Consider the following 53,769-nt stretch of genomic DNA (forward strand, 5'->3'; position numbering starts at 1 on the left):
GACCTCCTGATCCACGGCGCCACCAACAAGGACATCGCCGCCGCCCTGTTCCTCTCCTCACGCACCGTCGAACACCACGTCGCCGCCGTCCTGCGCAAACTCGACACCACCCGCGACCACCTCACCCGGCCGCAGGTCCCGCCGGAGCCGTAGCGGTCCCTGACAATGCCTTCACTGCGGCCACAGACGCAGGAGCCAGTGCTCGGCCCGGTGCGGAATGGGTTCGCCGGTGGGTTGGGGGTCGGTTCGGTGGGCGTCCAGGGTGTAGCGGCCGGGCGGGATGCGCAGGGCTCGGCCGGTGGGGAGGTTGGAGACACCGGAGGTGAGGGTGAGGTGGCCGTCTTCGAACTCGACGGTGAGCCGGGTGTGGTGCGGCCACGGTGCGGTTGGGGGTGCGGGTGGCGTGTCCCAGTACTCGAGGGTGACGTGGGGGTAGTGGTCGGACAGCGCGCTGTTGAGGGTGACCGCGCCGGCCCCGGTGGTGGCGAGCTGGCCCGGACGGGGGGTGGGTGGCCGGTCGTCGGGATCGCCGCTGGACAGGGCGGCGGTGTCGACGAGGTGGAAGAGGTGATGCTCGGCGCGGACCTCGGCCTGGAGTTCGGCGAGCGGCACCGGTGCGGGGGCCGGCTGATCCGTCATCGGGCCACTCGGGCGGCGGTCAGGGGTCGATCCGGACGTGGAAGGGGTCGTTGGTGAAGTCGCTGCCGAGGATGCGCCGGTTCTGGTAGAAGGCGCTGAGCTTGCCTCCGCCGCCGCGGTTGTCCCAGTCGTGGATGGGTTCGACGCTGTAGTTCTTCAGGTTGTCGTCGGCGCCCTCGAGGGTGGAGGCGAAGGGGTACTCGTCGCAGTCCAGGCCCTCGTGGGCGTAGTTGGGGAAGTACTTGAGGCAGGCGGCGACCGAGACCTTGCGGTGCGCGTCGATCGCGTCTTCGTCGGCGACGCGGTGCAGCGGCGCGGCACCCGGGGCTCCAGGGATCTTCTTGTTCGGGGCCTCGGGGACGGTCTGCTCCGGGTGGTACTGGGCGGTGAGGATGTGGTCGGCGGACTCGGGGTAGTCGGCGCGGTTGATGACCAGGGACTCGGTGACCCAGGGGAAGATGCAGCCCTCGCCGGCCGCGGTGCTGACGAGGTAGGGGGCGGAGTCGCAGCGGATGCCGCTGTTGGGCCCGGTGTAGGGGTTGGCCGCGCCCTCGCCGATGACGGAGACGTGTGCGGCGAGGTCGGCGTAGCTGATGAGGGCGGTACCGAGGCCGCCGGCGGCGTCCTGCCGGAAGGAGTAGTAGCGGCTGGTGAGCCCCTCGGCGGCCCACTGGCCGATCGGCTGGACGTAGGGGCCGCCGAAGCCGCTGTCGACCTTGCAGGGGCCGAAGCCCGGCCGGGCGGTGCAGGTGACGTTGACGCTCAGCGGCACCGCGGCGATGTCCCCTTCGAGGCGCCAGTTCCCGAAGACCTGGACGACGTCGACTTCGCGGCGCGCGTTGTGGCCGTACTGGACGTCCGTCATCTCCGCGTCCGCGCTGCCGGTGACGGAGCAGAAGATCCACCAGCAGGTGACGTGGGTAGGGTGGAGGTGGAAGGCCTGGCAGGTGACGAAGCGGGACTTGCCGTATCCCTGGTCGTGGAAGGCGGCGTCCTGTTCGCGGCACTCGTAGGCGGGCAGCTCGTCCTGGCCCGAGCGCCTGGTGGCACGCGGCGCGTGGTTCTCGTTCGGCCCGGGTTCCATGCTGCGGATGTCACGCAGGAGCTGGTCGAGAGGCTGCTCGTGGCCGGGTTCGGTCAGCGGGACGTGGGCGGGGGCCAGCAGGACATAGTCCCGCCGCCCCGAGGTGTCGTCAGGTTCTGCCGCCCGGGCGGGGACGGCGGCGGTGGCCATCGCGAGCAGGGCCGTGAGTACGACGGTCACGACGCTGCGGGGTCGGGGGCCGTGGCCCGGGGTGTGGCGGCCTGCGCGCATCATTGCCTCATTCCTGCGATCGGGACGCTCGGGCTCAGGAGCGGGGGTCGATACGCCAGCCGTGGGCGTCGCCGATCACGCTGGTCGAGGTGTCGGTGATGACCTGGCGGGTGTAGTCGTCACGGAACAGCCGGAACGTGACGTCGAACGCGGCCAGGTCGTTCGCGCACTTGTTGTTGGGGTAGCAGTGGTCGACGCGGATCTTGAGGACGACGGTGCGGTAGTCGGGGGTCTGGTCCTGGTTCTGGAACCAGGCGCGGACCTTCCAGCCGGCCAGCCCGTAGCCGCGGTTGGGTGCGGCCTGGGCGACTTCGAACGTCCACTCGTTGGCGGGCGTGAAGGCGCACGCGTTGATGGAGGTATCGACTTCGGCGGCCCGCTCCCAGTCGCCGTAGACGGTCTGCGTCTGCAGGCGGTAGGTGGGGGACGGCGCGCAGGCGGCCGCGCCCGCCGTGCCCTGAGTGGCCTTCGCGGCTGCGCCGGGCACGGCGGTGGCCAGGGCCGCGGTCGTCAGGGCGGCTACGGCCATTCGGCGCCCTGCGTGGCGCGTGATGTTGTTCATGTGGTTCCCTCTTCGCCAGGGTGGTTCGTATCCAACCCACCTAGAATGACGCACAGTCATTCTTCGCGCACTCAGAGTGCTGCAATGGTGGTGGCTAACACGCTGACCGTTTTTCGGGACAGGACGGCCGAGGCGACGTTCAGCGGGCTTGAACCCCGACGAGAACCTCACCGGCCGCAGTGCGGTCGTACAGCACGGACCGTGCGGCCCGCCTTCTGCGGATCAGCCGGGCGTCGAGCAGGACCTTGAGGTGGCGGCCCACCGAACCCAGTCCCTGGCCGGTCAGGGCGACCAACTGGGTGGTGCTCTTGGGGGTGTCCAGAAGGACGAGGACGCGCGCCCGCGCGGGTCCCAGCAGCGTGCCGAGAGCATCGGGCACAGGGACCGGGTCCTGCTCGGCCAGCACGCCTGAACACGGGTAGATCACGGCGTACCGGTCGGCCGTCCAGCAGACCCAGCCGATGTCCGGGGTGACGGGGACGAACAGCAGCCGTTTCCCCGAGATGTCCCGCGGCGGGTAGTCGTGCGGGTTGACCTGCAGCCGGCCTTCGCCCAGCCAGCGCATCCCCGGCCGCATGGCATCCAGCGTTGTGGCCCATCCGTCCCGTCCGAGTTGGCCGGTCCGTGCGACGACGTCGGCCTCGATGATCCGCCGGCGACGGTCCCAGTCCGGCCGGACCGCCGTCGTCCAGATCCACTCCATCAGATCGGCGAGGCGCTCGGCCATGCCCGGCCGCCGCAGTCGTTGTGGAACCGGGCCACCGAGCGCTGCCTCCAGGTCGGCCTGCACCCGGTCGTCCGGCCACGCCCGGATCCGCGCCAGTTCCTCGTGGAAGCCAGGATTCGTCTCGCCGGTGGGGGTCGGTGTGACGAAATCGGCGAGATAACGGGGGCGCAGCGCCGACCGTACGAGCAGCGCGGTGATCGGATCATCTGACAGCCGTGCCCGGTAGGCAGGCAGGTGGGCGCTGAGCCATGGGCGCTCGCCGGGGTGGGTGGCTGTCCCTTTCGCCAGGGAGATGAGGCATGCGGTGGTCTCGGCCAGTGCCGAGACCACGAACCGGCTCTCCGCCAGGGTGTCCGTGCTGATCCGCCACCAGCCCACGTTTCGCCTCCCCACGAAACATTAACGGGTCCGCCGAACCTGCCTTGAGGCTTCGGTCATGCCCACCACCTACCGACGGCTGTTTCGCACGCCCGAATTCACGCCTCTGTTCATGGCCGCGTCCACGCAGGTGGCCGCATCGACGGTCAGCGGCCTGGCCCTGAGCACACTCGTCTACGCGGCCACCGGCTCGCCCTTGTTGTCCGCGCTCAGTATGTTCGGCCCGTCCCTGGCCCAGGTGATCGGGGCGGCGGCGCTCCTGTCGGCGGCCGACAGGCTGCCACCGCGTGCGGCGATGATCAACCTGGCGGTGGCCTTCGGGTTGGGCACCACCGTACTCGCCGTCCCCGGTCTGCCCCTGTGGGCCGTGTTCACGACGATCATGCTGCTGGGGCTGGTCGGTTCAATAGGCGGCGGCGTCCTGTACGGGCTGCTCAGCGAGATCCTTCCGGCAGAGGACTATCTGCTCGGGCGGTCGGTGCTGAACATGTCCGTCGGTGCGATGCAGATCTGCGGATTCGCCGTCGGCGGCGCCCTGGTGGCTGCCCTTTCCCCACGCGGGACGCTGCTGACCGGCGCCGCCCTCCACCTCATGACGGCCGTTGTCACCCGGTTCGGGCTGAGCCGCCGCCCGGCGCGTGCCGCGGGGCGGCCGTCCGTCGCCGCGACCTGGCACACCAACGCACGGCTCTGGTCGTCACGGCCCCGACGGTACGTCTACCTCGCCCTGTGGGTCCCCAACGGCCTGATCGTGGGCTGCGAGTCACTGTTCGTTCCGTACGCGCCAGGACACGCGGGTGTGCTGTTCGCGTTCGCCGCCGGGGGAATGCTCATCGGGGACACGGTGACCGGCCGGTTCGTCCCACCTGCCTGGAGACGGCGGCTGGACGCCCCGCTGCGACTGCTGCTCGCCGCGCCGTACCTGCTCTTCGCGCTGCACCCCGCATTCGCGGTGGCCGTGGCCCTCGTCACCTTTGCCTCGATCGGCTACTCCGCCACGCTGCTCCTGCAGGACCACCTCATGGCTCTCACGCCCAAAGACATCCACGGCCAGGCACTGGGCCTGCATTCCTCCGGCATGACGGCCATGCAAGGCGTCGGCGCCGCCCTCGCCGGGGCGTTCGCCCAATACGTCTCGCCCGCCACCGCGATGGCCGTCATGGCCGCGGGGTCGGTGACGGTCACCCTGCTGCTGGCCCCAGGATTGCGCGGTCAGCCCCGACCGCCCCGCAACAGCCATCCCGGACAACAGCCATCCCGGACCGGCCGGAAAGAAAGCCGCGCCCCCGGCGGACCTTGTCGAGATCCGGCCCAACGTTTGACAGACGGTTGCCCGTGAAACCTCCGACCGTCCAGTCATCCACCAGCGAAGTCATTCGTGGTCTCCGGCGTCTCTCTGCGGCCGGCTTCTGGGTACCGTCGTGCGCAGCCTCAGTCAGCCTCATAGCGGGCAAGGCACCGACGGAGGTCCAGGTTCTCTCCTTACGCGACTTCCAGGACCTTGGCCCTCGCCATCTCCTCACGGTGGGCCTCCTGCTGCCGCGGGTGGCCCCACGGAGGTGTTCGGGCATCGGCGTCATGGGTCGGCTCCTGCTGTGGGGTGGTGGACGGCGGTTCGGGGCGGTCCGCTGGCTCCGCGGACCGCCCGGAACGATGCCTTCCAGGGTGCGGGCGGCCCATCGTGCGGTCCACTCGTCGGGCGAGGAGAGCCTCGCCAGGAGGGGGCCGACGGCCCGGGCGTCGTCGAGCAGGGCCGGCGTCTCGTGCGCAGCCACCCGCAGCCCCGCGTCGTCGAACAGGGCCACCACGGCATCGGTGTGGTCGCCGCAGCCCAGGCGGGCGAGGGCGTGCAGCGCCTCCCGGCGGACGACGGACCGCGGGCTGTGCAGGCCCCGCTCGGCGACGGCCACGCCGCGCGGGTCGGCGATGTTCTGCAGCAACCACAGAACGGCCGTCTCCAGCCGCCGGTCACGGGCGATCTCCTCGAACAGGGTGTCCGGGAAGGCGGCGGCGAGCCGGCCCCTGAGATCGGACAGCCGCTCGGCCGACTCCCTGGTCGGGGGGACGCCGGCCCAGGCCTCGATCGACTCCCCCCGCCCAGGAGGACGGCGAGCAACCGGCGCAGGCTCTGCGGCCCCGAGGCAGCCAGCGGTTCGTATGCCGTGTCGTCACCGCACGTCCAGCGTGCGGCCAGGGCATCGATCTCGGCGTCGGTCGGTTCCACGGGACACCACCGGATCGGGAGCGGGGGTCATGGCCCGGAGGAGCATACCCGCGTGGGCGCGGCCCTCGGGGTCCGAGGGCTCACTGCCGCCGCTCCAGCAGGCCGAGTTCGAGCGCCTTGACCACCGCGTGGGTGCGGTCGCCGACGTCCAGTTTGGCGAAGACCCGGAGCAGGTGCGTCTTCACGGTGGCCTCCGTGATGACCAGTCGGCGGCCGATCTCGACGTTGGACAGTCCGTCGGCGACCGCGCCGAGCACCTCCACCTCGCGTGCCGTGAGGGTCACCGGGGTCGGCCGTCGCATCCGGGCGACCAGCCGCTCGGCGACCCGCGGGGCGAGCACCGTCTCGCCCCGGGAGGCCGCGTGGACGGCGTCGACGAGTTGCTCGCGCGTGGTGTCCTTGAGCAGGTAGCCGACGGCCCCGGCCTCGACCGCGCGCTCGATCTCCTCGTCGGTGTCGTACGTGGTCAGGATCAGCACCTTGGTCCCCGACCGGGCGGCGACGATCTCGGCGGTGGCGCTCGCACCGTCGAGTACGGGCATCCGCAGGTCGATCAGCGCCACGTCGGGCCGCAGCCGGCGGACGAGTTCGACGGCGGCCCGGCCGTCCCCGGCCTCGCCGACGATGTGGATGTCCGGTTCGGGGGCCAGCAGGGCGACCACGCCGGCGCGCATGACCGTGTGGTCGTCGACCACGATGATGCGCAGCGCGCCGTCCCCCGTCGTCCGTGCCGTCATGTCGTCACACCTGTCCGCTGGTAGGAATCATGGCGAGTATGCGGGTGCCGTCGCCGACCGAGCTGGTGACGGTGAGCCTGCCGCCGAGGTCGGCGAGACGCCGGCGCATCCCGTTCAGCCCGAAGCCGGGAGCGGCCTCGACCACGAAGCCCTGTCCGTCGTCGGTGATCTCCAGCTCGATGCCGTGCGGCTGCTCGGCGAGCACGACCTCGACCGTGGTGGCGGCGGCGTGCTTGCGGACGTTGGCCAGTGACTCCTGCGTGCACCGCAGGAGGGCGATGCGGGTCGGCCGGTCGCAGCCGATGTCCGGCAGCTCGGCGTGGACGGCGAGCCCGGTGTCCTCGGCGAACCGGTCGAGGACGCGGCGCAGGGTCGTGGCGACCGAGCCGGGGGTGAGGCCGCTCTGCGGGGCGGAGCCGACCAGCACCCGGGCCTCGGCGAAGTTCTCGCGGGCGGTGTTCTCGATCGAGAGCAACTGCTGGGCGGTTCGGCCGGGATCATCGGTGAGTCCCGAACGGGCCGCCTCCGCCAGCACGATGATGGAGGCGAAGCCCTGGGCGAGGGTGTCGTGGATCTCCCGGGCGAGCCGTTCGCGTTCCTCGGTCGCCCCCTGCAGCCGATGTGCCTCGGCCAGGCGTCGCTGGGCGTCGTCCAGTTCGGCGGTCAGCCGGCGGGCGCGTTCCTCGCTCTGCTCGACCAGCCGGTGCACGCCCAGGCCGATCAGCGCGCCCGCCGTCCAGCCGATCAGGGTGAAGACGACGTTCCCCCCGAGGAACGCCTCGGTGCCCCACCCGTCGTGGTGGGCGATGCCGGCCACGATGCCCGTGGCGGCGACGGCGCTGAGGGCGATCGCGTGGCCCGCGCTCCTGGCGAGGAGCCAGAAGTGCGGGAGCGAGACGATGAACAGTGCCGCACCGTCGCCGCGTACCAGGGCCATCGCGCCGAGCACGAGGACCAGCACGGCCAGGTGGCCGTGGCGGCGGACGGCACTGCCGGGAAGCGCCGTCGCGAGCGCGTAGCTGGCGGCGAGTACGGCCATCAGCCCGATCGACCAGTACTTCGCCGTCCCCGCGTCCGTCACCACGGAGGCGATCGGCGGGCACACCCCCAGCACGGCCCAGGCGAGCGAGTACCAGCCGCGGAGCGTCCACCACTTCAACCGGTCGTCCCGTCGGAGCCGTTGGGTCATGATCGTCAGCCTACGTCCTGCAGCCACGCGGCAGTGACGGCTTCCGTACCCGCCGTCCTTGCCCGGCCGGCCGGTCGCCCCGGCCACCAGGCTCGGTCGCCGAGCAGCAGCAGGACCGCCGGCAGCACCATGAGCCGGATCACGACCGCGTCCAGCAGGACGGCCACCGCGAGGCAGAACCCCATCTGTTTCATCTCGGTCAGGTGCAGGGCGACGAACGCTCCGAACACCGTGACCATGACGATCGCCGCGCTGGTCACCACCCTCGCCGAGCGGCCGATCCCCTCCAGGACCGCCGCGCGGGCCGGCGTTCCGGCGCGCAGCTCCTCCTGGATCCGGCTGACCACGAAGACCTGGTAGTCCATCGACAGGCCGAACAGGATCACGAAGAGGAACAGCGGCACCCGCGAGGCGATCGCGCCGAGCGAGTCGAAGACGAGCAGGCCCTCCGCCCAGCTGCCCTGGAAGAACAGCACCAGCAGGCCGAGGGAGGCAGCGGCGGACAGCACGTTGAGCACGACGCCGATCGCGCCGATCACCACCGAGCGGAACGCCCACACCGTCATCAGGAAGGTCGCCAGCAGCAGGAACCCGATGACCAGCGGCAGCTTCTCCTGCTCGTGCGCCACGTAGTCGCGGCCGCGGGCCACGTCACCGCTCACCGCGCTCTCCGCCCCGGTCAGCGCGCCGACGGTCGCCGGCAGGTGGTCCCGGCGGAGGTGCCCGAGCGACCTGATCGCCTCGGCGGACGGTGCGGGGTACGGCACGGACAGCTCCAGCACGCTGGTCCGTCCGTCGGCCGAGGTGCGGAGCACCGGTGCGGCGTCCCGCGAGAACAGCGGGTCGGTCTGGGTGCGTCGGCCGAGTTCGGCCAGCGCCCGGCGCACCTGCTCGGACCGCTCGGGCGCGGAGCGGACGACGACCTCGTGCTTCACCAGGAGTTCGGGGAAGGCGGCGTTGAGCCGGTCGTAGACCTGCATCGCCGGGATGGCGCGGGAGAAGGTGTCCTTGCCCGGGTCGACGAGCCTGATCCCGAGTGCGGGGGCCGCGAGCCCGAGCATGACCAGCACCGACAGGCACAGGGTGAGGACGGGCCGCTTGCGGGCGGGCGCGAGCAGGGCACCCGACAGCCTGCCGCTCCCGCTCCCCGTACGCCTCGTCCGGGCCGTGATGCCGCGCCTCGCCCGGTGGGCCGGCCTGCGTGCCGCGCGGCGCTCGGTGCGGTTGCCGATCGTCACCAGCAGGGCGGGCAGGACGGTCAGCGAACTGGCCACGGCGACCGCGACGACCAGGATGGTGCCCGTCGCGAGGGAGGAGAAGATGACGTCGGTGGCCAGGTACAGGGTGGCGGTCGAGACGATGACGGCGAGCCCGGACACCACGATGGCGCGGCCCGCGGTTGCCGCGGCGAGGTCCACCAGGGCCTCGGATCCGAGGCGGCCCCCGGCACGGGCGCGTTCCTCGCGTTCCCGTTCGAGGTAGAAGAGCGTGTAGTCGACGCCCACGGCGAGGCCGATCAGCAGGATCATGTTGGTCCCGACGCCGGGGTCGGGAAGGACGTGGGACGCCACCATGGACAGGCCCAGGGCGGCGGCGATCGACGAGAGCGCCAGCAGGAGCGGAACCCCGGCCATGACCACCGAGCCGAAGACGAGCAGCAGGGTGACGAGCGTGACCGGCAGGGTGATCCGCTCGGAGAGCGCGAGGTCCTTGCCCCGCTGGTCGTTGACGCCCTTGCTGATGGAGGGCGATCCGGTCTCCTCGACGATCAGGCCCGGGTGGGCGGCCTGGGCGTTCGCCGTCTGTTCGAGCAGCGGGAGGACGTGCTTGCGGCCCTCCAGTTCGGCGCCCTTCAGCACGACGGCGACCCGCACGGCCGTACCGTCCTTCGACCGGACCGGGTCCGCCACGGAGGCCACCTCGGGCAGTCGGCGCATCCGTTCGGTGACGTCCCGGGCCGCTGCGTCGGCGGCGGCCGGGTCCAGTGCGCCGGACCTGGCGCGGATGAGGACCTGCTCGATGGGGGTCCGCTGGAGGCCCGCCTCGGCCGCGATCGTCTCGGCGCGTCCGGCCTCGCCGACCCGGAAGTCCTCGCCGGCGGCCTGGTTGGTGCCCATCGCGGCACCGACGGCGAGGCACAGGACGACGAAGGCGAACCAGCCGGCGATCGCGCTCCGGGTGTGCCGGGCGCTCCAGCGGGCTACGGCCACAGGGAGTTGACTCATGGCCACGATCCTGCTCGGCGGGGGGTGGCGCGCGGGACGACCACCGGACTGAACCCGCCGTCCACCGGTCGGTGGACACCGGGCGGGCAGCGGCTAAACGGGTGGCGGCGGGCGGCCGTCCCTGCGTAGCTTCGGGCGGGCCGCCTCGGGAGGGAATCGGGTCGTGAAACGCACGCGCAGTCGGGCCGCCGGGCCGGGACGGGTTCTGGTGGTCGGGGACGTCCACGGTGAGTTCGAGCTGCTCGCCGAACGGGTGGCGGCCATCCGTCGGGGACGCGGACCGGTGGATGCGGTCCTCGCGGTCGGCGACGTCGAGGCCAATCGCGACGAGGCCGATGCGGCCGGGGTGCACGGCCCCGCCAAGTACCGCAAGGTCGGCGACTTCCCGCTGGTCCACGAAGGGCTGCTCGATCTGGGGGCTCCGCTGTACTTCATCGGCGGCAATCACGAGCCCTGGCCGGCGCTGGACGATGCGGGTCCGGGCCGGTGGAGCGACGGTGTGCACTTCCTCGGCCGTGCGGGGATCGCCGAGGTGGCGGGCCTGCGCGTGGCGTTCCTGTCCGGCATCCACTCGCCCCGCATCACGGGCGTTCCCGCGGCGCGCCGCGAAACGGTCCGGGAGCGCACCTACTACACCGGGGAGGAGGTCGCACAGGTGGCCCGGGCCGCGCGCCGGGCGGGCCGGGTCGACGTCCTCCTGACGCACGACTGGCCCGCCGGGGTGTCCGGCCCGCACCGGGAGTCCCCGGTCGGTCGTCCCGAACTGCGGGCACTGGCCGAGCGGATCCGGCCGCGGTGGCACTTCTGCGGCCACATGCACCACCGACACCGCGCGGCCATCGGACCGACCGAGGTGGTCTGCCTGGACCACATCCGCTCCGGCGCACCCGCCTTCGCCGCCGTCGAGCGGGATCCCGACGGACGGCTGGTACTGGTCGAGGACATCGCCTACGAGGAGGGGGCCACACCGGTCCGGCGCTCGACGTGACGTTCCCGTCCGGTGGCGGGACGGGCGCGGACGGGACGGGCGGGCCTGTCCGCGCCCGCCGGGTCGGTGCTTCCCTGTGACGATGCCGCCGATGGCGTCCGGGGACCTGCCCCTCCGGTAGTCCGAGTGCCCGGTGCCGGCGTCCGTGGGCACGTGCTGGCCTCCGAAGCGGTCGTTGACCAGGCGATGACGAATGAGGCAAGTACGGGCCTGACCCTGGTCGTCATCAACTCCGTGCACGGCCTCTCGGCCGACACGTCCCGCCCTGCAGTTCGCCTCGCCCTGAACAACGGCTCCAAGCGCCCCGACCACCTGCTCACCGTCTTCTACGACCACGACGTCGAGGCCACCGGACGGATGCACGCCTACTTCCAAAGACAGAACATCCAGCCCTCCGAGCCCCCCACCATCGGACTCCTCAAGGACGGCGAACCGGTGTACTGCATTCCCCGCCACCGCTTCGAAGGCCGCGGCGCCCAAGCGGTGGCCGACGAGCTGAGCGCCGCCTTCGACGAGAACGGCCAGTAGCCCCACCCGGTCAAGGAACCGTCACCGGGCCCCGGGCCGGAAGGCGGCATCGCGTACCGCCCAGACCACACCCGACGACCCGTCGGCAAAACGTGCTCTCGGCGATCCCACCTCCCCGAGGCGCCACGGGTCACGCCTGGCGGTCCTTCGCCGGGTAGAGCCTCGCGTGGAACACCCGCGCCTCCCACCACAGACCGACCGGAGCTGGCAGCAACCTCCCGCCGCCAGCAGCTCAACCGATGCGCAGGTAGCCCCGCCCCCGAGATAGTGGTTACCTGTTGCTGATCGACTATTACTCAGAGGAGCTGGAATGTCGCAGGCGCAGGATGCCGCAGTGGCCGGGCCGGACCCGGACCTGAGCCTCGCCGAGATCTGGGCACCGATCTCGGGGAACAAGAACAGGCTCGTCCAGGAGGACTGCGGTCTCGACCCCAAGGCGGTCATCGCGCTGGACGAGGAGCAGGAGGTCGGCGACAGGGTCGGCCTGTACTGGGGCGAGGGCACCACCGTTCCCGAGGTCGAGTACGAGCTGACCGTAAGCGACCTCTACCGGAAAGAGGCCGGGTTCGAGGTGCCGTGGCCCTCCATCAAGGCCACCGGCAAGGGCGACATCCCGGTCTGGTACACGATCACCCCCGACGGCGCGGACACCCCCGTACGGAAGTCCACCAGGACCCTCGTCACCGTCGAGACCGTCACCGCGGCCGTCGAAACCGACTGACCGCCCCGCCCGACCCGGCGAAACCCCCGGCCCGGCCATCAAGGGATCCGGCGTCGGCATCAAGGTGTCCGCGCCGGGCATCGCCGGTCGCGGCGCGGTCGGCGGGTAGCGGTTCACCGGCAGGCCGGACGAGTGGCACCAGGCCGACCGCTGCGCTTGGATCGGGAGCGGTCGGCCTGTCGTTCGTGTGGTCCTGTGTCGGAGCCCGGCTACTCGCCGACGGGCGCCAGGGTGCCGGGCAGGGAGTGCTGAAGGCCGGCGGGGCGCTGGCGGCGGATCAGGGCCAGGCGGCCGTCGTAGAGGAGGACCGCGCACACCCGCTCCCGCACCGGCCCCGTGCTCGTCGCCGCGGCGTTGGCGGTCACCGCCGGGTCCAGGCCGAGCAGGCGGGCTCGTGCCAGCCCGTCCGGACGACCACCCCGCCCGGAGTGAGGTGCTCGCTCAACCAGGTCCTGCAGCACCCACCACCGGAGCGGACGGGGCCGGCGGCCGGGCGGCGCGGACCGGATCAGCGGGTGCGGGGACGGCGGGCGCGACCGGACGGCAGCGCCGGCGGGGACGCCTGGTGGAGGATGTCGTCATGCCCGAGGCTCTGCCCGCCCCACCGCCCCGCCGCCCCACCGCCCCACCGAACCTGACCGCCACCTGGACCGACCGGGAGGCGGCACGCTCACCAGGCCCGGATGCGGCCGTCGTAGGGCCGGGGCGCAGGATCCGGTCGCGGGGCCGGGTACTGCGGCGGAGTGCCGGGCAGTGGGAGGTGGGCGTGGACGGTCTTGCCGCTGCCGGGGTCGAGGGTCACGTACACGGTGTCGCACAGTGCTGTGACCAGGTGCAGGCCGCGGCCTTCGGTGGAGGTGTGCGGCTGTGCCAGGCGGGGCTGGGGCACCACTCGGCTGGTGTCGCTGACGGTGATATCGATGCCGGCCGAGTCGTTGGTGAGGTGGACGGTGCCAGGGCCGCGGGTGTGGCGGACGCTGTTGGTGACCAGTTCGCTGATGACGAGGAGGGCGTCCTCGTACAGGGTCCTCGGCAGGCGGGTCCGTTCGAGGAAGGCCCGGGCGTGGGCGCGCACGGATGCGACGCAGTCGGGCCGGTCGGTGAAGGCCTCGTCCCAGGATTCGCCGGTGGCGGCTGCCGGGGACGGGCGGACGCAGGGGAGTTCGAGGGTGCTCATGGCATGCCGGGCTTTCGGGGGCCGGTCGCGCCTGCGGGGGCTCGGCCGGAGCGGCGGGGGACGGCGGAGCGGGCGACGCGATCGCCGCCCGCCCTGCGGGGTTCCCGGCCGCCGAGGGGCGGCCGGGAACGTGGTGACGAGGGCTCAGCGGCAGTGCCAGCCGGCCGCGACCCAGACCCGCTCCCAGTGCGCCGGGCTCCACTTCTTCTCCCAGCCGGCCTTGTGCCACACCTTCTGGTCGTAGCCGTGGTGCCAGTGGTGGTCGGCGTCCCACCAGCCGGCGTGCCACTGGTGGTGCCAGTGCGCGGGCTGCCAGACGTTGTGCCACTGGCCGGGGACGAGCTTGCTCTCCCAGTGCGCCGGGTACCAGCGGCACTGCTGGTCGTGGTGGTGCCGGCGGTACTGCTGGTCGGATGCGGCCGCGCTGTTGACGGTGGCGGCCGAGGCGGATGTGGCGACGGCCGCGCCCCCACCGAGCATCACGCAGGTGGCGGCCACGGCCAGCGACTTCCTGATCCGCGTTGTGCGCATGGTCCATCTCCTTCCTGATCGGATGTCACCCGGCCCGCTGTGGTCCGATGTCCTCCTGAGGGGGCCGTGCGACGTGTTCCTGACCCTGATTCGTCCTGGGCCGCTCCTTGGACGGGTCATGGATCGGACCGAATCCGATCGAATGTTCAATAATCGGACCAGCGGGGTGCGGGCCTGACCGCAGGCGGGGCTTCGGCGAGCGGCCACGGGCACCTGCGGCTCGTGAACGGCGCGCAGGAATCCGCCCGGATCACGGGCATCCGGGAGACGCCCGGTTCTCTTCGCCGCCTGCGGGGCCGGTCGCTCCGGCGCTCCGGCGGCCGCGGGTGGGGCCTCCCGGACCGGGCCGGTGGGCGTCGTGGGGCGGGCGGGAGGCGCGTACGAACCGGTGGTCGAACGCCGACCGCGGGCCCCACAACGGGGGCGGGGGCCGCGGTCGGCGCAGGGGATGTCAGGAGGTGGGCATCAGGACGGTGTCGATGATGTAGACGGTGGCGTTGGCGGTCTGCACGTCGCCGCAGAGGACCTTGGCGGAGGCGTTGGCGGTGAAGTCGGGGGTGGTGCCGGTGACGGTGACGTCGCGGGTCTCCAGGGTCTTGTGGGCACCGGCCAGGGCGGCGGGGGCGAGGCGCTGGGGGACGACGTGGTAAGTGAGGATCTTGGTGAGCTTGTCCTTGTCGGCGAGGACGGCGTCGAGGTCGGCCTTGGGGAGTTTGGCGAAGGCGTCGTTGGTGGGGGCGAAGACGGTGATGTTCTTGGCGGAGTTGAGGGTGTCGACGAGGCCGGCCTTCGTGACGGCGGTGACCAGGGTGGACAGCAGCGGGTTGTTGGAGGCGGCGGTCGCGACGGGGTCGGCGGCCATGCCGGCGAAGGAGCCGGCGCCGTCCTTCGGCACCGCGGCGCAGGCGGCACCGAACGGCTTGGCCGCCACGACCGGGGCGGAGGGGGTGTCCACGGCCGGGGCCGGGTTCGCCGCGGCTGCGCCGGTCGCGGCGGCGGTGCTGCTGGTCTTGGCGGACGCGGTCCCGCCGTCGTCGCCGCCGCAGGCGGTGAGGGTCGCGGCGAGGACCGCTCCCAGGAGGAGGGCGGTGACGGGCTTGCGGCGCAGGATGGTGGTCATCGGTGTCTTTCGCTTTCCGGTGGGATGGGGGTGTGTCGGGTGGTACGGGCGGAGCGGGAACCGCTCCCGGACGGTGTGACTAGAGGACGGTGACGACGGTGCTGTGCCAGCCCGTCGCCCCCGAGGGGAAGGGGGGCCTGCGCACCTCGTCCTGGACGGCGCCGGAGCCGTCGGTGGCGCGTGCCTCCAGGCGGTGGGTGCCGGACGTGGCGCCGTGCCAGGTGTGGTGCCACTGCCGCCAGACGTCGGGCCCGGCGTCGGCGGCGAGGACGGCCTGTTGCCAGGGGCCGCCGTCGACGCGCACCTCGACCGCGGCGACGCCGCGGTGGGTCGCCCAGGCGGTGCCCGCGACGGTGACGTCCCCCGCCGGGACGCGGGCGAACGCGGTCGGCACGTCGATCCGGGACGCGGTGCGGACCTCGCCGGTGCGGTCCCAGCCGCGCGCGACCCAGTACGGGTCCCGGGCGGCGAAGGTGGTGACCTCCAGGTCGACCAGCCACTTGGTGGCGGAGGTGTAGCCGTACAGGCCGGGCACGGCGGTGCGGCAGGGGAAGCCGTGCTCCACCGGCAGCGGCGCGCCGTCCATCCCGACCGCGAGCAGCGCCGTCCGCCCGTCCAGCAGCACCTCCAGCGGCGTGCCGATGGTCATGCCGTCCTTCGAGCGGCCGAGCACCTGGTCCGCGCCGGCCCGCACACCGGCCCGGCGCAGCAGGCCGGGCAGGGAGGCGCCGAGCCAGCGGGTGGTGCCGATGTAGGGGCCGCCGACCTCGTTGGAGACGCAGGACATGGTGTGGTCCAGCTCTTCCAGGGGCAGGGCGAGGAGGTCGTCGAAGGAGAGTTCGAGCGGGCGGTCGACCAGGCCGTGAACACGGAGGGTCCAGTGCCGTGGGTCGATGCGGGGCAGGGTGAGCGCGGTGTCGACGCGGTAGAAGTCGGCCGTGGGGGTGTGCAGCGGCGCCAGTCCCGGGATGGCCGGGGCGGCGTCGGGCGGCAGGGTGGGCGCGAGGCGTTGCGGGGGCGGGAGTGTGACGGCGGAGCGGGCCGCGCTGACATCGTTGCGGCGGTCGGACAGGTGGCGTCCGGCGGGGGCGAGGCCCGCGGACAGGGCGATGACGGCACCGGCACCGATCACACTCCGGCGTCCCGGGGCGGCTGCTGCCGGGGACGGGGGCGGGGCGTCCTGGTGGCTTCCGGCCCCGGGGCCGGTGGGGCCTTCCTCATCCCGGCCCGGGCCGATCGCGCCCGGTCGCGCCGAGAAGGCGGGCAGGCGGCGGGGCCGCAGGAGGGTGAGCAGCACGATGGCGGCGGTGAGGGCCGCCGCGGCCGAGGGCAGGGCGTCGACGGCTTGGGCCCCGGGGCGGGTGAGAGCCGCCTTGGCGCCGAGCAGGCCGAAGCCGGCCGCGAGTGCGGCTCCCACGGTGGCGCGGCGGGCCGCGAGCGGTCCGAGGGCTGCGGCCAGCAAGCCCGTGACGGTGTAGATCCCGGCCAGGAGGACGGTCTTGTCCGACGTGCCGAACGATCGCACCGCCCATTCCTTGACGGCGGTGGGTGCGAGGTCGATCGCCGTCGAGCCGACCGCGAGGACGGGGGCGGCCTGGGGGCGGACGAACGCCGCCACCGCCTCGCCGACGGCAGCGGCCGCACAGGCGGCGGCGATCCCGCAGACCATCGCGGCCGGCATCGCGCTCGCAGCGCCGCGCCCGGCGGGGGAGGTTGTCACGTCGTTGGTCACACAGCGCATTCGGGTGAGCCGGTGCTGCGGATGGGTGCGGCTTTCAGGTTCACCCGTCGGGGTGACGGAGCGGGTCGGAGCCATCCGCCGGGCCGTCGGCGACGAATACGGTGCGACGGATGAACACCGTACTTGCCGTACTTCACATCCCCCACAGAGCACGGGAGGCCACCATGCACGCCTCACTCGACCGGCCGGCCGGAGCTCGGGCCGGGAACACCCGGCCGCCAGGGCACGGGGGTTCACGGCGCCCGGGATCCGGACAGTGAACTCCATCGCCTACCTCCACGGGCAGCCGGATGCGCACGGCGACCTGAAGACGGTCATGGAGCACGTCACCCGGGGTGATCACGCGGCGTTCGCCCGTCTGTACGACGTGCTGGCCGGGCCGGTGTTCGGCCTGGTACGGAGGGTGCTGCGGGACGAGGCCCAGTCGGAAGAGGTGATGCAGGACGTGATGCTGGAGGTATGGCGCGGCGCTGCCCGCTACGACCCGCACCGCGGGGAGGTGGTGCCGTGGGTGATGACCATCGCCCACCGGCGCGCCGTCGACCGGGTCCGCTACTGCCGCGCGGCGGCCGACCGCGACCAGAAAGCCGCCGCCGCGAACCAGGAGACCTCGTTCGACGAGGTCGCCGAGCAGGCCCAGGCCCATGGGGAGCAGCAGCAGGTCCGCCGGTGCCTGCGCCGCCTGACCGATCTGCAGCGCGAGTCCGTGCTGCTGGCGTTCTACCAGGGCCTGACCTATCCGGAGGTCGCCAAGCGCCTCGGTGCTCCGCTGAGCACCGTCAAGACCCGGATGCGCGATGCGCTGATCCGCCTTCGTGACTGCCTTGGAGCCGGATCATGACCGCCCGCGCCTGCGAGGACCTCCACCTGCTCACCGGCGCGTACGCCCTGCACGCCCTCGACGACGAGCACGACGCCTTCGAGGAACACCTCGGCAGGTGCGAGACCTGCCGGGAGGAGGTGGCCGGCTTCACCGCGGCCCTCGCCCGGCTCGCCACACCCCACGCCCTGCCCCCGCCGCCCGCGGTACGCGCCCGGGTCCTGGCCCGGCTGGAGCACGAGCGCCAGCTACCGCCGCTACGCCGCTCCGCCGACCGTCCCGCACCCACCGCCCGGGCGCGGGCCGGCTTCCGCGGGTCCCGGTGGCAGCGCTTCGCCCTGGCCGCCTCGCTGGCCGCGGCCACGACGCTCGGCGTGTTCGCGGTGCGCCAGCACGAACAGGCCGAACAGGCGCAGGCCACCGCCGAGCAACTGCGCTCCCAGCAGGCGGCGTTCGGCGAGCTGCTGACCGCTCCCGACGCCCGCGTGACCACCGCAGGCGCCGCCGACGGCGGCTCGGGCACCGGCACCGTCGTCTGGTCCGCCAGCCGCAACCAGGCGGGGTTCCTGGCAGCCGGACTGCCCGCCCCCGGACCCGGGCGCGTCTACGAACTGTGGCTCGACCACGCGGGCACCCTCAGCCCCGCCGGACTCCTGCCGGACGGCGACGGCGCCCTGCTCCTCACCGCCCCACTCGACGGCGCCCGCGCCGTCGGCGTCACCATCGAACCCGCCGGCGGATCCGCCCAGCCGACGAGCGAGCCCGTCATGGCACTGAAGCTGACCCCGAACCGCCTCGCGTGAACGCACCCCCGATCCCGGACGGCTCCAACACCACCGGCGCCTCCTCACACGCCCCGGACGGCAACGCCAGGCGGCAGCGGGCAGGGGCGGCGCCAGGGGCTGGGGCGAGGCCGGGCCACCCGGGGTCCGCCCGCCCCACTCCCCCGCTCGCCGAACGCTGGCGGCCGTGGCTCTCCGACCCGGCGGGGCCGGGCGAGGCGCAGTGTGCCGGACGTGCGCCGTGGAGCGGGGCGGTGTCCGGTGGTTGGCCGGAAGGGCGTTGCGCCGCCGGCGGGACGCGCTTTGATCGCCGCCGCTGCGAACGGTGTGCCGGCCTCGCCTTCCCTGGCCAGGCCGACCGGGGCCGGACGCGACAAGGCGCCTCGTCTCGCGCCGAGGGCACCGGTACCGGCAGAGGGGACCCTTTCCGACCGTAGCTGCTGTGCCCGTGCCCCGAGCCTGTGCTGCAGGTGCCGGGTTGTCTCGCTGCCACTCACGTCGGCGGAGGCAGGCTCACTCCGGACGGGCCGGCGATGAAGGCGTTCGCGGTGGCCTGCGCCGCGGTGACGGCTGTGCCGAGCACGGCGGTGGTGCCGGTGGCGGTGGTGCGGGTGGCGGTGGTGCGGGTGGCGATGGTGCCGGTGGCGGTGGTGCGGGCTGCGGTCGGGTTCCCGCGGTGCCGGAGCGAGCGCTGTGCGGCGGCTGCCGAGCGGTGGATCCGCCCAGTGGATCCGCCCGGTCCGGCTCTCGGCAGTGTGGTCGCGCACGCGCTGTCGCCCGGCCAGGGCGGTGGCCTCGGTGACGAAGGCGGTCTCGTCCGGGCGGGCGGGACCTCCTCACCGCGCGGCGCGAGGGCCGCACTACGGGTGCGCTCCAGCCGGTCCGGGCCGGTCTTCTCCCGCGACTCCGACGCCGAGCCCGCCGGAGCCACCTGGAACCGCCCACACACCGGATGAGGACGGCCGGGGTGTCGAGTTCCGCCTCGACGGCCACTCACCACAGCACCTGACCTGCGGATTCACCCGGACTGCGCAGCCCCTCCTGTTGTCCTCGCCCGCAACAGCACGCATGGTGAGAGCGCAGCCCTTGCGCCCCAGCAGGTCGGCTCAGGCACCAGGAGCATCCCCCATGACCGAACCCTCGGCCCCCCGGCACGAAGCCCCCGTGAAGACCATCGCCTTCGTCCAGTACCCGGGCCTCACCCCGCTCGACATCGTCGGCCCACTACAGGTCTTCAGCGAGCTGTCCCATCTCGCCCCCGGCTACGACACGGTCGTGGTCGGCGAGCGGATCGAACCGATGGCCACCGACACCCCGCTGTCCCTGATCCCCAGCCACACCTTCGAGACCATGCCCGACCCGTACGCACTCATCGTGCCCGGCGGCACGACCGCCACCCTCGCCGCGATGGCCGACGAGAAACTGCTGGACAAGCTGCGCGCCGCGGCCGCACGATCCGAGATCGTCGGCTCCGTGTGCACCGGCTCGCTGCTGCTCGCCGCCGCCGGCCTCCTGGAAGGACGCCGCGCCAACTCGCACTGGATGTACCGCCACCTGCTGGCCAGGTTCGGAGCGATCCCGGTGGCCGAACGCTGGGTGAGGGACGACAACGTCATCACCTCCGCCGGAGTGTCGGCCGGCATCGACACGGCACTCCACCTGGTCGGCGAGATCGCCGGCCACGACACCGCCCGCAAGGTCCAGCTGTTCCTCGAGTACGACCCCCAGCCCCCGTTCGGCCCGATCGACTGGCAGGCCGCCAACCCCGGCCAGTACGCCCCCCAGGGCCAGAAGCGCCTTCGCCAGGCCCTCGCCGACCACCCCGAACTCCTGGCACGCCTGACCAACTGACCTGGCGGTCCGCTCCGTGATACCGAAGAGCCGCACCGGCTTCAGCGGGTCCGCACTCTTGAACGCCTCGTTGAGGGCCCGGTCCCGCGCAAGCCTCCAAGGTCACGCCCTTCATCGGGACCGGCAGCACCAGCGGACCCAAGTCCTTTGCAGCGCGGGCCTGCACGCACCCCGGGCACTCCAGCCGGTCCGATCCGGCCTTCTCCCGCAACTCCAGTACCGAGCCCTCCTTCCCCTCGATCGAGCCCCGGCACGTCCGGCACGGGCGCAGCGCCGCGTTGACCATGCGGGCGGCTTCCAGCCGCTCCTCCGTCTCCCGTTCCAGCCGTTCCCTGCGTTCCTGGTGGCAGGTCCAGCAGCGGCCGCCAGGCCGGCAGGTCCACTTGTGGTTGTCGCGGAGGCCGGCTGGCGGGAGCGATCGGGACACACGGTCGGCTGCCCACCGGCACGCCGCCGCATGCCGGCCGATCTCCGGTTGCGGCGCGCGGGCAGGCGAATGAAGCTACTGAACGTGTCGGTTTGATTGCGAACGGTTTGCGCAGGCCGACGACGCCGACGACCAGGAGCTCGATCCATGACCACAACGCCCACCCTCACCGCCGTCACGGCCGCTGTCGAGCAGCTGCCCAGGCCGCCGCTTCGCGACTCCGAAGAGATCCAGGGCAATGTCCTGGCGGCCTTCAACAAGGACCACCTCACCTACCTGCACGTCCGCTTCCCGGACGCCAAGCGCGGGCGGGCCTGGATCGCGGGGATGCTCACCTGCATCTCTGTCACCAAGGAGGTCGAGGATTTCAACGAGCAGTTCTCCGTGTCCCGCAAGGCCTTCGACATGGACCCCGGCTTCACCGCCACCTGGGTCGGTATGTCGCTGACCTGTCCGGGCCTGAAGCTGGTCGCCGCCGAACCGGACCAGATCGACTCCGACCTCGCCCCGTTCGCCTCCCTGCGTCAGGGCGCGGACGGCCGCGCGCAGGCCATGGGTGACACCGGCGACAGCGCGCCCGACAGCTGGCTCTTCGGCGCGCCGTCCGCACCGGTGCACGCCATCGCGCTGATCGCCTCCGACTCATTGGACCGGATGCGGGAATGGGTGGAGCGGCTCAAGATCCTCGGGCAGGCCAATGACGTCGCCCTGGTGTACGAGGACCTGGGGCAGACCCTGCCCGGCGCACTGCGGGGCCACGAGCACTTCGGGTACAAGGACGGCATCTCCCAGCCCGGCGTGCGGGACTTCCACCTGGAGGACCCGAACCGTCCGGGCTTCCGGCTCGGTCACCCGGGCACCGAGCTGATCGCCGCCGGCGAGTTCGTCTTCGGCCACCCCGCCGAGCCCGGCAGCACAGGCCGCCAGGCGCCGCGGTGGATGCACAACGGGTCACTGCACGTCATCCGCCGCCTGCACCAGGACGTCGGGAAATGGAACCGGGCGGTGGTGGACTCCGCCAAGAACATGACGCCGCCCATCGAGGACCCCAACCTGATGGGAGCCTGCCTGGTCGGCCGGTTCAAGAGCGGTGAGCCGCTCGCCCGTCCGGACGACGAGGCCCGCGGTCTGGGCAAGGACCGCAACGATTTCGACTACGCGAACGACCCGATGGGCAAGGACACCCCGTGTGCCTCGCACATCCGCAAGACCCACCCCAGGTCGTTCGTCGGCAGGTCCAATCGCCTCATGCGCCGCGGCATCCCGTACGGGCCGGTGTTCTCCGGCGCGACCGAGACCGCCGACCGTGGACTGATCTTCGCCTGTTACGGCACCTCCCTGGAAGAGCAGTTCGAGCTCGTCCAGCAGCACTGGTCCAACAGCGAGCGCTTCGTCGGCGGCGACCCGACAGCGCCGACCGGCGTGGACGCGGTGATCAGCCCCGGCGGCAAGATCAACCTCGCCATCGAGCACCAGGGCACCTCCAACAAGGGCACGCTCACCATGGCGCGTTTCGTGAAGACCACCGGCGCTCTCTACGGACTCACCCTGTCCATGAGCACCCTGAAACTGATCGCGGCCAACCAGCCCCTGCCCCGCTGACTCCGACCGGCCCTCCCGCCCCGAAGATGCGCTGCCGAGCGGGAGGGCCCGTCGCAGCCCGCGACTACCCGATCTCCATGAACCGCCTGCCCCCGAACCGGCAGAATCCCCGCCGCCCCGGATCCGGCGGGACACCCATGACCTCCGCGAAGGCCAGTTCGAAACTGGCCCGCGAGGGGGCGGACCACATCGGACGGCGGGTGCCTCGACCCGTCGAGTCGGGCCACCCGCCACCTGCACGCCATACCCGCTGACCGGTCGGCCGGTTCAGCGGCGTCCACACCCCGGACGATCACACCTGCGGGGGCCAGGAGGCACAGAGGGTGTTCTCCGAGCCCAGGGCCACAGTGACACCGACGGCCATCCGGAAGGCACCGACACCCTCGTCGGTGAGACCCAACACCACCGAGGCCCCGCCGGCACCCGTCGCCAGGTCCGACAGCAGCCGACCGCTCTCCCAGAGCGGCCCGGAGACCAGCACCTTCATCGAGAAGGTGTACGGGCGCTCCCCCGTGACCTCGATGCGGTCCGCCGCGGGTGACGGCTCCACGGTCGCGACCTGCCCCTCCTGCCCCTGCGGTCCCGAGGTCCGCACGGACACCCGCAGCGGCGCGGACAGGTGCAGCGGCCCGGAGCCCGGGGTCCCCGGGGCGATCGACGCCGTGATCTCCAGCGTCCCGTCACGGAATCCGAGGCCGAGGAACGCCAGGGCCGGGACCTCCGCCACCGGCGCCGGAAGCCCGGCAACCGGCAGGAGTCCGCCCTGGTCCGTCAACGGCGGAAGCTCCCGCAACCGTGCCAGGTTCACCGCGACGTCGGCCGGGACCTCGCCGCGCCGGTAGGCGGTGGTCTCCCCGCTCGGGCTGATGAGCTCCACGGCGATGTCGTTGTCGGGGTCGTCCAACTCCTCGTACAGGTCGTCCAGGCACTCCCAAGGGTCGATGCCCTCGGCGTTCAGCCGCTCCTCCTCCCTCCGGTGGACGAACGTGGAACGGGGGGCGCCGAACACGTCGCGCTCTTCCACCGGCAGAAAGCCCGCTTCCTGGAGGAGGCGGACCAGGAACTCCGCCATCCCGGGGGGATGTTCGGTCAACTTCTCCTCGCCGCCGTACCTGCGGACCACCACCGGCCAACGCTCCGGATCGGGCCCGTCCATCCGCCAGTACAGGAGTCCGTACGTATCCCCGTAACTCTTCAACCTGCCCCGCCCGCCGGAAGAGCGCCCGGGTTTCGGTTGTCCGCAGTGCCGACCGCGGCAGCGGTGCCGAGCTGGCGGGCGTCTGGTCCCCGCCGGAAGCCGGCCCAACCACCTGATCCCACCTCCTTCTCCTTCCGTATGGGCGCACCCTCTGCCATGGAGTGGCGGCGGCGAGGGAGGGATCCCAGCAGGTCTGCGAGCGTGGCGCCGTCCTCGGCCCAGCGGCGCAGACGGTCGCGGTCGATCCAGTGGATGCCGTGCGTGTCGCCCCAGGCAGCGGCATCGCGGGTGAGGCCGCCGTTGGTGACGACGACGGCGATGTCCGCGTGGTGGACCGGGCCTGCGGTCCCTTTGACCTGGTACATGACCTGGGCACCGACTTTGCCGGCGACCCTGGTGTGCTTGCACTGGACGACGATCCGGCCGTGCACGGGGTGGTGGGCGATGACGTCGGCGGCCTGATCGCCCTGGCGGCCGACCTGCCGGGCCGAGGTGCACCCGTCGCGCAGGAGCAGGTCGCGGGCGGCGAACTCGAACTGCCGGTCCGTCATCGCGTCGATCGTCGCAAGCGTCAGCCGCAGGCGCGACGCCCGCTCCGTCTGTGCCCGCCGCCTCACAGTGGCCTGCCCCGACCGGTATGTGGCCGCTGCGGCGGCCAGGACCGCAGCGGCGGCGAGCATCGGCCAGACGGCGGCAAGCATAGCGGGGGCGGCAGTAGGCCGTTCTGCTCCGTCGATCCTTCGTGGTGTGCCGGGGTCGGCGGTGCCGACCCCGGCGGGCGGGTGTCAGGAATCGCGGATTGGGCGTGACGAAGACCGCCTCCGCCTCCCGAGCCGGATGCCGTAGGCGTTGACCGCCTGGATCGGATGCCACCTCCGCGCGGTAGATGGCATCCGACTGGCAGGGCGCCGGAACCGGCTACGCGCTCCGGGTCAGCAGACCGGCGTCGATGGCCTCGGCGATAAGGGTGGCGCCGCGGCTGTTCTGGTGGATGTGGTCGGTCGTGAGCACGAGACCTCGCCGCCGCGAGATCGTGTCGAGGCTGCGGCGCAGCACTGCGTGCTGGGCGAGGACGCCGACGACTGCTGCGGGCGTCGCCTCCCGGTACGGAATCGGCGGTGGGTCTGCTTGGCGCAGTTCCTCGATCTGGCGTTCGTGGAGCGGAAGGTAGGCCACCTCGTTGGTGGTGGCGACCTCGGCGATCATCCGGCTGTACGCCTGCGATGCCTGTGCTGCCGCTCCGTCGAGTTGTTGGCCGAGTACTGGTAGTGACAGCAGGCCGATCGTCGCGTCGGTCTCCGCTCGCAGCCGTGCGACAACAGCTCCCAGGCACTGTTGGAACCAGTCGGCCGACGGGCGATCGGGGAGCCGTTTGCGCTTCATGGCCTGCTCGAGGGGGTAGCCGGCAAGGCTTGCTCGGGCGTCGTTGGTCCCGATCAGCACGGTGATCACGTCGGGTGGGTTCGTGACGACGGCATCGAGGCGCTGCAAGAGGTTGTAGGCGAAGTCGCCGTTGGCGCCGAAACGGGCAGGCTGCACGTCACCGGGAGGGTGGCGTCGTGCGAGAAGATCCAGGTAGTCGACGCTGAACTGCGCGCGGGTGAGGCTGTCGCCGAGGCATGCGATGCGTGTCGTCACGGCGCTTCCTGGGGGCTTGGCGTGCCGACGCGTTCGGTGGGGCGGGTGTCGGTCCGAGGACGGTGGTCGGTGCCGAGGGTCGCGGTGATGGCCAGGATGGACGTCGGCCCCTCCGTGTCGACCACGTGCCATACCCCGGCCGGGTTGATGGTGGCCTCGCCCGGCCCGAGCAGAACGCGGTCGGGCGCCCCGTCCACATCGCGGGTGACCGTCACGGACCCGCTGAGGCAAACGACCAGTTCGTCGCCTGCGGGGTGGCTCTCCCAATGGTCGCCGGGCCCGTCGGCGTCGAAGATCATCACCATCCGGCCCTCGGCGCCGTCTGCCGCGACTGCGGCGCTGTAGGCCTGGAGTACCTCCGGGTCCCAGGCGAAGCCCTCGACGGGTTTCGCTCTCGATCCCAGGCCGAGGTGCACGGGGGTGGTCCGCAGGTCCATGGCATTGCGTTCGTGGTTGACGAGTCTCATGCCGACGATCGTCCACGACGGTGATCGGGCGGTCTTGAAGAAAAGGGAGGAGAAGCCGACGCGAAGGGCGGACGGTCAGCGGCTACCCGGCTCCCAGGAGGACTTCGCTGCGACGCCAGGCCGTCGGCGATCGGCCCGTGAACTCGCGCCAGTCCCGAACGAGATGGGCCTGGTCGGCGTAGCCGGAGACGGTTGCCACATCGCTCCACGGGAGCGGGTCCTGCGCCGCGGCCAGTTCGTGCGCGTACTCGAAGCGCAGGACTCGGGCGAAGGTCTTCGGGGACAGACCCACCTCACCGCGAAACCGCTCGGTGAGGTACCGGCGGCTCCAGCCGAGTTCCGCGGCGACCGCACCGACCTGGAGGCAACCCCGCGCGGCGACGAGGCGGCGCCACGCCTCGGCCACCTCGGGGCGCGCCCAGCGGACATGGTCGCCGCAGGCGCCACGGCCGACAGCTCGGATGAGCAACTCGTCCAGCGCGGTGAACCGTGCCGCCCATGTCGTCGCCGATCGGAGCCGGTCGACCAGCTCGACGGCAAGCGCTCCGAGAAGCTCGTCAAGTGGGACCAGTCGGTGGGCGAGTTCGGCGGGCGGCATGCCGTAGATGGCCCGGGCTCCGAGCGGTGTCAGCGATATCTGGACACCTTGCTGGCGTCCGTCGTGGTGAATCGCGACGGACCGGCACATCAGACCGCCGGCCACGCTGTCGAATCGGGTGACCGGTGACCCGTCGTCAACGCCCGCCGCCACCTCCAAAGGATCTGACAGGCTGATCACCGCGGTGAGCGCGCGGCCCGGCGGGCCGCAGTGCACCCCCGTCGGGAGTCCGCGGAGGTCGAAGCCGACATACGAGTCGACGTACTGCCGCAAGACGGGCGCCGGACGTGCACCGATCCCGGTGGCCGTATGGTCCTCCATTCTCGCCAGTGTACGAGCCGCCCGGCCCGGAAAGATCACAATCCAAGGACTGATCACCGCCGTTTGCTGCTGGTGGCCGAGGAGAACCCGGCTGTCGCCGACCTGCTCGCCGCCGTCCCGGCCGGCGCCGCCCGCCTCGAGGACCTGGTCCAGCACGGACCGGCCGCCGCGGTGTGGCACCCGCTCGACGCCGAAGGCCGGCGCCCGTGCGGCTGGACCCAGCTACAGCCCTGACCGACCACCCTCACCTTGACCTTGATGCCCCGCCCGGACCGGGCCTCGGGCAGGGCATCAAGGTATCCGGAGACACCGCCACCAATGCTTTGACCTGCGACTTCTACCCCCCTCCAAGGTAGCCGGGGCCAGCGGCGCAGCGGTCTCCAAGGCATCTGGGACGCCTTCCGAGGTGACCATCCAGGTGTCGGCGGGGCGAGGCCGGGACGGATCCGGTCGCGCGTACGATTCCCTGCCGTGGGCAAGCAGAAGACCTTCGAGTACCCCGGCCGTCTGATCGAGGCGCAGCGGGCGCTGATGACCCTTCAGGCCGAGCGTCGCGCGTTCCTGGCCGCGCTACCGTCCTTCAGCGGTGATCTGGAGGCGGCTCGGGAGGGACTCGCCGAGGAGCAGCTGGCCGAGTCGGCCCGGCTGGCGGAGGCCGAGCGGCAGGCTGCCCACGCGGTGTGGGCGGACGCGCGTTGGGCGGAGCTGTCCGGTGAGGACCGGGTCGCCGCCCGCAGCCGGCTCAAGCACGTCGGCGAGTCCGCGGAGCCTGCGGTCGCGTAGCCGGCACGGGGCCGTCGGGGTCAGTACCCCTCGCGCACCTCGAAGACGCCGCTGTCCCAGTACACGGACGGCTCGTCGGCCTCGCTCGGCCAGTCGCTCTGCAGATGGCGGCGGCCGTGTCCGAGGGCCCCGACCTGGTGGGGGCTCAACCGCCCCGCCATCAGGTCGTCCGCCTCGGCGTCCGTGATCGGCAGCACGGTCCGGTACTGCGCGTCCCTCGAGGCAGCCCAGTCGACGTACTCGGTGAAGACACTCACGAAGGCCTGCGAACAGGGGCTGCAGCGCTGGACGGAGACGATGAAATGCGAGTCGTCCCGAATCATCCCCTCGACCCGGACCCCGGTCGGGCTCCGGTGGTGCGCCCGCGCCACCACCGCGTCCTCAGCACAACACGCCGCACACCCGAAACCCGCGGACTCCATCGCGTTGCCCCCCATGAACGCGCCCCCTTCGACCGTGGGCCACATACTACTTGGGCCCCGGGCCGATCTCCGCGGTCCTCCGCCCCGGGGCAACCCCCCTCTGTCCGGGGCCTGTCCCGCCGAACTGTCGCGCCCGGGCCACACAGGGGATCGCAGGTACCCGCGCAGGTCACAGGGCGCGACGGCACCCCACGGGACAGGGCCGCAACAACCCCCACGACAGCCCGGAGGGGCAGCGCTCACGGGGTGCGGTCCTTCACCGGGTAGAGCTCGGCGTGCCGCACCCGGTCTTTCCACCAGAGGTCAGCGAGGGCCGAGAGGCGGGCAGCCATCAGCTCCCGCCTGATCGGGGCGGGCAGCACCAGCGGACCCCGCTCCTGATCCTCCCGGTCGCTTTCGCAGTGCGGGCACTCCAACCGGTCGGGGCCGGCCTCCGCAGCGTTCCGCGTCAAGGCCCGCGACAACGACCCGAAACGCTCCGGCCAAGAGCCGGCCAGCCGCACGGTGCACTGGTGGTGCCCGCGCCTGCCCCGGCCACACCCAAGCCGGATACCCGCCGGATCCTCAGCGCCCCGAACTTCGACCTGGCCGGTGGCGCCGCGAAGCGGGCCACCGGGCCACCGCGCAGCGAGGAGGTCCGGTTCGCCGAGATGCGCGGCGCCCGCGGCCTGCCGGCCGCGCGGATCGGCGTGGTGGACGGCGACACCCTGGACGTCCGGGGCCGGTTCACCGTCCCGCTGGCCGAGCCGGCCGAGGCGCACCACGGCGTGGTCGAGGGCCCGCTGGCCTGACCTCCGGTGTGCTTGTTCCTGGGGCGGTCCATATCCGGGCACGGACCGCCCCACGGCGTTGTGGCTCGAACGGTCCCGTCGGCCGGGAAGGGCGGATACGCTGCCGTCATGGCCGAGCCGCGAACGTACGATCCCGCCGAGGTCCGGGCAGCGCTGGCCGGGCAGACCGGGCTTCTGCGCGACGCGGTGCGCGCGCTGTGCGCGGCGCCCGGTGCGGAGCGGGCGCTCGCCGGGCCGACCCGGCTGGGGGACTGGACGGTACGGGAGTTGGTGGCGCACCTCGCGATCGTGCTGGAGTGGCTGCCGCAACACCTGGACCAGCCGGTGCCGGAGGGCCGGCCGGTGAGCCTGGTGGAGTGGGCCGACGGGACGCGGCGGTTGAGCGCCACCGTCGACGCGGTGGCGCGCGAGCATGCCGAGGGCGCGTTCGCCGGTACCTCGCAGGAGGTGGCGAGCGCCTTCGACCGGGCGGCCGACGCGCTGCTGGCCACCCTGGAGCGGCCCGAACTCGACGATCCGAAGCGGCTGTTCGCCATGCGGTTCGGCCCAATGCCGGTGAGCGACTTCCTGGTGACCCGGCTGGTGGAGACCGTCGTGCACGGCGACGACCTGGCGGCTGCGCTCGGGCTGGACCTGCCGCACGAGCGGCAGGCGGTGGCCGCGGTGGTGCGCCTGCTGGCCGACGCCTTCGCGGCGCAGGTGCCGGGCAGCTCGGTGGAGTTGCGGATCCCGCCGTACGCCGTGGTGCAGGCCGTACCGGGGCCGAGGCACACCCGGGGGACACCGCCGAACGTGGTGGAGACCGATCCGCTGACCTGGATCCGCCTGGCGACCGGCCGAACTGACTGGGCCTCGGCCGTCGAAGCCGCGACGGTCTCGGCGAGCGGGGAGCGCAGCGGCCTGGCGGCGTATCTGCCGGTGCTCGGATGAACGTCCTGGAGCGGATGGCGGTGGCCGCCTCGGCGGGCCGGGTGCCGCCCAGGGCGCGCTGAGCCCACAAGATTGCGGATGGGGTGCAACGCGATCGCGTTGCACCCCTGAGCCGCACTCCGCGTTGCAGTCGGCGGTCGGGGGGCGGCAGATGCCCCCGGCACCTGGCGGGGAGGGAGTCGTTAGGCGGTGTGTTAACCAACCGCCGGCCCGGGCGGTGCAAGGCACCCGCTGCAACGCGGTCCGGCCGCTGGCCGGGTGAGGTGAAGGCCCAGTTCAGGGGGCAACGCGGAGTCTCGCGTTGCACCCCTTTGTTGCTCCCGTATTGCGTTCGGGGCCTGTCACGCCGAGCTGTCGCGTCCGGACCACACACAGCGCGGCGTCGGCCGCGCAGGCCGCCTCCAGCCGTACCCGGGCCTCGGCCTCCCGCTTCCTCTCCCGCCGGTCCTGCTCCTTCGGGTCATCAGAGCGACGAGCGCGATTGCGGCGGCCGCCGTGGTCCGGCGAAGCATCATCGTCCTTCCGGAGCGGCCGGCTATCTGCTGGCTCAAGCCCCTGCCGTTCATCCCGATCTCGAAGTGGTTGAGCTGAGCGACCGGCTGCCGGGTCGCCCGAAGGAACGATCACCGGAGGACCTCGGCCTGGCCCGCCGCCGAGCTCGCCTACACCGTGGTACCGGCGACGAGCGGCCACGGCTGCCGCTCCGCCAGCGCGACCAGTCGGCGCACCGTGCCGTACGCGCCGAGCGCGGCCGCCTCCCACCCGCCGGCCGGGACGACGCCGACCGGCCCGGCGAGCACCGCCAGGTTGTGCGTGGTGAGGATCTGCGCCCGAGGTGCCCTCAGGTGAAGTGGCGGGCTCGATGAATGCGGCGGTACAGGGCGTCCGCCGGGTGGGGGCCGGGAACCGGGCTTACCGTGGAAGGGCCGTGAGCGCCCCGCCCGCGGGCGCAGGCGTTCAGGTGGTGAGGTCGATGTGCAGGTGGCTGGCCTACTCGGGATCGCCGATCCCGCTGGACGAGGTGCTGTACAAGCCCGCCAACTCGCTGATCGACCAGAGCCGCCACGCGCGCCTCGGCGTCGAGACGACCAACGGCGACGGCTTCGGGGTCGGCTGGTACGAGGGCGACGCCGAGGGGCGTCCGACCGTCGGCGAGCCGGCGCTGTTCCGCGGGGTCGGCCCGGCGTGGAGCGACGTCAACCTGCGCGAACTGGCCGGACGCATCCGCTCCCCGCTCTTCTTCGCGCACATCCGGGCCTCCACCGGCACCGGCGTCCAGCAGACCAACTGCCACCCGTTCCGGTACGGGCGGTGGCTGTGGATGCACAACGGGCTGATCAACGGCTTTTCGGAGCTCAAACGCGATCTCGTACTGGCGGTGGACCCCGCCTACTACGGTTCGATCGCCGGGTCCACCGACTCCGAGGTGATGTTCCACCTGGCCCTGACCATGGGCCTGGAGGGCGACCCGCCGCGCGGCGTCGCCGGGATGATGGGCCTGGTGGAGCAGGTGGCCGAGCGCCACGGCGTACCGGACCCGCTCCAGATGACGGTCGCGGTCTCCGACGGCATCCGGATCTGGGCGTTCCGCTACTCCAGCGAGCGCCGGTCCCGCTCGCTCTACTACAGCACCGAGGTGGAGTCGCTGCGCCGGCTGTACCCGGACCGGCCCGAGCTCCAGGCGCTCGCGCCCGGAACCCGCCTGGTGGTGTCGGAGCCGCTCGGCGACCTGCCGGGGGCGTGGAACGCGGTGCCGGAGTCCTGCTACGGCGTCATCCAGGAGGGCCGGGACGTGATGCACGAGCTGAGGCCGCTGCGGTGAGCAGCCCGGTGAGCGGGGGCTCGGGAGCGTCGGCCACCGGCAGCCACACCACCGGCGCCTGGCCGGGGTCGTCCTGCAGGTGGGCGGTGAAGACCGGGTGCCGGCGCCGGAACGGCTCCCCTCTCGCCCGGCCGCTCGGTCTCCTGGTCCTGGACGAAGCGCAGCACCGCCAGATCGAGGCCGAGCTCCTCGAGTAGCTCCCGGCGCAGCGCGGCCTCCGGCTCCTCGGCCTACTCGATCAGGCCGCTGGGCAGCGAGTGCCGGGGGCCGGCCTCCCGCCGGCGCCGGATCGGGCACACCTCGCCATCGTGGACCAGCACCGCACCCACCCGCACCTGTGCTGGCGAGGCCTCAGGACCGCGGCGAACAGCAACCACGGCGGCGCCCAGGCGGGAGTTCGACCTCGGCCAGGCGCGATTCGGCCAGGCCATAGGGAACCGGACAAGTCGGTCGCGACGCTCCGGCTTCAACCGCCACAATCTGTTACGGCTCGTTGCACTCTGTTGTCATGGTAGGTCCGGTTCCGGAGCCACAGCGGGGCTGCGGCGCCGGTCGGCGCCGGACAACCGGTCCACCTGCCAGCGGGCAGGGTCTACGCCGTGACCTGCGGCCATCGCGTGATCGTCTGTTTTCACACACCGATGATCAACGGTGGCCGCACCCACGTCCGCACCGGCCCCGCCAGCGTGATCAGGATCCGCCACCGGAGTATCAGTCCAGAAAGATTCCGGCGAGGCGTGGCAGGCGGCGACGCATCTCATCGCCGTCGGCGGCGTCCCACCGAGTTCCGGCGGGCTCGGTAACAGCGCTGAGCGGGCTGGCTTCCGGGGAAGCCTCCAGCGCCTCGTCGAGCCCGTCCGCCTCACCGGTGAGACGTTGGTAGGCCCGGTGGGCCACCTGGTTGAAGTCCTCGTTCCCGATGAGCACGTCTCCGCCGTCCCGCACCGCCGGATGGTCAGCGAGAGAGTCCGGATCGGCGAGCGCGCGCTCGTACCAGTACCGGCCGAGCGAGATGAGGCCCTCACGGAAGTCCATGAACCCGTCGTCGGACCACCAGCCTTCGATGAGGAACGCCGCCGCCCACAGGTCGTACCGGTAAGCATGGTCGCGCACCTGCCACTGGCGCAGGGAAAACTGGACGATCTCGGCAGGCGTGCGGCTCACGAGCCGCTCCTCGCACGCGCGCTCGATCGCGTCGCGCCGATCGTCGAAGTCCAGTTCCAGCGCGTCAACCTCTGCGCAGGCCTCGTCCATCAAGGCCCAGAACTCCTCGAGATCCATCACGGCCTGAGTATGCCAGGCGCTTCGAAACCCCACGCCTGCGGCACAACCGGTGCCGGAGCAGCACACCGCCGGACAACGGCCATGCACCCATGGTGGACGACCTTGGCCGGCATGGGCTCCTACTCGCAGACGCGTGCGCGCTGGCCGCCGATGCCCTGGAGGCGAACGGGTATCCCGAAGCCGCCGTCGAGTACCGACAGCGCGCCCTGCCCGCCGCCGGCGCCGCAACGCCAGCCCCGCAAACCGGGAACGACGATATCTCCTCCGGCGAGGGTAGCGCCGGGCCAGGCGGGGTCCGGTCGTGATGCCCCGTTTCCGGCCCTGGCGCGGGAAGGCGGCGGGCGACGGCATGGGTTCGGATGGCACCGCGCAGGGGGACGCGGAGGGCTCCGGTGCGATCCGGCAGCAGGGCGCCGCAGCCGGGGCGGACGGCCGCGGGGAAAACCCGCCAACACCCCGGGCGGGGACCAGCGGCAGCGTCGGGGCTGGGGCCGACCATGCCGCCGTCCGCATCATCGGCACGGACCAGGAACCGCGGGGTGGCCGAGTTCGTGCAGGTGGCGCTGCCGGGCTGCGACGGCTGCACCTCCACGCCCGCCGGGGTCGGCGGCACGCTGTTGTAGGTCACCGAGATGAACGGCGGGTGGTCGCCCTCGGAGGAGCCGAACCGCTTCCAACTGTTGCTGTCGGACTCGTTGTCCGCCTTCAGACCCACCGCGTTGATCTCCGCGCCGTTGCCGACCCACGAACGCGCGAGGGTGGTGATGTCCGCCTTCGCCCAGCCCGAGCCGTCACCGTTCGCGCACTGATGCGGGTCACCGGCATCGACGTCACAGGTCTCGAAGGAGTAGGCCCGTCCCGAGCCCCAGGACGGCTGCGCGTTCCACCGGGTGCCCGTCGAGGCGTACCCGGTGTCCCACACCGGGGAAGGTCAGCTGCCGCGGTGCGCGGGCGCAGGCCCGCGACCGGGCAGCGTGCAGGTGGCGCACCGCGTTCTCGGCGTCGGTGAGCTCGCCGGGTTCGGAGAGGCAGGTGCCGAAGGACTGTCCGCCCACGCCCGCCAGGGGGCCGGGCCGTGATCGTTCATTCGGCTCCCGTGGTGCAATGTCGCTCATGGCAGCACTTCTTGAGACAGCGCAGATATTCCGTTCCCTGCACGTACCAGGCACGCCACTGGTCCTGCCCAATGCGTGGGACGGCGCCTCCGCCCGTGTGGTGGCCGACGCGGGTGCCGTTGCGATCGCGACCACCAGCGCCGGGGTCTCCTGGTCACTCGGCCGCGGCGACGGCGAGCACATGACCCGCGACCAGGCACTCGACGTGATCACCCGGATCACGGCCGCTGTCGATGTACCGGTCACCGCCGACATCGAACGCGGCTACGCGAGCGACCCCGAGGGCGTGGCCGAGACCGTCCGGGGCGTGATCGCCGCCGGAGCGGTGGGGATCAACCTCGAAGACACCCTGCGCCCCGTCGCCGAACAGGCCGAACGGATCGCAGCCGCCCGCGAGGCCGCGGACAAGAGCGGCATCCCGCTGTTCATCAACGCCCGCATCGACACCCACCGCCTGCCACCCGCCGCCCGCACGGCCTGGCTGGACGAAACCCTGACCCGCGCCCGCGCCTACGCGACAGCCGGCGCGGACGGCATCTTCGTCCTCGGCACCCCGGACGCCGAGACGGTCAGCACACTCGTGGGCTCCCAGCCCCTGCCGGTGAACGTCCTGACCGGCCCCGGCACACTCCCGGTCTCCGAACTCGCCCAGGCGGGAGCCGCCCGCATCAGCGCGGGCTCCTCCATCGCCGAAGCAGCGTACGGGCTCGCTCGCCGGGCCACCCGCGAACTGCTGGAGAGGGGCACGACCACCACACTGGAGGGCGGATTCGACTACGCCACCCTCAACGCACTGCTCCTGGCCGGGCCCCCGCACTGAGACGCGGTCAGGAACGCCGGCGGCAGTCGGAGCGCCGCCACACCTGGCCGAACCCGCCTGCGCCGAGTCCTCCGACAAGCCGGTACCGCCCGCCGACGATCCGCGCCGCGCCCTCCTGCACTTCAACGCCCCCCTTTCCCGCCGAGCCGACCACGCCCGTCCTGGTGATCCTCACGGAGGGGCACTTGTCGAAATAACAGAGTCTCACTCACCCGGGACCTTGATGAGCCCTTCGGGCCAGTCGGAGCCCGGTGCCGCACTCGTCGCAGACCCCGTGGAGGGGGAGAAGGGGCCCTTCCGGCTCCGCCAGGACCTTCGGCGACGGTTCACCCTGACGAGCCGAAGTCGGTAAAGCCCTGGACGTCGACCACGTCGTACCGCTCGCCGCGGCCTGGCGATCGGGCGCCGACACCTGGACCCCCGCCAAACGGCGCGCCTTCGCCAACGGCCTGACGCACTCGCAGCTGATCGCGGTCTCCGCCGCCTCCAACAGGTCCAAGGGCGACAAGACGCCAGCTGCGGAACCCGCCAGTACGCCCCCTCCACGGGCCGCTTCATCAGCCTCGACCCGATCATCGACACGGCCGATCCCCAGCAGTGGAAGGGCTTCGCCTACAGCGAGAACGGCCCCGTCAACCAGAGCGACCCCACCCCGCGCAGCGTCGGGAACCTTCCTCGCCGTCTCAGCGGGGCGCCCCAGGTCAGAGTTCAAACATCTCGGTGTACGGCTGGGTGATGCGTTCCTGTCGCGAGCCGAAGTCGACGAGCACCGCAGTGTCGCTGTTGTCTTCGACGCTGATGACTCGGCCGAGACCGTAGCGGTCATGGGTGACTCGGTCGCCGACAGCGAAGTGCTTGCGCGGCGCCTCCGCCCGGGCCTTGAAGGGGCTGGTGGGCAAGTGGCGGCGGACTGCTGAAATTTTCGTCATTCCCTCCAGTATCCACGGGAAGGCGCTGGCGTGAACCCCTTCCGGGACATTCGTGCCGGGCGGGGCGGAAATGCCGTGTTCGCCGTCCAGCGCGCTCCTGGACGGCGCGGGTGGACGTGGTGCGTCACTTCGCGGGGCCGTCGCAGCAGGGCCAAGCGCTCCGCGTCCGCCGGCATCGCCCCCGGGGTCCATCGACACCGACGGGTGGGGAATGTTATCAACCAGCCTTCGGTCAGGGAGAGTTGGCGGCCGTGTTGGCCGGGGACGGTGACCCGGGGAACGGCCGCCGCGAAACCGGCGGTGAAATGTTCCACCGCGGCGGGCCGTGGACTGCTACAGTCGACTTAGTTGCAGTAGTGGTTCCCATGAACTTTGTGTGCGCCTGCTGATGTTTCGCAGGCGCATTTTTGTTTCCCGGATTCTCTCCGGGCGGGTGCTCATCGCGGCGACTCGAAGCCCGCGCTGTGCGTGCTTCGGACAGCCCCTTGAAGGAGATTTCTTTATGGCTAATGGCACTGTGAAGTGGTTCAACTCGGAAAAGGGCTTCGGCTTCATCGAGCAGGAGGGTGGCGGCCCCGACGTCTTCGCCCACTACTCGAACATCAACGCCAACGGCTTCCGTGAGCTGCTCGAGGGCCAGAAGGTCGAGTTCGACGTCACGCAGGGCCAGAAGGGCCCGCAGGCCGAGAACATTCGTCCGCTGTAGTTTTTTCTGCTGAAGGCACCCGCCTGGCAGCGAGGGGCCCGCACCGCGTACACACCCGGTGCGGGCCCCTCGGCATCGCGACCTGCTCACCGTGGCGGGCACCGCCAACGCCATGTTCCAGCCCGGCGCCTCCTCGACCGTGCCGCTGGTCGCCCGCGACGTCCAGGGCGCCAACGGAGTACTGCGCACCTCGGAGGCGCTCACCGGACTCGTCGGCCCCGCCCTGGCCGGCGCCCTGGTCGGACTCGGCGCCACCGGCTGGGTGATGGCGATCTCCGCCGCCGCCTACGCCACCAGCGCCCTCTGTCTGCTCGCCCTCCGCCTCGGGCCGGTCCCCGCCCCGCCCCCCGGACACAGCCTCTGGCACAACCTGGCCGTCGGCTGGCGGGAGTTCCGCGCCCGCAGCCGGCTCCGGGGCGTGATCGCCATCTGGATGGTCTTCGCCGTCCTCTCCTGGGGCCCGCAACTCTCCGTCGCCGCCGGAGTGGTGGTGCCCGAACACGGCGCCACCGCCTTCGGCCTGCTCAACTGCGCCCTCGGCGCCGGCACCGTGGCCGGCGGCCTGCTCGCCATCCGCCGGAAACCCGCCCACCCGCTCGCCGCCGGCGCCGGCGCCGCCGCCATGCTCGCCTACCCGCTCTACCCCCTGGGCATCGTCCTCGGCCTCCCCGTCTGGCTGCTCGCCGCCACCCAACTCGCCGTCGGCGCCGGGATCGGCATCTGGGGCGTCATGTGGGCGACCACCGTCCAGACCCACGTCCCCGGCGAAGTCCTGAACCGCGTCCACGCCTACGAGGTCGCCGGCTCCGTCGGCATGTACCCCCTTGGCAGCACCCTGGCCGGCCCCGCCACCCACGCCTTCGGCACCGACGCGGTCCTCCTCACCGGCGCCGCCGTCGGACTCCTCACCGCCACCGCCCTCCTCGCCACCCACCCCGTCCGCACCCTCCGCCGGGCGGAGGGTGCGGACAGCCGGCCGGCGGTCTCCCTGACGCAGTGAGCCTTTCAGGGCGAGCACCGATCGGGTGATTGCCAGGCGGCCGGTACGAGGGCAGAACGAACGAGGCTCCCGGGCGGTTGAGCGAGATGTCTCACGTCTCAAGCAACCAACCAGGGGGCCTCGTTGGTCACCTGTCCTGCCGCACTGGACCTGCCGCACGCGCTCGTTGAGTGGGTCACCATGCTGATCGTCACCCGGAAGGGCGACCGCCGCTGCAAGCTCCGCCCCTCACAGCGAGCCCTGGTCGCGCTGCTCTACCTGCGCGAGCACGACACCCTCGCCCAGATCGCGGCCGGCTTCCGGATCAGCGTCGGCACCGCGCACGCCTACGTGCACCAGGTCACCGACCTCCTCGCTCGCGAAGCACCCGGCCCGACCCAGGCCCTGCGCGAGGCCGACGCAGAGTATGTCCTTGTCGACGGCACCCTCGCGGAATGCGACCGCGTCGGCGACGGGCGCGCAGACCACTCCGGGAAGCACCGCCGCCACGGCGTGAACCACCAGGTCATCACCGGCCCGACGGGCAGGCTCGTGTGGATCTCCCGCGCCCTGTCCGGCCGCACCCACGACCTGACCGCCGCCCGGACTTACCGCATCGTGAAGACCTGCGTCCGTCTCCGTGTCCCCGCTCTGGCCGACATGGCCTACACCGGCGCCGGCGGAACGTTCGCCGTGCCGACCAGGCGCTCGCCCCGCAAGGAGCTCAGCCTCGGGCAGAGATCGTTGAATCGGGCCCACGACCTTCCGGGCGGGCGGTGGCCTCAGCCGCCCCGGCCCTGCCAGGTGGACACGCAGGCCTCGTTGCCCTCCTGGTCGGCGAGCACCCAGAAGGCGGGGGCCCGGACCGCCGACACCAGGCGGCCCCCGGCCGCCATTGCGGCCCCGACCCGCCGCGGCGCCTCGTCGTGCGGGACGGAGACGTCCAGGTGCACACGATTGCGCTGCGGGCGCGGGCGGTCCATCCGCTGGAACCAGACCGCCGGCCCCAGGCCGTAGGGATCGACGAGCGGATCCTCCGGCCCTCCCCCGCCCGGCTCGTCCGCGTAGCCCAGCACCGCCTTCCAGAACGGCCGCACCGCGGGGATGTCGAGCGCGTCGATCGCGATCTCCAGCAACTGGACCGACCTCGCCGCCCGCGGCCCGGTCCCGGGTTCCGTCCGCAGACCGGCCCCCCGGACGACGGCGGCGATCCGGCACGCGAGCTCGACGTCCCGGGCGGAAACCGCCGTGCGGTCCGCCGCTCGCAGGGTGAGCAGCACCAACCGGGGCCGCAGCTCCACGTGGAGGTGCCGGTCGGCGTCACCGCCGCACACCGCCACGGCGTCCGAGGCCAGCGCGACCCCCTGGGCCAGTGACCCGACCGGGACGGTCGTCTGCAGGGCGCCCAGCAGGAGGCGCCAGCCGTGCTCGTGGACGGCCTCGGACACATCCGCTCGGCTCGGTGGTCGTTCCATCCCGCCGTCATCCCCACGCCGGGGGCCGACCATGCCTCAGCCGACCCGTCGGCGACGGTGGTAGGCGTAGGTGAGGGCCAGGACGATCGGTCCCCACAGCACGCCCGGGCCGATGCACACCCGGGACAGCGCCAGCCACCAGCCGTTGCCGTACGCCACCTCGTGGAACCCGAACAGGCCGAACCAGGCGAGTGGCATGGTGCCGAACAGCGCGACCAGGACCAGGCCGCCCAGCGTGGCCGGGACGACGGCGGCGAGCGGCGGCACCCGCCGGCCGCCGACGCAGGGCACCCAGCGCGGGAACACCTCGCCCCACCCGCTGACCAGTCCGGCGGTGAGCAGCGCCAGCGCCTCGGTGAGCACGCTCAGGCCGACCACGTACGGCGCGGCCCACCAGGTGAAGGCCGGCGCGTCCGGGTCGATCGACCCCATCGTGAAGTCGACGGCGAACGGCAGCCGCCAGAGGCAGTGCGGCAGCAGGATGAACGGGAGCGCCCTGGCCAGTCGCAGGGCCCAGCGGGGAACGGGTCGCTCGGTGTCGCCCAGCGGAATCGTGATCGGCATGACTCCAGCGTCGTCCGACCGCGACGGCGCCGCCTCGGTCCGCCGGACGATCGCGCTCCCCCGCGCGAGCCATCCCCCGATCGCCGCGTCCTCCCGAAGCCGCGTACACCCCGACTTCGTCGCACAGGTCGGCGTGCACGTCGCGCGCGGCCCCGGCCGGACAGGGCCTGGATCACCGCCGGTCAGGCGCGGTTGCCCAGGTCGTCGCAGGGCAGTCGGGCGGTCGGGTGGTTGGCCAGGAAGTCGCGGGTCGCCTGCCGCTCCACCTCGGCGATCGCGGCGGGCTCGACATCGATGACGCCGCCGAAGGGGCGGTCGACGTCGCGGATGATGCACAGGGTCGCCGTGAGCAGCGCGGTGATCACGGCGAGGGTGATCAGCTGGCCTCGGTTGTCGCGGCGGGGCAGGCAGACGGCGAGGGCCGTCACCGTGATGGCCAGGGTGGCCAGCAGGAACCAGAGGATGGTGCTCGGGACGCTGGCCGTGGCCTGGGTGAGGCGTTCCTCCCGCTCGTCGGAGCGCTTGTTGTCAGCGGCGATGAGCATGCCGAAGACCGGAGTGCCCTGCAGATCGCGGAAGGCCCGGCGCAGATCGGTCGACCAGACACTCGGCGCCGGGGAACCGGTGCCGTCGGCCATGGCCGGCCATTCCTGGTGGCGCACCGCCCGGGCGTAGCAGACCTCGGAGGCCTGGAGACGTGCGCGCTGGGCCTCGGGGGCGTACTCGGCGATCTCGACCAGCTGGTCCAGGGCGCGGGCCTCACCCCGGGAGGCGACCTCCGCCTTGCTGTAGGAACCGTTGGCCGACGCGAGGACGAACGCCAGCAGCAACACGGTGAGTGTCAGCAGCGGGCCGACCAGGTCCTTGACGGCCATGCCGGTGTCGTCGTCCTCCTTGAGAAGCCGTGGGCGGAGGTAGCGGTTCGCGGCCAGGCCCGCCAGCAGGGCGCCGACGGCGACGGCGATGACGAGGATCACGAGCGGCCACCTTCGGGGGCAGGGCGGGGGGAGTCCCGGAGCGGTCGGGCTCAGTGATCATGACTTGGCAGAAGAGGCGGCCGGAATGCCGAATCGTTCGCTCACCTACGGACGGGGGAACTCATTACGCCGGCAGGACCACAGCCATTCACCGTGCGGTGTCCGGCAGTGTGGACGGACCCGCACGACGCGGCCCGGCTCGCGCACCACCAGAATGACGGCCATGAACGAGAACCGGAACACCGGTACGACAGCCGCCGAGGTCAGACCGCCGCTGACGGCAGGCCTCACCGGTGCCGAGCTGCTGCGCTGGTACTGGACGCTCGAGGAGCTCACCGGTCTCGCCCGCACGATGGGCCTCGCGCGGCACGGCGGCAAGACGGCGCTCACCGCCCGGCTCGCCGCCGCGCTGGACGGCCTGCCGCCGCCCGCCGCCCCGGCCCGCCGGAGCCCGGCCGCCGCGCAGCTGACCGACCCCGTCGACGGCGACACCGTCATCCCGGCCGGCCAGCGGTGCAGCCAGGTGCTGCGGAGGTACTTCACCGAAGCGATCGGCCCCGGCTTCCACTTCGACGCCCACATGCGCGACTACGTCGCCGGGAACGCCGGCCGGACCCTCGCCGACGCGGTCGCCCACTGGCACGCCACCCGGCCGGACGCGGCCCGGCCGCGCGAGATCGCGGAGCAGTTCGAGTTCAACCGCTTCACCACCGCCTGGCACCGCGAGCACCCGGCCGGCACCCGCGCCCAGGCCCTCGAAGCCTGGTACGCCCACCGCGCCCTGCCCAGGACGCCCCGCGACACCTGACGGCGGGGCATCCGGGGACCGGCCGCGGCGGGGGTGGACCCCGTCGCACGGGCCCGTACTTCACCCTCAGGTGTGATGGCAAACGGATGACAGTGCCGCAGAACCCGTGCCGCCCGCTGTTTCGTTCGCGGGCCGACTCCGGCGCCAACCCTAAGGTGAGCGCATGGTGATGGCACTTGCCGACGGCTCCGGGCCGCTCACGGACGACATGGACCCGCTGAGCCGTTCGTCCGTACTCGACGTACCCTGCGCCCGATGGCCCGGCACCGGCGTCACGCGGTCCGACCTCGCCGGCGCCTTCGAGTGACCGCCCCTCTGGTCGGCCGGAGCAGCGGCGCCCCGGGCGTCCCACGACCGCAGGCTCCCGAGACCGAAGACGGGACCGACCACGGGGGCGAGCACGGGATCGAGCAGCATCTGAACCGGCTCTGCCCGCCCACGCCCGGCGGCCTGGCCGTGTGGCTGCCCGCCGGACACGGCGGCGACCTGTCGGCCGCCGCCGCGCACGCCCTCGACCGCCGCCTGCACCGGGCGCTGGCCGAACCGGTGCGACACCTGGTGGACGCGGGCGGCAGGAGGTGGCGCCCCACCCTGCTGACGCGGATCGTCGACCTGCTCGGTGGTGACGGAGAGCGCTTCGGTGTGCTGGCGGCCGCCCTGGAACTCGCCCACACCGGCTCACTCGTCATCGACGACATCCAGGACGGATCGACGATGCGCCGCGCGAAGCCGACCGCGCACGAGGTGTACGGCCTGCCCGGCGCCCTGAACGCGGGCACCTGCGCCTACTTCGCGTTCGACCGGGCCGTCACCCTGTGTGCCCCCGAAGACCCGGCGCTGCAGGGCCGGCTGCGCGAGGTCATCCTCGCGGCGCTGCGGGCCGCCCACGCCGGGCAGGCGCTCGACATCCAGGGCCACCGCCACGAGATGGAGCAGGCGCTGGCCACCCGCGACAACGGCCCGCTGCTGGAGCTGGTGCTGGCCACCCACCGGCTGAAATCCGGTGCCCTGGTGGGCGCTTGCTGCCAGGTCGCCGCGATCGCCGCCGGCGCCGAAGCCGCCCTGGGCCGGGCACTGCTGCACTGGGGGACGGCACTCGGCACCGTCTACCAGATCACCGACGACGTCGCCGATCTGCGCGGCGTCACGGACGAGGGCGGCGCCCTCACCAAGCAGGTCGCCGAGGACCTGCGCAACGGGAAGGTCACCCTGCCGCTGGCCCACGCCGTCGCGCTCCTCCCCCGCGCCACCGCCGAGGAGCTGTGGGCCACGATCCGCGACGGCGACGCGACCGAGGCCGCGATCCACACGGCCCGGAACACGCTCCTGGAATGCGGCGCCGTCACGGCGAGCGAACGCGACGCCGACCGCCTGTACGCCGAGGCCTGGCGGACGCTCGAACCCCTGCTCCCGCGCGCCCTGGACGCCGCCCACCTCCACGCCGCAGGCCGCAGCGCCGTGCACGACCGCCCGCTCCTTGCAGCTGCGACCTCGCGCGCCAACTCGCCCGAGGGTTGGCCGAGTCGGGCGATCAGCACAGGAGGGCGCGGCAGCCGGAACCACGAGGAGAAGCGGTCGCAGGTCGCGCCCGTGGAGTCACGGCCCGTGTCGCCCTCCGATTGACCGGCCTATGGTCCGGGGGTCGGGTAGCTTGCCTGAAAGCCGTCCGTGCATCCGGGCTGCCCGGTCGACGCCACGTCGGTGCTGCCGCAGAGAGTGAGCCTCGCATGTCGAACCTGCTCGGCCGCCATCGCGCGGTCATGCCGAGGTGGGTGTCGCTCTACTACGACGACCCGATCGAGATCGTGAGCGGCAAGGGGCGCCGCGTCACCGACTCCGACGGCCGCAGCTATCTCGACTTCTTCGGCGGCATCCTCACCAACATGCTCGGGTACGACGTGCCCGAGGTGCGGGAGGCCGTCGAGCGGCAGTTGCGCACCGGGGTCGCGCACACCTCGACGCTGTATCTCATCCGCGCCCAGGTGGAGTTGGCCGAGAGGATCGCGGAGCTGTCGGGCATCGCGAACGCCAAGGTCTTCTTCACCAACTCCGGCACCGAGGCCAACGAGACGGCGTTGCTGCTCGCCACCAACGCCCGCCGGTCCGACCAGGTGCTCGCCCTGCGCAACAGCTACCACGGACGCTCGTACGCGGCCACGGCCGTCACGGGCAACCGGAGTTGGAAGAACTCCTCGCTCTCGCCCGTCAATGTGCACTACCTGCACGGCGCCGACCGCGCACGCTTCCCGCACCTGTCGGACGAGGAGTTCCTGGCCTTCTGCGCGGACGATCTGCAGCACGTCCTCGACACGGCCACCGCCACCGACGTCGCCTGCCTGATCGTGGAGCCCGTCCAGGGTGTCGGGGGCTTCACCGCCGCGCCCGACGGACTCCTCGCGGGATACCGGGAGATCCTGGACCGGTACGGGATCCTGCTGGTCTCGGACGAGGTGCAGACGGGCTGGGGCCGTACCGGAGAGCACTTCTGGGGTATCCAGGCCCACGGCGTGACGCCCCACGTCATGACCTTCGCGAAGGGCCTGGGAAACGGCTTCGCGATCGGCGGTGTCGTCGCGGAGGGCACGCTGATGGACGCGCTTCCGGCCAACGGCATCTCCACCTTCGGTGGCAACCCGATCGCCACGGCGGCTGCCCGGGCCACCCTCGACTACCTGATCGCCCACGACCTCCAGTCCAACGCACACCGGCTCGGCCGTCTGCTGGTCGACGGCCTGCGGGCCGCCACGGAGGGGCTTGCGGTCGTGGGGGACGTCCGGGGCAAGGGCCTGATGTTCGCCGTCGACCTGGTCGACCCCGGGACGGGAGCGCCGAGCCCGTCGCTGGCCGCCAGGGTGATGGAACACGCGAAGCAACGGGGTCTGCTCATCGGCAAGGGCGGCCTCCACGGCCACACCCTACGGATGGCTCCCCCGCTCACCCTGACCGAGGACGAGGCCGGGGAAGGACTCGGTATCCTCCTCGGCTCGCTCGCCACCGCCTGCTGACCTCACCCTGAACGGCCGGCGGATGCGGCGGAGGACCCGGACACCCTCCGAACGAGCGACCCGCCCGGCGTGGACGAGTCGGAGGTCGGTCGGGTCGACGACCAGGCCGGTCTCCTCCTTGAGTTCGCGGGCGGCGGCCTCGTCGAGGGGCTCGCCGGCGCACGCGCAGACGGTCGGCGCCGACTCCCGGGCGCGGTAGGACGTGCGGGCATCCCGCCGAGGACGATCCCGTGCCGCCCGCTGAAGCAGTGCCCCTGTCGTACGCCCGGGCGGGCCCGGCGTGCGCCCGGGACGTCGCCGGGGTTGGGCCGGGCGGGTGGGGTCGGGGGTGTGCCGGTGTGGTGGCCGGGGGTGGTGGTGGGTGGGGGCGGGAGGCTGGTGGTCCGGAGGCAGGCGGGAGTGGGCATGTGAGTGAGCGCGAGGGTCGGGGCGTCCGGGGTGGGCCGGCGCAGGGTGGGCAGCGGGTGGCGGGGGACGCCGGGATTCTGGGGACGGCGCTGGCGGTGGTGCTGGCGTTCTCGTTCGCGGAGGGGTCGTGGGAGTGGTTCTCCACCTACCTCGGCGTGACGCTCCTGATGGTGATCCTGTCCTTCGGGGTGGTGCCGACGCGGACGGACGGGCGGCGCGCGGCCTATGCGTGCGCGCTGGCGGCGTACTCCCTGGTGGTGGGTCTGTGCGTGGCGCTGGCGCTGGCTCCGGCGTTGCAGCGCTGGGACTGGCTGTTCCCGATGCCGGGCACCCGCCAGGCGTGCGCGGTGTCGGGTCGGTACGAGAGTCTGAGCACGAGGGCCGCGCTCGGGGAGCTGGCCGCCCAGGACGGTGACGCGCTCGCGTTCACCCAGGCGCGGCAGAGCCGGCAGGCCGTCGACGACTGTCTGGCCGCGACGACGACGCGGTGGCTGCCGGTGTACGCGTTGGGGGCCGCGCTGCTGGTGGGCGCGGGTGCGTGGTCGTGGGACCGGGCCCGGTCGCGCCGGACCATCGCCGGGGCGGGCCCGCCCTCGCCCGGGGCGGCCTGAATCCGCGTACGGGTGCCCACTGCCGCGGCGGCCGGCCGCGCCGTAGCCTGTGCCCATGGCTCTGTTCAGGAGATCGAAGAAGGCCGGCGCTAACGGCAACTCCGCTGTGCCGCAGTGGTGTTCGTGGTTCGGTCCGGCCGAGTGGGAGGCGTTCCAGGAGCTCCTGGGCGATGTCTTCCTGGACGGTGACACCTCGGGGCCGCCGATGCGCTTCGGTGACCGGCAGCACCTGCGGCTCGGGGCTCCGGACGGCCCGGGCATCGGGCTGGACCTCGCGGAGATCGCCCGCCTGGTCGCGCCGCTGCCCCGGGCGCGGTGGCGGCCCGCCACGGTCGAGTACCTCAACGGGCAGCTGGAGGTGATCGGCCGTCGGGAGTCCCTGTACCGGGCGGGGTTCGACGAGGTACGCCATCTGCTCCTGGCCCGGGTGGTGCCGGTCGACCGGGTCGACGGGGAGGGCGAGCTGACCCGGCCGCTGACGCAGGAGCTGGCCACCGTGGTGGTGCTCCGCCTCGACGGCGATCTGTCCGCGCCCGTCCCCGACGAGCAGCTCCGCTCCTGGGGCGTGTCCGCGGACGTGGTGTGGGCCACCGCGCTGGAGAACCTGCGGGCCGAGCCCGTCACGCTCGACGACAACGGCAAGCCGAATCCGATGGTGTCGGTGGAGGGCGTGGACGGCTTCACCTGCAGCCATGTGCTGCGGGCGGCCGAACTGCTGCGCCGACCGGCCCCGTTGGGCATTCTGGCGATGCTCCCCCACGAGGGGTTCCTCATGCTCCAGGCCGTGGAGGGTCCCGAGCTCCATCATCAGCTGATCGGGTACTCGTCGGTGGTCCTGGACAACTGGGAGAGGGCGCCGGGCCCGCAGCGGATGAGCTCCAGGGTCCTCTGGGTGCACGAGGGCGAGATCGAGTCCGTCGGCGTGGAGCCGGCCCCGCCCGGTAGCGGCCGCCCGGGCGTCATCAGCGGCTCCGAGCGGTTCATCACCATGCTCTCGACCTACCGCCCGCCGGACCAGGAGTCCTGACCGCGCGTCGGAGCCCGGGTCCTGACTCCACGTCGGAGCGGGAAGCGCCCCTGATGCGGGATGGGAACGCCGCGGGCCGGCCGGCTGCTGGCGGCCGTCCTGAATCCGTTCGCCCCGCGCGGCTGACGGGGCCGGGTGGGCGTACCGCGGCGGTTCGCGGATCTACTGACACCCCGTCTGGCGGATCCTCGGATTGCCCTATCGTATGACCATGATCAAGAAATCTGAACCGGGCGAGGACAAGACCGACGTCCGGGTGAGCGTCTTCGGCGGACACCGGGTGACCGGTGCGGCCATCCACGAGCGGACGGTGACGGCCTCGCTGATCGGTGGCGCCGACATCGACCTGAGCGACATCGACCTCCCCGACGGCTCCGAGCTGAAGATCACCAAGCTGAGCCTGATCGGGGGCGTCTCCCTGACCGTGCGGGCCAACGTCCGGGTGGTGGTCGGCGGCATCCGCCTCGGCGGTGTCAGCGACGACGGTCCCACCGAGCCGGGCGGCCCCACCGTCCGGGTGGACGCCTGGGGCTTGCTCGGCGGGGTACGGGTCAACCGCGCCTGAGCCCGCGGCCGGAGGAGCCCCGGTGCCCGGCACACCTGCCGAGACCGGGGCCCTCGCGGCGGGGCGGTCAGCCGCCCGGCGGGGCCAGCCTGGTGCCCGTGGCCGTGATCTCGGCGGCGCTGGTCCACGGGCCGCGGTCACCGGCCTCGCTCAGGACGCGCAGCCTGAGGTAGCGGCCGGGCGTGGCGGTGAAGGACACCTGTTGCGCGGCGGCCGTGTCCGCGAAGGAGCCGGTGGCCACCGGGGTGCCCCAGGCGGTGGTGACATCGGAGACGTAGACCTCGTACCGGCCGATCCGGCCGTTGACGCCGCCGTCCTGCCGCGGCAGGTAGCCGAGGCCGTCGACCGAGTGGCGGGCGCCGAGGTCGATCCGGATCTCGTGCGGCAGCGGGGCGGAGCCGCCGGACCACTTGGTGTGCCAGATGGTCGCGGGGTTGGCGTCGATCGCGTTGGCGGCGGCGCCGTTCTCGCCGGCGGTCTCCTGGCTGTCGGCGCTGACCACCTTCCAGTCGGTCCGCGGGATCGGCGCGGACCCCGTGGTGACCGGGGTGCCGGACGGGACGGTGATCCCGGCGGCGGTCACGGTGAACGCCTCGGACCGGCTCCCGGCCTTGATCCACAGCACTCCGGAGCGATCGGCCGGGTCGAAGTACCAGCCGCTGGCCGCGGCGTCGTACGCGGCCCTGCCCGCCAGGGCGGGGAGCACGGTGGAGCCGACCGTCACCGAGGCGGGCACGCTCGCGCTGTGCACGGTGAACTCGTAGCCGCGCGAGGCGCTCTTACCGGTGTAACTCCCGTCCGCCGCACCGACGGTGATGATGGCGTCGCCCCGGCCGACGGCGGGCGCGCGGACGTCGACGCGCTGGCGGGCGTAGGCGCCGTTCTGGTACGCACGGGTCACCCCGTCGTCCTCGTAGAGGCTGAACGTGGAGTCCCCGCGCGGGTACACGTCGTACGTCAGGGTGGAGACGCTCTTCTCACCGGTGTGGTTCATCTGCGGCCACATCGGCACGATCGCGCCGGAGCGGACGAACAGCGGCAGGGTGTCGAGCGGGGCGGCGTAGCCGTTGAACCAGCCGGGGCCCTGGTAGACCTTGCCGCTCCAGTAGTCGGTCCAGTTGCCGGCGGGCAGGTAGATCCCGTTGCGGACGTCGGTGTCGCTGACGACCGGCGCGACCAGGAAGGAGTCGCCGGCCATGAACTGGCCGCTGGTCCGGTTGTCACGGGCCACCGGGTCGTCCGGGTACTCCAGCACCAAGGCGCGGGTGGAGGGCACGCCGGTCTCGTTGGCGACCTTGCTCATGGTGTACAGGTACGGCATCAGCCGCATCTTCAGCTGGAGGTACTTGCGGTTGATCGACAGGTACGGCTCGGCGTAGCGCCACGGCTGCTTGTCCTGGTACCCGGCGGAGGGGTTGGTCGCGCCCCAGCCGGACATCGTCATGAAGGCCGGGGTGAACGCCTTCCACTGCAGGTCGCGCACATAGGTCTTGGGGCTTCCGCCGTAGATCCCGTCGATGTCGCCGGAGGCGTAGTTGAGGGCGGACAGGCCCGCGCCGGCGATCGAGGGGACGTGCCAGCGCATGGCGTCCCAGGTGCCGCTGGTGTCGCCGGTCCAGACGACGGCGTTGCGCTGGGTGCCGGCCCAGCCGTCGACGGTCCAGACGAACCGGCGGGCGTCGGAGTTGTCCTCGATGCCCGCGACGGCCTGCTTCACGCCGTCGAAGGCGTACTTGTAGCCGCCGCCGATCCAGGCGACGTCGGTCTTCACGGCGCGTGAGCCGGCCGTCCCGACCTCGTGGTCGATGTCGGCGAGGCCGGTGGAGGTCCACAGGCCGGTCCGGAAGCCCTTGGCCTTCAGCGCGGCGACGGTGGCCGGCAGGTCGGTGTAGCCGCAGCCGTAGCCGTCGTTGGGCAGGAACCAGCCGGAGGGCATGTTCGCGGCCCGGGCGTCGGTGGCGTAGCCGACCACGTCGGGGGTGGTGCGGTGGCGGGCCCGGTTGTGGTCGCCCTGGTAGTCGGGGTTGGAGGCGTTGAAGCAGTCGGCGTTGCCCAGCTCCAGGCCCCAGATCGGCGCGAGGAAGGGCTTGCCGGTGACGTCGGTGTAGCCGTCGAGCACGTCCTTGAGCGAGTTCCCGGCGAAGTACCAGGCGTCGAAGCGGTTCTCGTCGTGGGTGAGCGCGGTCGGGGCCCGGAAGTCGTACGAGCCGGGGGCCCAGGTGTTGCGCATGACGCCGTAGCCGTTGGTGGACATGTAGAACGGCGCCGGGCTGGCGTTGGTGCCCTCGGTCCACTTGTTGCCGACCGCGACGGGTACGGTCCTGTCGCGCAGGGCCCACTCGCCCAGGTGCAGGCCGGTGCCGTAGAACTGCTCGTCCGCGGCGCGGCCGAGGTACTGGGTGGTCTGGCGGCCGCTCCAGCTGGTGGGCTTGGACTCGGCCCAGACCAGGGTGGTGTCGTCGGCCCGGTAGAGCGCGAAGGTCAGCGGCTTCTTGTTGATCCGCAGGCTGATGGCGGGGGTGGCGATCCGCCAGTGCGTTCCGGCGTCGGTGAGGGTGGCGCCGACGGTGCCGAAGGAGGTGGTGACGGCCAGGTCGGTGCCGGCGGGGTCGTCGGTGAAGGAGCCGTCCGGGGAGAGCCAGATCCGGAAGACGTCGGCGCGGGCGACGACGATCCGGGCGGCGGCGGCGCTCGACGTCCGGACGGTGAAGGTGTCGCCGGCGCGGCTGACGGAGGTGGCGTTGCCGGCGGTCGCGGCGTGGGCGGGCAGGGCGGGGCCGAGGGCGCTCAGCAGGGCGCCGAGCAGGGTCAGGACCAGGGCCGCGGCCGTACGGCGGGGGCCGGCGGCCCTTGGTCGGGGGGTGGGGGGAGCGACGGCAGCGCTCACGCTGTCCTCCTGGGGAGGGAATGGGGGGAGGCCCGCGCCGCAGCGGGTGGCGGGCGGGTGAGACCGTGCCCCGCCATGACAGCAAGGTCTATGACATGTCGTCAAGTGCTTGAACTGACGCTGCTTTGAGCAATATCGAGCATGAAATGCAAACCTGTGAACAGCGGCGGCTCACGGCAGCAGGACCAGCCGCCCCCGCAGGCCACCCTTCTCCAGGCGGCGGTGCGCCTCCGCGGCCCGCTCCAGCGGGAGGGTCCCGGCCACCCGCAGGGTGAGGCGGCCCTCGGCGGCCAGCGCGGACAGTCCGGCGAGCGCCGCTCCGTCGGCGGCGATCCACACGGTCGACACCCGGATGCCGCGCAGGCCCGCCGGCGCGCCGCCCGTCACGGCGACGAACGCGCCCCGGGTGCGCACGGCTCCGAGGGCCGCCACCCCCAGCACCGCCGCGTCCAGCGCGCCGTCCACCCCGCCGGGCACCAGCGCCCGTACCGCCGCCGCGAGGTCGTCGGCGCCGGCGTCCCGGGGGACGAACCACTCGGCGCCCAGCGCCCGTACCGCCGGCTCGTCCGCCGCGCCCGCCGTCGCCACGACCCGCAGCCCGCGCAGCGCGGCCAGTTCCACGGCGAAGCCGCCCACCCCTCCGGCCGCGCCGGTGACCAGGAGGGTCGCGCCGGGCGGGAGGTCCAGCAGGTCCAGCGCCTGCAGGGCGGTGAGGCCGTTCAGCGGCAGGGTCGCCGCCTCCGTGGACGACACCCCCTCGGGCGCGGGGGCGAGCGCCGTGGCGTCCAGGACCAGGTACTCGGCGTAGGCGCCCAGCGGTACGTCCAGGAGGTCGCGCAGGCCCACCACGCGCTCCCCCGGGGCGAAGCCGCTCACGCCCGGGCCGACCCGGTCGACCACCCCGGCCACGTCCCAGCCGATCCCGACCACCTCGCGCGGCGGCATCAGCCCCGCCCCGGCCAGGACACCGGCCCGGGTCACCAGGTCGACCGGGTTGACCCCGGCGGCCTCCACCCGGATCCGCACCTGACCCGGCCCGGCCTCCGGCACGGGGACGTCGACCACCTCCAGGGCGTCGGGACCGGCGAATCGGCGGACGACGACGGCACGCATGAGGGCACTCCTTCGGCTGGGGGCGGGGGCGGCCATCGGCGGACCGGCCCCGTGAACAGCCCTCACGCTAGGGAGAGTTACTCTCCAGCAGGAAGTACGCACTCCGAAGTGCGTACCGCACGCCGAGGAGAGCCCGATGGCCACCATGACCGCGGCCCAGCGCCGCGCCGCCGAACGCGCGCGGTTCGACGCCTACCTCGCCGAGTGCCCGGCCCGGCAGCTGCTGGACCGGATCGCGGACAAGTGGGTGAGCCTGATCGTCAACGCCCTCGCCGACGGGCCGCAGCGCTACAGCGACCTGCGCCGCCGGCTCGCCGGGGTCAGCGAGAAGATGCTCACCCAGACCCTGCGCGCCCTGGAACGCGACGGCCTGCTCACCCGGACCGTCACCCCGGCCGTGCCCGCCCGGGTCGACTACGCGCTCACCCCACTCGGCGAGGGACTCCTGCCGCTGATGCGCTCGATCAAGTCATGGGCCGAGGAGCACATGCCCGACGTCCTCGCCGCCCGGGACGCCTACGACACCCGATCCACCACCTGAGCAGTCGTCAGTATCCGCAGCAGCCGGGACACTTCGGCGGTGACGGCGGCCCGGCCGGCGCCGAGGTAGACGCGGGTGTCGACGAGCACCGGGTCGGCCCCGAGGGTCGCACGGACGGCGCCGGTGAAGGCCTTGTTGAGGTGCGTGGCGATATTGATCTTCGTCATCCCGTGGGCGACGGCGGCGGCGAGGTGGCCGTCGTCCACGCCCGAGGAGCCGTGCAGGACGAGCGGCACCGGGACCTTCGAGCGCAGCGCGGCGATCAGCGCCAGATCGGGCCGGGCATCCCGGGTCAGCATGGCGTGCGAGGTGCCGACCGCCACCGCGAGGGCGTCCACCGAGGTCGCCCGGACGAACGCGGCCGCCTCCGTCGGATCGGTGCGGGCGCCGGGCGCGTGGACGCCGTCCTTGCCGCCGACCTCGCCCAACTCGGCCTCCACCGCGACGCCCGCCGCGTGGCACCGGGCGCCGACCTCGGCCGTGGCGCGGACGTTCTCCTCGTACGGCAGCGCCGAGGCGTCGAACATCACCGAGCCGAAGCCGAGCCGGACGGCCTCCTCGACCAGGTCGACGCGGGTGGCGTGGTCGAGGTGGACGGCCACCGGCACGGCGGCGGCCCGGGCGACGGCCACGGTGGCCGCGCCGACCGGGCCCAGGCCGCCGTGGTAGCGCACGGCGTTCTCGCTGATCTGCAGGACGACCGCGGTGCCGGCGGCCTCGGCGCCGGCCACGATCGCCTCGGCGTGCTCCAGCTGGATGACGTTGAACGCGCCGACGCCGTGGCCGTGGCGGACCGCGTGGGCGAGGATCTCACCGGTCGGGGTGAGGGGCATGGTGGTGGAGGCCTTTCTCGCTGAGGGTGGGTGCTGATACCGGGGCGCCGGGCCCCAGGGCTTACCGGACGTCCTCGACCTCGACGAGGCCGAGCAGGCGGGCGTGGGCGGCCGGGTCGAAGTGGCCGGCCCGCGGTGCGAGCACGGTGGCGGCGGACAACGCGGCCGCGTGCCGCAGCCGTTCGGGCCACGGCGCGCCGGCGACCAGCCCCGCGGTGAGGGCCGCGACGGCCGAGTCACCCGCGCCGGTGGGGTTGCCGGACAGCCGCTCGGGCAGCCGGGCCCGCCAGCGGCCCTCGGGCGTGCAGGCGAGCAGTCCGTCCGGACCGAGCGAGGCCACCACCGCCCGCGCGCCGGCGGCCCGCAGCGCCTCGGCGCCGTGGAGGGGGTCACCGGTGCCGGTGGCGGTGGCGAGCTCCGCCGCGTTCGGCTTGACCAGGGCGGGACGGGCGGCGAGCGCGGCGGACAGCGCGGGGCCGTCCGCGTCGAGCACGGCGGGGACGCCCTGCCGGTGCGCCGTGCCGATCAGGTGGTGGTAGGTGTCGACCGGCAGCGTGGGCGGCAGGCTGCCCGAGAGCACCACCGCCTCGGCGTCACGCAGCAGGAGTTCGTAGCGGGTGGTGAAGGCCCGCCACTCCCGCGCGGTGACGGCGGGGCCGGGTTCGAGGTAGACGGTGGTGTCGCCGTGGCGGCCCTCGACGACGGCCACCGTACGCCGGCTCTCCCCGGCGACCGGGACCAGCTCCTCGGTGATCCCGGCGGCCGCCAGGTCGGCGCGCACCGCCCGGCCGGTGTCGCCGCCGGCCAGTCCGGTCACGACGGCCGGACGGCCGAGCGCGGTGAGCACCCGGGCGACGTTGAGGCCCTTGCCGCCGGCCTGCTGGGTGACGGCGACCCGGTTGCTGCCGTGCCGGACGACCTCGTCCAGGCGGTAGGTGAGGTCAAGGGCCGTGTTGAGGGTGACGGTGAGGATCACCGGGCGCCCCCCTCCTCGGCGAGCAGGCCGGCGCCCAGGCAGCCCGCGTACGGGCCGAGTTCGGCGGCGACCAGCTCGGGAGCGGGTCGGAAGGTTAGCCGTTCGGCGAGGCCCTTGCGCAGGGGTTCCAGGAGGGTCTCGCCCGCCCTGGCCAGGCCGCCTCCGATGACCAGGCGTTCGAGGTCGAGCAGGGTGGTGAGCGTGGTGAGCCCGTCGGCCAGTGCCTCCACCGCCTCGGTCCAGATCCGCAGGGCGGGCCGTTCGCCGGCCGCGGCCCGGGCCGAGACCTGCTCGGCGGTGACGCCCTCGGCGCCGGTGGCCTCGGCGTAGCGGCGGGTCACGGCGGAGGCCGAGGCGAGGGTCTCCAGACAGCCCCGGTTTCCGCAGCCGCAGGGGTCTCCGCCGGGCCGGACCACCTGGTGGCCGAGTTCCCCGGCGAAGCCGCGCGCTCCGGTGTGGGGCCGGCCGCCGATGACCAGGGCGGCGGCGATGCCGGTGCCGACCGGGACGAAGGCCAGGTCGCGGCAGCCGCGGCCGGCGCCGAGCCGGCTCTCGGCCAGGCCGCCGGCCCGGACGTCGTGACCGAACGCGACGGGCAGGTCGAGGTGTTCGGCCACCCACCGGCGGACCGGCACGTCGCGCCAGCCCAGGTTGACCGCGAGGGCGCAGACGCCGGCCTCCTCGTCGACCAGGCCGGGCACCACCACGCCGGCCGCGGTCACCGGGAGCCCGCGACCGTCGGCGGCGGAGCGGAGATCGTCGGCGCAGGCCAGGATGGTGTCGAGCACGGCGTCCGGGCCGCGTTCGGCGCGGGTCCGCCACTGCCGGGCCTCCAGCAGCCGCCCGTCCTCGACCAGGCCGCCCTTGACGCGGGTGCCGCCGACGTCCAGCG

Annotated in this window: 59 protein-coding genes and 3 pseudogenes (1 of these 62 only partly in view); 28 read left to right on the forward strand and 34 right to left on the reverse strand. The window is 72.7% G+C overall.

Features of this window, described 5'->3' with window-relative positions; genetic code table 11:
• The first annotated feature begins 9 nt into the window (after positions 1-9).
• Entirely contained in the window at positions 10-153 is a 144-nt protein-coding gene (locus tag ACWEQL_RS12945) for a helix-turn-helix domain-containing protein (RefSeq protein WP_452150332.1), read from the forward strand.
• Between the two features lie 18 nt (positions 154-171).
• On the opposite strand, the gene ACWEQL_RS12950 is transcribed toward ACWEQL_RS12945, so the two are convergent.
• From ACWEQL_RS12950 to ACWEQL_RS12965, 4 genes are all read right to left on the reverse strand, one after another.
• The gene (locus tag ACWEQL_RS12950; protein WP_452150277.1) at positions 172-639 is read right to left on the reverse strand and encodes a hypothetical protein; all 468 of its coding nucleotides are present in this window, start codon (positions 637-639) and stop codon (positions 172-174) included.
• 19 nt (positions 640-658) lie between these two features.
• Positions 659-1,903 (reverse strand): NucA/NucB deoxyribonuclease domain-containing protein, encoded by a 1,245-nt coding sequence (locus ACWEQL_RS12955; protein WP_452150278.1) that lies wholly within the window; start codon positions 1,901-1,903, stop codon positions 659-661.
• Between the two features lie 85 nt (positions 1,904-1,988).
• Complete coding sequence (locus ACWEQL_RS12960) at positions 1,989-2,516, reverse strand: hypothetical protein (RefSeq protein WP_452150279.1); 528 nt, start codon at positions 2,514-2,516, stop codon at positions 1,989-1,991.
• A gap of 139 nt (positions 2,517-2,655) precedes the next feature.
• The gene (locus tag ACWEQL_RS12965) at positions 2,656-3,621 is read right to left on the reverse strand and encodes a transcriptional regulator (RefSeq protein WP_452150280.1); all 966 of its coding nucleotides are present in this window, start codon (positions 3,619-3,621) and stop codon (positions 2,656-2,658) included.
• Positions 3,622-3,679: 58 nt separating this feature from the next.
• On the opposite strand from ACWEQL_RS12965, the gene ACWEQL_RS12970 reads away from it, so the two are divergent.
• On the forward strand, positions 3,680-4,960 hold the full coding sequence (locus ACWEQL_RS12970) for an MFS transporter (RefSeq protein ID WP_452150281.1): 1,281 nt from the start codon (positions 3,680-3,682) through the stop codon (positions 4,958-4,960).
• A gap of 965 nt (positions 4,961-5,925) precedes the next feature.
• Here ACWEQL_RS12970 and ACWEQL_RS12975 read toward each other — a convergent pair.
• From ACWEQL_RS12975 to ACWEQL_RS12985, 3 genes are read right to left on the reverse strand one after another with little or no spacing between them, the layout of a single operon-like run.
• Positions 5,926-6,582: a response regulator gene (locus ACWEQL_RS12975; protein ID WP_452150282.1), complete on the reverse strand. Its 657-nt coding sequence runs from the start codon at positions 6,580-6,582 to the stop codon at positions 5,926-5,928.
• 4 nt (positions 6,583-6,586) lie between these two features.
• Positions 6,587-7,771, reverse strand: coding sequence for a sensor histidine kinase (locus ACWEQL_RS12980; protein ID WP_452150283.1), 1,185 nt, complete (start codon positions 7,769-7,771; stop codon positions 6,587-6,589).
• A gap of 5 nt (positions 7,772-7,776) precedes the next feature.
• The gene (locus ACWEQL_RS12985) at positions 7,777-9,996 is read right to left on the reverse strand and encodes an MMPL family transporter (RefSeq protein WP_452150284.1); all 2,220 of its coding nucleotides are present in this window, start codon (positions 9,994-9,996) and stop codon (positions 7,777-7,779) included.
• A gap of 163 nt (positions 9,997-10,159) precedes the next feature.
• Here ACWEQL_RS12985 and ACWEQL_RS12990 point away from each other — a divergent pair, with 163 nt between their 5' ends.
• The 3 genes from ACWEQL_RS12990 (at position 10,160) to ACWEQL_RS13000 (ending at position 12,233) form a co-directional block, all read left to right on the forward strand.
• Positions 10,160-10,984 carry a metallophosphoesterase family protein gene (locus ACWEQL_RS12990; RefSeq protein ID WP_452150285.1) on the forward strand — a complete coding sequence of 275 codons (825 nt, stop codon included), beginning with the start codon at positions 10,160-10,162 and terminating at the stop codon, positions 10,982-10,984.
• Between the two features lie 153 nt (positions 10,985-11,137).
• Entirely contained in the window at positions 11,138-11,512 is a 375-nt protein-coding gene (locus tag ACWEQL_RS12995) for a BrxA/BrxB family bacilliredoxin (RefSeq protein WP_452150286.1), read from the forward strand.
• A 310-nt stretch (positions 11,513-11,822) separates the two neighbouring features.
• Positions 11,823-12,233: a hypothetical protein gene (locus tag ACWEQL_RS13000; RefSeq protein ID WP_452150287.1), complete on the forward strand. Its 411-nt coding sequence runs from the start codon at positions 11,823-11,825 to the stop codon at positions 12,231-12,233.
• Positions 12,234-12,442: 209 nt separating this feature from the next.
• Here the strand turns inward: ACWEQL_RS13000 and ACWEQL_RS13005 are convergent, their stop codons facing one another.
• The 5 genes from ACWEQL_RS13005 to ACWEQL_RS13025 form a co-directional block, all read right to left on the reverse strand.
• A complete protein-coding gene (locus ACWEQL_RS13005; protein ID WP_452150288.1) occupies positions 12,443-12,598 on the reverse strand; it encodes a hypothetical protein in 156 nt (51 codons plus the stop codon).
• A gap of 305 nt (positions 12,599-12,903) precedes the next feature.
• Entirely contained in the window at positions 12,904-13,410 is a 507-nt protein-coding gene (locus ACWEQL_RS13010) for an ATP-binding protein (protein ID WP_452150289.1), read from the reverse strand.
• Positions 13,411-13,554: 144 nt separating this feature from the next.
• Entirely contained in the window at positions 13,555-13,941 is a 387-nt protein-coding gene (locus tag ACWEQL_RS13015; RefSeq protein ID WP_452150290.1) for a hypothetical protein, read from the reverse strand.
• 451 nt (positions 13,942-14,392) lie between these two features.
• On the reverse strand, positions 14,393-15,061 hold the full coding sequence (locus ACWEQL_RS13020) for a fasciclin domain-containing protein (RefSeq protein WP_452150291.1): 669 nt from the start codon (positions 15,059-15,061) through the stop codon (positions 14,393-14,395).
• 79 nt (positions 15,062-15,140) lie between these two features.
• Positions 15,141-16,802 carry a molybdopterin-dependent oxidoreductase gene (locus ACWEQL_RS13025; protein ID WP_452150292.1) on the reverse strand — a complete coding sequence of 554 codons (1,662 nt, stop codon included), beginning with the start codon at positions 16,800-16,802 and terminating at the stop codon, positions 15,141-15,143.
• A 256-nt stretch (positions 16,803-17,058) separates the two neighbouring features.
• Here ACWEQL_RS13025 and sigK point away from each other — a divergent pair, with 256 nt between their 5' ends.
• Both sigK and ACWEQL_RS13035 read left to right on the forward strand, forming a co-directional pair.
• Complete coding sequence (gene sigK / locus ACWEQL_RS13030; protein ID WP_452150293.1) at positions 17,059-17,643, forward strand: ECF RNA polymerase sigma factor SigK; 585 nt, start codon at positions 17,059-17,061, stop codon at positions 17,641-17,643.
• Positions 17,640-18,425, forward strand: a complete 786-nt coding sequence (locus ACWEQL_RS13035) for an anti-sigma factor (RefSeq protein ID WP_452150294.1) — start codon at positions 17,640-17,642, stop codon at positions 18,423-18,425. The genes sigK and ACWEQL_RS13035 overlap by 4 nt, the downstream gene beginning before the upstream one ends.
• A gap of 472 nt (positions 18,426-18,897) precedes the next feature.
• On the opposite strand, the gene ACWEQL_RS13040 is transcribed toward ACWEQL_RS13035, so the two are convergent.
• Positions 18,898-19,335 (reverse strand): hypothetical protein, encoded by a 438-nt coding sequence (locus ACWEQL_RS13040; RefSeq protein ID WP_452150295.1) that lies wholly within the window; start codon positions 19,333-19,335, stop codon positions 18,898-18,900.
• 197 nt (positions 19,336-19,532) lie between these two features.
• Here ACWEQL_RS13040 and ACWEQL_RS13045 point away from each other — a divergent pair, with 197 nt between their 5' ends.
• Together ACWEQL_RS13045 and ACWEQL_RS13050 are read left to right on the forward strand one after the other, a co-directional pair.
• On the forward strand, positions 19,533-20,255 hold the full coding sequence (locus ACWEQL_RS13045; protein ID WP_452150296.1) for a DJ-1/PfpI family protein: 723 nt from the start codon (positions 19,533-19,535) through the stop codon (positions 20,253-20,255).
• Between the two features lie 574 nt (positions 20,256-20,829).
• Positions 20,830-22,284 (forward strand): Dyp-type peroxidase, encoded by a 1,455-nt coding sequence (locus tag ACWEQL_RS13050; RefSeq protein ID WP_452150297.1) that lies wholly within the window; start codon positions 20,830-20,832, stop codon positions 22,282-22,284.
• A 292-nt stretch (positions 22,285-22,576) separates the two neighbouring features.
• Here the strand turns inward: ACWEQL_RS13050 and ACWEQL_RS13055 are convergent, their stop codons facing one another.
• The 5 genes from ACWEQL_RS13055 to ACWEQL_RS13075 all read right to left on the reverse strand — a co-directional run bounded on the left by ACWEQL_RS13055 (position 22,577) and on the right by ACWEQL_RS13075 (position 26,506).
• Positions 22,577-23,410 carry a hypothetical protein gene (locus ACWEQL_RS13055; RefSeq protein ID WP_452150298.1) on the reverse strand — a complete coding sequence of 278 codons (834 nt, stop codon included), beginning with the start codon at positions 23,408-23,410 and terminating at the stop codon, positions 22,577-22,579.
• 68 nt (positions 23,411-23,478) lie between these two features.
• Positions 23,479-24,183, reverse strand: coding sequence for a restriction endonuclease (locus ACWEQL_RS13060; RefSeq protein ID WP_452150299.1), 705 nt, complete (start codon positions 24,181-24,183; stop codon positions 23,479-23,481).
• 217 nt (positions 24,184-24,400) lie between these two features.
• Positions 24,401-25,120 carry an SGNH/GDSL hydrolase family protein gene (locus ACWEQL_RS13065; protein ID WP_452150300.1) on the reverse strand — a complete coding sequence of 240 codons (720 nt, stop codon included), beginning with the start codon at positions 25,118-25,120 and terminating at the stop codon, positions 24,401-24,403.
• Complete coding sequence (locus ACWEQL_RS13070) at positions 25,117-25,587, reverse strand: cupin domain-containing protein (protein WP_452150301.1); 471 nt, start codon at positions 25,585-25,587, stop codon at positions 25,117-25,119. Before ACWEQL_RS13070 ends, ACWEQL_RS13065 begins: the two co-directional genes overlap by 4 nt.
• An 82-nt stretch (positions 25,588-25,669) precedes the next feature.
• A complete protein-coding gene (locus ACWEQL_RS13075) occupies positions 25,670-26,506 on the reverse strand; it encodes a helix-turn-helix domain-containing protein (RefSeq protein ID WP_452150302.1) in 837 nt (278 codons plus the stop codon).
• Between the two features lie 63 nt (positions 26,507-26,569).
• Here ACWEQL_RS13075 and ACWEQL_RS13080 point away from each other — a divergent pair, with 63 nt between their 5' ends.
• Both ACWEQL_RS13080 and ACWEQL_RS13085 read left to right on the forward strand, forming a co-directional pair.
• Entirely contained in the window at positions 26,570-26,740 is a 171-nt protein-coding gene (locus tag ACWEQL_RS13080) for a hypothetical protein (protein ID WP_452150303.1), read from the forward strand.
• Positions 26,741-26,977: 237 nt separating this feature from the next.
• On the forward strand, positions 26,978-27,289 hold the full coding sequence (locus ACWEQL_RS13085) for a hypothetical protein (RefSeq protein WP_452150304.1): 312 nt from the start codon (positions 26,978-26,980) through the stop codon (positions 27,287-27,289).
• A gap of 20 nt (positions 27,290-27,309) precedes the next feature.
• Here the strand turns inward: ACWEQL_RS13085 and ACWEQL_RS13090 are convergent, their stop codons facing one another.
• Together ACWEQL_RS13090 and ACWEQL_RS13095 are read right to left on the reverse strand one after the other, a co-directional pair.
• Positions 27,310-27,546, reverse strand: a complete 237-nt coding sequence (locus ACWEQL_RS13090; RefSeq protein WP_452150305.1) for a hypothetical protein — start codon at positions 27,544-27,546, stop codon at positions 27,310-27,312.
• Positions 27,547-27,950: 404 nt separating this feature from the next.
• Positions 27,951-28,073: a hypothetical protein gene (locus ACWEQL_RS13095; RefSeq protein ID WP_452150306.1), complete on the reverse strand. Its 123-nt coding sequence runs from the start codon at positions 28,071-28,073 to the stop codon at positions 27,951-27,953.
• Between the two features lie 150 nt (positions 28,074-28,223).
• On the opposite strand from ACWEQL_RS13095, the gene ACWEQL_RS13100 reads away from it, so the two are divergent.
• Positions 28,224-28,502, forward strand: coding sequence for a hypothetical protein (locus ACWEQL_RS13100; RefSeq protein WP_452150307.1), 279 nt, complete (start codon positions 28,224-28,226; stop codon positions 28,500-28,502).
• 108 nt (positions 28,503-28,610) lie between these two features.
• Positions 28,611-29,432, forward strand: coding sequence for a sterol carrier family protein (locus tag ACWEQL_RS13105; protein WP_452150308.1), 822 nt, complete (start codon positions 28,611-28,613; stop codon positions 29,430-29,432).
• Positions 29,433-30,094: 662 nt separating this feature from the next.
• Here the strand turns inward: ACWEQL_RS13105 and ACWEQL_RS13110 are convergent.
• Complete coding sequence (locus ACWEQL_RS13110; protein ID WP_452150309.1) at positions 30,095-30,232, reverse strand: hypothetical protein; 138 nt, start codon at positions 30,230-30,232, stop codon at positions 30,095-30,097.
• A gap of 173 nt (positions 30,233-30,405) precedes the next feature.
• On the opposite strand from ACWEQL_RS13110, the gene ACWEQL_RS13115 reads away from it, so the two are divergent.
• The gene (locus ACWEQL_RS13115) at positions 30,406-31,254 is read left to right on the forward strand and encodes a class II glutamine amidotransferase (RefSeq protein ID WP_452150310.1); all 849 of its coding nucleotides are present in this window, start codon (positions 30,406-30,408) and stop codon (positions 31,252-31,254) included.
• Here ACWEQL_RS13115 and ACWEQL_RS13120 read toward each other — a convergent pair.
• The 4 genes and pseudogenes from ACWEQL_RS13120 to ACWEQL_RS13135 all read right to left on the reverse strand — a co-directional run.
• Positions 31,197-31,469, reverse strand: a pseudogene (locus ACWEQL_RS13120) (hypothetical protein); the annotation flags it as partial. The gene ACWEQL_RS13115 and the pseudogene ACWEQL_RS13120 sit on opposite strands and share 58 nt — an antisense overlap.
• 496 nt (positions 31,470-31,965) lie before the next feature.
• Positions 31,966-32,535, reverse strand: coding sequence for a DUF4240 domain-containing protein (locus ACWEQL_RS13125; protein ID WP_452150333.1), 570 nt, complete (start codon positions 32,533-32,535; stop codon positions 31,966-31,968).
• Complete coding sequence (locus ACWEQL_RS13130; protein WP_452150311.1) at positions 32,483-33,460, reverse strand: DNRLRE domain-containing protein; 978 nt, start codon at positions 33,458-33,460, stop codon at positions 32,483-32,485. Before ACWEQL_RS13130 ends, ACWEQL_RS13125 begins: the two co-directional genes overlap by 53 nt.
• Positions 33,369-33,653 carry a hypothetical protein gene (locus ACWEQL_RS13135; RefSeq protein WP_452150335.1) on the reverse strand — a complete coding sequence of 95 codons (285 nt, stop codon included), beginning with the start codon at positions 33,651-33,653 and terminating at the stop codon, positions 33,369-33,371. The genes ACWEQL_RS13130 and ACWEQL_RS13135 overlap by 92 nt, the downstream gene beginning before the upstream one ends.
• Here ACWEQL_RS13135 and ACWEQL_RS13140 point away from each other — a divergent pair.
• The 3 genes and pseudogenes from ACWEQL_RS13140 to ACWEQL_RS13150 all read left to right on the forward strand — a co-directional run bounded on the left by ACWEQL_RS13140 (position 33,652) and on the right by ACWEQL_RS13150 (position 35,209).
• The gene (locus ACWEQL_RS13140; RefSeq protein ID WP_452150312.1) at positions 33,652-34,473 is read left to right on the forward strand and encodes an isocitrate lyase/PEP mutase family protein; all 822 of its coding nucleotides are present in this window, start codon (positions 33,652-33,654) and stop codon (positions 34,471-34,473) included. The two genes, ACWEQL_RS13135 and ACWEQL_RS13140, sit on opposite strands and share 2 nt — an antisense overlap.
• 356 nt (positions 34,474-34,829) lie before the next feature.
• A pseudogene (locus ACWEQL_RS13145) lies at positions 34,830-34,991 on the forward strand (HNH endonuclease); the annotation flags it as partial.
• Between the two features lie 56 nt (positions 34,992-35,047).
• Positions 35,048-35,209: a hypothetical protein gene (locus ACWEQL_RS13150; protein ID WP_452150334.1), complete on the forward strand. Its 162-nt coding sequence runs from the start codon at positions 35,048-35,050 to the stop codon at positions 35,207-35,209.
• On the opposite strand, the gene ACWEQL_RS13155 is transcribed toward ACWEQL_RS13150, so the two are convergent.
• Positions 35,175-35,402 carry a hypothetical protein gene (locus ACWEQL_RS13155; protein ID WP_452150313.1) on the reverse strand — a complete coding sequence of 76 codons (228 nt, stop codon included), beginning with the start codon at positions 35,400-35,402 and terminating at the stop codon, positions 35,175-35,177. The genes ACWEQL_RS13150 and ACWEQL_RS13155 overlap by 35 nt on opposite strands.
• A 502-nt stretch (positions 35,403-35,904) precedes the next feature.
• Here ACWEQL_RS13155 and ACWEQL_RS13160 point away from each other — a divergent pair.
• The 3 genes and pseudogenes from ACWEQL_RS13160 to ACWEQL_RS13170 form a co-directional block, all read left to right on the forward strand.
• The gene (locus ACWEQL_RS13160; protein WP_045694210.1) at positions 35,905-36,108 is read left to right on the forward strand and encodes a cold-shock protein; all 204 of its coding nucleotides are present in this window, start codon (positions 35,905-35,907) and stop codon (positions 36,106-36,108) included.
• Positions 36,109-36,199: 91 nt separating this feature from the next.
• Positions 36,200-37,108 carry an MFS transporter gene (locus ACWEQL_RS13165; RefSeq protein ID WP_452150314.1) on the forward strand — a complete coding sequence of 303 codons (909 nt, stop codon included), beginning with the start codon at positions 36,200-36,202 and terminating at the stop codon, positions 37,106-37,108.
• Between the two features lie 123 nt (positions 37,109-37,231).
• A pseudogene (locus tag ACWEQL_RS13170) lies at positions 37,232-37,843 on the forward strand (transposase family protein); the annotation flags it as partial.
• 26 nt (positions 37,844-37,869) lie between these two features.
• On the opposite strand, the gene ACWEQL_RS13175 reads toward ACWEQL_RS13170, so the two are convergent.
• The 3 genes from ACWEQL_RS13175 to ACWEQL_RS13185 form a co-directional block, all read right to left on the reverse strand.
• Positions 37,870-38,562 carry a VOC family protein gene (locus ACWEQL_RS13175; protein WP_452150315.1) on the reverse strand — a complete coding sequence of 231 codons (693 nt, stop codon included), beginning with the start codon at positions 38,560-38,562 and terminating at the stop codon, positions 37,870-37,872.
• A 36-nt stretch (positions 38,563-38,598) separates the two neighbouring features.
• Positions 38,599-39,126: a hypothetical protein gene (locus tag ACWEQL_RS13180; protein ID WP_452150316.1), complete on the reverse strand. Its 528-nt coding sequence runs from the start codon at positions 39,124-39,126 to the stop codon at positions 38,599-38,601.
• 182 nt (positions 39,127-39,308) lie between these two features.
• Positions 39,309-40,103, reverse strand: a complete 795-nt coding sequence (locus ACWEQL_RS13185; protein ID WP_452150317.1) for a bestrophin-like domain — start codon at positions 40,101-40,103, stop codon at positions 39,309-39,311.
• 223 nt (positions 40,104-40,326) lie between these two features.
• On the opposite strand from ACWEQL_RS13185, the gene ACWEQL_RS13190 reads away from it, so the two are divergent.
• From ACWEQL_RS13190 to ACWEQL_RS13220, 7 genes are all read left to right on the forward strand, one after another.
• Positions 40,327-40,911: a DUF6434 domain-containing protein gene (locus ACWEQL_RS13190; RefSeq protein ID WP_452150318.1), complete on the forward strand. Its 585-nt coding sequence runs from the start codon at positions 40,327-40,329 to the stop codon at positions 40,909-40,911.
• A gap of 163 nt (positions 40,912-41,074) precedes the next feature.
• Positions 41,075-41,218, forward strand: coding sequence for a hypothetical protein (locus ACWEQL_RS13195; protein ID WP_452150319.1), 144 nt, complete (start codon positions 41,075-41,077; stop codon positions 41,216-41,218).
• On the forward strand, positions 41,215-42,534 hold the full coding sequence (locus ACWEQL_RS13200) for a polyprenyl synthetase family protein (RefSeq protein ID WP_452150320.1): 1,320 nt from the start codon (positions 41,215-41,217) through the stop codon (positions 42,532-42,534). The genes ACWEQL_RS13195 and ACWEQL_RS13200 overlap by 4 nt, the downstream gene beginning before the upstream one ends.
• A 104-nt stretch (positions 42,535-42,638) precedes the next feature.
• Positions 42,639-43,916 carry an aspartate aminotransferase family protein gene (locus ACWEQL_RS13205; protein WP_452150321.1) on the forward strand — a complete coding sequence of 426 codons (1,278 nt, stop codon included), beginning with the start codon at positions 42,639-42,641 and terminating at the stop codon, positions 43,914-43,916.
• 407 nt (positions 43,917-44,323) lie between these two features.
• Positions 44,324-44,935 (forward strand): hypothetical protein, encoded by a 612-nt coding sequence (locus tag ACWEQL_RS13210; protein ID WP_452150322.1) that lies wholly within the window; start codon positions 44,324-44,326, stop codon positions 44,933-44,935.
• Positions 44,936-44,990: 55 nt separating this feature from the next.
• Positions 44,991-45,962, forward strand: coding sequence for a hypothetical protein (locus tag ACWEQL_RS13215; protein WP_452150323.1), 972 nt, complete (start codon positions 44,991-44,993; stop codon positions 45,960-45,962).
• 211 nt (positions 45,963-46,173) lie between these two features.
• On the forward strand, positions 46,174-46,527 hold the full coding sequence (locus tag ACWEQL_RS13220; RefSeq protein WP_452150324.1) for a hypothetical protein: 354 nt from the start codon (positions 46,174-46,176) through the stop codon (positions 46,525-46,527).
• Between the two features lie 67 nt (positions 46,528-46,594).
• Here the strand turns inward: ACWEQL_RS13220 and ACWEQL_RS13225 are convergent, their stop codons facing one another.
• Together ACWEQL_RS13225 and ACWEQL_RS13230 are read right to left on the reverse strand one after the other, a co-directional pair.
• The gene (locus tag ACWEQL_RS13225) at positions 46,595-49,414 is read right to left on the reverse strand and encodes a TIM-barrel domain-containing protein (protein WP_452150325.1); all 2,820 of its coding nucleotides are present in this window, start codon (positions 49,412-49,414) and stop codon (positions 46,595-46,597) included.
• A 171-nt stretch (positions 49,415-49,585) separates the two neighbouring features.
• Positions 49,586-50,527, reverse strand: coding sequence for an NADP-dependent oxidoreductase (locus ACWEQL_RS13230; protein WP_452150326.1), 942 nt, complete (start codon positions 50,525-50,527; stop codon positions 49,586-49,588).
• Between the two features lie 136 nt (positions 50,528-50,663).
• Between ACWEQL_RS13230 and ACWEQL_RS13235 the strand changes: the two genes are divergently transcribed.
• The gene (locus tag ACWEQL_RS13235; RefSeq protein ID WP_452150327.1) at positions 50,664-51,068 is read left to right on the forward strand and encodes a winged helix-turn-helix transcriptional regulator; all 405 of its coding nucleotides are present in this window, start codon (positions 50,664-50,666) and stop codon (positions 51,066-51,068) included.
• Here the strand turns inward: ACWEQL_RS13235 and ACWEQL_RS13240 are convergent.
• The 3 genes from ACWEQL_RS13240 to ACWEQL_RS13250 all read right to left on the reverse strand — a co-directional run.
• A complete protein-coding gene (locus ACWEQL_RS13240) occupies positions 51,044-51,901 on the reverse strand; it encodes a class II fructose-bisphosphate aldolase (protein ID WP_452150328.1) in 858 nt (285 codons plus the stop codon). The two genes, ACWEQL_RS13235 and ACWEQL_RS13240, sit on opposite strands and share 25 nt — an antisense overlap.
• A 61-nt stretch (positions 51,902-51,962) precedes the next feature.
• The gene (locus ACWEQL_RS13245; protein WP_452150329.1) at positions 51,963-52,877 is read right to left on the reverse strand and encodes a 1-phosphofructokinase family hexose kinase; all 915 of its coding nucleotides are present in this window, start codon (positions 52,875-52,877) and stop codon (positions 51,963-51,965) included.
• Positions 52,874-53,769 carry the 3' portion of an ROK family protein gene (locus tag ACWEQL_RS13250; RefSeq protein ID WP_452150330.1) on the reverse strand. It continues 13 nt past the right edge of the window, so 896 of the gene's 909 nt are visible here — the last part of the coding sequence; its start codon lies off the right edge, out of view — the gene reads right to left on this strand; it ends in the stop codon at positions 52,874-52,876. Before ACWEQL_RS13250 ends, ACWEQL_RS13245 begins: the two co-directional genes overlap by 4 nt.

Source organism: Kitasatospora sp. NPDC004240 (assembly GCF_053603215.1).

What these genes read in the sequence shown, in the direction of transcription:
- ACWEQL_RS12950 (WP_452150277.1), bottom strand. Translation starts at nt 639, where the DNA reads ATGACGGATCAGCCGGCCCCCGCACCGGTGCCGCTCGCCGAACTCCAG.
- ACWEQL_RS12960 (WP_452150279.1), bottom strand. Translation starts at nt 2,516, where the DNA reads ATGAACAACATCACGCGCCACGCAGGGCGCCGAATGGCCGTAGCCGCC.
- ACWEQL_RS12970 (WP_452150281.1), top strand. Translation starts at nt 3,680, where the DNA reads ATGCCCACCACCTACCGACGGCTGTTTCGCACGCCCGAATTCACGCCT.
- ACWEQL_RS12975 (WP_452150282.1), bottom strand. Translation starts at nt 6,582, where the DNA reads ATGACGGCACGGACGACGGGGGACGGCGCGCTGCGCATCATCGTGGTC.
- ACWEQL_RS12980 (WP_452150283.1), bottom strand. Translation starts at nt 7,771, where the DNA reads ATGACCCAACGGCTCCGACGGGACGACCGGTTGAAGTGGTGGACGCTC.
- ACWEQL_RS12985 (WP_452150284.1), bottom strand. Translation starts at nt 9,996, where the DNA reads ATGAGTCAACTCCCTGTGGCCGTAGCCCGCTGGAGCGCCCGGCACACC.
- ACWEQL_RS13000 (WP_452150287.1), top strand. Translation starts at nt 11,823, where the DNA reads ATGTCGCAGGCGCAGGATGCCGCAGTGGCCGGGCCGGACCCGGACCTG.
- ACWEQL_RS13010 (WP_452150289.1), bottom strand. Translation starts at nt 13,410, where the DNA reads ATGAGCACCCTCGAACTCCCCTGCGTCCGCCCGTCCCCGGCAGCCGCC.
- ACWEQL_RS13015 (WP_452150290.1), bottom strand. Translation starts at nt 13,941, where the DNA reads ATGCGCACAACGCGGATCAGGAAGTCGCTGGCCGTGGCCGCCACCTGC.
- ACWEQL_RS13020 (WP_452150291.1), bottom strand. Translation starts at nt 15,061, where the DNA reads ATGACCACCATCCTGCGCCGCAAGCCCGTCACCGCCCTCCTCCTGGGA.
- ACWEQL_RS13025 (WP_452150292.1), bottom strand. Translation starts at nt 16,802, where the DNA reads ATGCGCTGTGTGACCAACGACGTGACAACCTCCCCCGCCGGGCGCGGC.
- ACWEQL_RS13035 (WP_452150294.1), top strand. Translation starts at nt 17,640, where the DNA reads ATGACCGCCCGCGCCTGCGAGGACCTCCACCTGCTCACCGGCGCGTAC.
- ACWEQL_RS13045 (WP_452150296.1), top strand. Translation starts at nt 19,533, where the DNA reads ATGACCGAACCCTCGGCCCCCCGGCACGAAGCCCCCGTGAAGACCATC.
- ACWEQL_RS13050 (WP_452150297.1), top strand. Translation starts at nt 20,830, where the DNA reads ATGACCACAACGCCCACCCTCACCGCCGTCACGGCCGCTGTCGAGCAG.
- ACWEQL_RS13060 (WP_452150299.1), bottom strand. Translation starts at nt 24,183, where the DNA reads ATGCTTGCCGCCGTCTGGCCGATGCTCGCCGCCGCTGCGGTCCTGGCC.
- ACWEQL_RS13070 (WP_452150301.1), bottom strand. Translation starts at nt 25,587, where the DNA reads ATGAGACTCGTCAACCACGAACGCAATGCCATGGACCTGCGGACCACC.
- ACWEQL_RS13075 (WP_452150302.1), bottom strand. Translation starts at nt 26,506, where the DNA reads ATGGAGGACCATACGGCCACCGGGATCGGTGCACGTCCGGCGCCCGTC.
- ACWEQL_RS13105 (WP_452150308.1), top strand. Translation starts at nt 28,611, where the DNA reads ATGGCCGAGCCGCGAACGTACGATCCCGCCGAGGTCCGGGCAGCGCTG.
- ACWEQL_RS13115 (WP_452150310.1), top strand. Translation starts at nt 30,406, where the DNA reads ATGTGCAGGTGGCTGGCCTACTCGGGATCGCCGATCCCGCTGGACGAG.
- ACWEQL_RS13125 (WP_452150333.1), bottom strand. Translation starts at nt 32,535, where the DNA reads ATGGATCTCGAGGAGTTCTGGGCCTTGATGGACGAGGCCTGCGCAGAG.
- ACWEQL_RS13140 (WP_452150312.1), top strand. Translation starts at nt 33,652, where the DNA reads ATGGCAGCACTTCTTGAGACAGCGCAGATATTCCGTTCCCTGCACGTA.
- ACWEQL_RS13135 (WP_452150335.1), bottom strand. Translation starts at nt 33,653, where the DNA reads ATGAGCGACATTGCACCACGGGAGCCGAATGAACGATCACGGCCCGGC.
- ACWEQL_RS13155 (WP_452150313.1), bottom strand. Translation starts at nt 35,402, where the DNA reads ATGACGAAAATTTCAGCAGTCCGCCGCCACTTGCCCACCAGCCCCTTC.
- ACWEQL_RS13160 (WP_045694210.1), top strand. Translation starts at nt 35,905, where the DNA reads ATGGCTAATGGCACTGTGAAGTGGTTCAACTCGGAAAAGGGCTTCGGC.
- ACWEQL_RS13175 (WP_452150315.1), bottom strand. Translation starts at nt 38,562, where the DNA reads ATGGAACGACCACCGAGCCGAGCGGATGTGTCCGAGGCCGTCCACGAG.
- ACWEQL_RS13180 (WP_452150316.1), bottom strand. Translation starts at nt 39,126, where the DNA reads ATGCCGATCACGATTCCGCTGGGCGACACCGAGCGACCCGTTCCCCGC.
- ACWEQL_RS13190 (WP_452150318.1), top strand. Translation starts at nt 40,327, where the DNA reads ATGAACGAGAACCGGAACACCGGTACGACAGCCGCCGAGGTCAGACCG.
- ACWEQL_RS13195 (WP_452150319.1), top strand. Translation starts at nt 41,075, where the DNA reads ATGGTGATGGCACTTGCCGACGGCTCCGGGCCGCTCACGGACGACATG.
- ACWEQL_RS13205 (WP_452150321.1), top strand. Translation starts at nt 42,639, where the DNA reads ATGTCGAACCTGCTCGGCCGCCATCGCGCGGTCATGCCGAGGTGGGTG.
- ACWEQL_RS13215 (WP_452150323.1), top strand. Translation starts at nt 44,991, where the DNA reads ATGGCTCTGTTCAGGAGATCGAAGAAGGCCGGCGCTAACGGCAACTCC.
- ACWEQL_RS13220 (WP_452150324.1), top strand. Translation starts at nt 46,174, where the DNA reads ATGATCAAGAAATCTGAACCGGGCGAGGACAAGACCGACGTCCGGGTG.
- ACWEQL_RS13230 (WP_452150326.1), bottom strand. Translation starts at nt 50,527, where the DNA reads ATGCGTGCCGTCGTCGTCCGCCGATTCGCCGGTCCCGACGCCCTGGAG.
- ACWEQL_RS13235 (WP_452150327.1), top strand. Translation starts at nt 50,664, where the DNA reads ATGGCCACCATGACCGCGGCCCAGCGCCGCGCCGCCGAACGCGCGCGG.
- ACWEQL_RS13240 (WP_452150328.1), bottom strand. Translation starts at nt 51,901, where the DNA reads ATGCCCCTCACCCCGACCGGTGAGATCCTCGCCCACGCGGTCCGCCAC.